The sequence below is a fragment of the Salmonella sp. 741265073_HBA genome (assembly GCF_046569105.1).
Classification (GTDB): Bacteria; Pseudomonadota; Gammaproteobacteria; order Enterobacterales; family Enterobacteriaceae; genus Salmonella; species Salmonella enterica.
The window spans coordinates 1-57,671 of the sequence record NZ_JBKFRY010000007.1; the positions used below are offsets into that span (position 1 = coordinate 1).

Below are 57,671 nucleotides of genomic sequence, written 5' to 3' on the forward strand. Positions count from 1 at the left end.
GACGTCAAGAATCCGTATCTTCGAGTGCCCACACAGATTGTCTGATAAATTGTTAAAGAGCAGGTGCGACGCGGCTTTCAGCTCACCGTCGCGAGGTGGCGTATATTACGCTTTCCTCTTTCAGAGTCAACCCTGAATTTCAGGATTTTTCTCTTCAACCGACCGGCTGTTTGTGTGAAGTGATTCACATCCGCCGTGTCGATGGAGGCGCATTATAGGGAGTCGGTTCAGGAAGACAAGCGGAAAAATGCATTTTTGTTTTAACCGCTCATCTTTTATCCATAACGCTTATTTTTGCTGCTTTTTTATCGCCGATGGCAGATCGGCAAGGCTGTTTAACACCCAGTCCGCCGCGTTTTCTGCTTCTGCCGTGACCGGTTTGCCCGTACGCACCAGCACTTTTGTCCCGACATTTGCCGCCGCTGCCGCCTGCATATCTTCCAGCTTGTCTCCCACCATATAAGAAGCCGCCATATCGATATGCAGGAAATCACGCGCCGAGATAAGCATTCCTGGATGCGGCTTGCGGCAATCACATACCTGACGGAACTCTTCTATGCTGCCCTGCGGATGGTGAGGACAATAATAGATGCCGTCCAAATCAACATCGCGATCCGCCAACGACCAGTCCATCCATTCGGTTAACGTTTCAAACTGCGCCTCAGTGAATTTGCCGCGCGCGATTCCGGACTGGTTCGTCACCACCACCAGCGCATAGCCCATTTTTTTTAGCTCGCGCATCGCGTCAATAACACCGTCTATAAACTCAAATGCATCGATTTCATGTACGTAGCCGTGATCCACATTAATGGTGCCGTCACGGTCGAGAAAAATTGCGGGTACAGACTTTGCCACCTTTTATAGCTCCTGAGTAAAGCAAGTGGCGCTAGTATCGCATGTTTCAGCAGGCAAGAAAGTGCTCATCGTATAAAGCCTGATTGATTTAGACGTCTGGATGCCTTAACATCCATTCTGTTGACGGCGTTGACCGTATTAGACAGACGAAAATGCCACGGCTAACTTAATTACGATAATAAATAACCAATGATTAAACTTTCGAATATTACCAAAGTGTTCCAGCAGGGGGCGCGCACCATTCAGGCGCTGAACAATGTCAGCCTGCATGTCCCTGCCGGACAAATTTACGGCGTCATCGGCGCATCCGGCGCCGGTAAAAGTACGCTTATCCGCTGCGTTAACTTACTTGAACGCCCAACCGAAGGTAGCGTTCAGGTCGGCGGTCAGGAGCTGACAACGCTTTCAGAGTCTGAGTTGACCAAAGCTCGCCGTCAAATCGGCATGATTTTCCAACATTTTAACCTGCTTTCTTCCCGTACCGTGTTTGGCAACGTCGCGCTGCCGCTGGAACTGGATAACACACCAAAGGAAGAGATCAAACGCCGTGTCACAGAGCTGCTGGATTTAGTCGGTCTTGGCGACAAGCACGACAGCTATCCGGCAAATCTTTCCGGCGGTCAGAAACAGCGTGTCGCGATTGCCCGCGCGTTAGCCAGTAATCCAAAAGTGTTGCTGTGCGATGAAGCCACCAGCGCGCTTGATCCTGCGACGACCCGTTCGATTCTGGAATTGCTGAAAGATATCAACCGTCGTTTGGGGTTGACGATTCTGCTTATCACTCATGAAATGGATGTCGTGAAACGTATCTGCGACTGCGTTGCCGTTATCAGTAATGGCGAGCTTATTGAGCAGGATACGGTCAGCGAAGTCTTCTCGCATCCTAAAACGCCGCTGGCGCAGAAGTTTATTCAGTCCACTCTGCATCTGGACATTCCGGAAGATTACCAGGCGCGTTTGAAAGCGTCGCCGGAAACTGACAGCGTGCCGATGCTGCGCATGGAGTTCACCGGGCAGTCTGTGGATGCCCCGCTGCTTTCTGAAACCGCGCGTCGTTTCAACGTGAACAATAATATTATCAGCGCGCAGATGGATTACGCGGGCGGTGTGAAGTTCGGCATTATGCTAACGGAAATGCACGGCACACAAGAAGAGACGCAAGCCGCAATTGCCTGGCTGCAGGATCACCATGTGAAAGTAGAGGTACTGGGTTATGTCTGAGGCAATGATGTGGTTACTGGTTCGTGGCGTTTGGGAAACGTTGGCGATGACCTTTGTCTCCGGTTTCTTCGGTTTCGTGATTGGCCTGCCGGTTGGCGTATTGCTGTATGTTACGCGCCCGGGGCAGATTATGGAGAACGCCAGGCTGTATCGCTCCCTCTCTGCGGTGGTCAATATTTTCCGCTCGATTCCCTTTATCATCCTGCTGGTGTGGATGATTCCTTTTACCCGAATAATTGTCGGCACCTCCATTGGTTTGCAGGCCGCGATTGTACCGCTGACCGTCGGTGCCGCGCCTTTTATCGCCCGTATGGTGGAAAATGCGTTATTAGAGATCCCTGCCGGGCTGATTGAAGCTTCGCGAGCGATGGGCGCCACGCCGCTGCAAATTGTACGTAAAATCCTTTTACCGGAAGCGCTGCCTGGTCTGGTGAATGCGGCAACCATTACATTGATCACCCTGGTCGGTTACTCCGCAATGGGCGGCGCCGTCGGCGCAGGCGGCCTCGGTCAAATCGGCTATCAGTACGGTTATATTGGATACAATGCTACCGTGATGAATACGGTGCTGGTATTACTTGTCGTTCTGGTTTATTTAATTCAGTTATCCGGCGATCGCATCGTCAGGGCTGTCACGCATAAGTAACGTTAAACACAACACAAATACTCATTAAGGAAATAAGCATGGCGTTCAAATTCAAAACCTTTGCGGCAGTGGGTGCTCTGATTGGTTCTCTGGCACTTGCGGGTTGCGGTCAGGATGAAAAAGATCCGAATCATATTAAAGTCGGCGTAATCGTTGGCGCAGAGCAGCAAGTTGCCGAAGTCGCGCAGAAAGTCGCGAAAGAAAAATACGGCCTGGACGTGGAATTGGTGACCTTTAATGATTATGTTCTGCCTAATGAAGCGCTGAGCAAAGGCGATATCGATGCCAATGCCTTCCAGCACAAACCGTATCTGGATCAGCAAATCAAAGATCGCGGCTACAAACTGGTTTCCGTTGGTAAGACTTTTGTCTATCCCATTGCAGGATATTCCAAAAAAATCAAATCTCTGGATGAGCTCAAGGACGGTTCCCAGGTCGCTGTGCCTAACGACCCGACCAACCTTGGTCGTTCCCTGTTGCTGCTGCAAAAAGTAGGGCTGATTAAACTGAAAGACGGCGTCGGTCTGCTTCCTACCTCGCTGGATATCGTCGAAAACCCGAAAAATCTGAAAATTGTTGAGCTGGAAGCGCCGCAGTTGCCGCGTTCGCTGGATGACGCGCAGATCGCGTTAGCGGTCATCAATACGACTTACGCCAGCCAGATTGGCCTGACGCCAGCGAAAGACGGTATCTTCGTTGAAGATAAAGATTCTCCGTACGTTAACCTGATCGTGACGCGTGAAGATAACAAAGACGCCGAGAATGTGAAAAAATTCGTTCAGGCTTATCAGTCTGATGAAGTGTACGAAGCCGCAAATAAAGTTTTTAATGGCGGTGCGGTGAAAGGCTGGTAAGTTTTAGGCTGATTCCACAATCTGTAATATTATTCAGGACGGGCTATTGCCCGTCTTGTCATTTATGCAAGCTCCTGATTCAATATCTGGCAATTAGAACATTCATTGAGGAAATATTATGCGTGCTTTACCGATCTGTTTATTGGCACTCATGCTGGGCGGTTGTTCCATGCTAAGCAGATCCCCTGTTGAACCCGTTCAAAGCACCGCAACCCCGCCAAAAGCGGAGCCGGAGAAACCTAAAGCGCCGCGTGCCGCTCCCGTCAGGATTTACACCAATGCTGAAGACTTAGTCGGCAAACCTTTCCGCGATCTTGGCGAGGTTAGCGGCGAATCCTGCCAGGCGACAAATCAAGACTCTCCGCCTAACATTCCAACTGCGCGCAAGCGTATGCAGATTAATGCATCTAAAATGAAAGCCAACGCCGTCCTGCTGCACAGCTGTGAAATTACCAGCGGCACGCCAGGCTGCTATCGTCAGGCGGTTTGTATCGGGTCCGCCCTGAATATTTCGGCGAAATGAGCAGCTTTCAGTTTGAACAAATCGGCGTTATTCGCTCCCCCTATAAAGAAAAATTCGCCGTTCCGCGCCAGCCCGGTCTGGTCAAAAGCGCCTGCGGCGAACTACATCTGATAGCGCCTTACAACCAGGCCGATGCCGTTCGCGGCCTGGAGGCGTTCAGCCATTTGTGGGTGCTTTTCGTTTTTCATCAGACGATAGACGGCGGCTGGCGGCCAACAGTTCGTCCGCCCCGTCTTGGCGGTAACGCCAGAATGGGCGTTTTTGCCACGCGCTCCACGTTCCGCCCCAATCCGATTGGCATGTCGCTCGTTGCGCTAAAAGGTATCGAGTGCCGGAAAGAGAGCGTAATTCTGAAATTAGGCAGTCTGGATCTGGTGGATGGCACGCCGGTGGTGGATATCAAACCGTATTTACCGTTTGCCGAGGCCTTACCGGACGCCGCCGCCAGCTATGCGCAACAGGCGCCGATAGCTGAAATGCCCGTGAGTTTTACCGCTGAGGTGGCTCAACAGCTTACGACGCTGGAAAGGCGTTATCCGCAGCTACGGACATTTATTTGCGATGTGCTGGCGCAAGATCCTCGCCCGGCTTATCGTAAGGGTGAAGAGACGGGCAAAACCTATGCCGTCTGGCTGCATGATTTTAACGTGCGCTGGCGTGTGGTTAGCACTGGATTTGAAGTGTTTGCGCTGGAACCACGGTAATTTCACTCCCTTCTCTTTTGACATCTCTTGCACGCTGGTAAACTAAATCACTTTTTTTGTATCAGGCTCACATTGAGCCTGTTCGATCGTTCAACTGGAACCGTAACAACATGCGTACTAGCCAATACCTGCTCTCCACTCTGAAGGAGACACCTGCCGACGCCGAGGTTATCAGCCACCAGCTGATGCTGCGCGCCGGGATGATCCGCAAGCTCGCCTCCGGGTTATATACCTGGCTGCCGACCGGCCTGCGCGTCCTGAAAAAAGTCGAAAACATCGTGCGTGAAGAGATGAACAACGCCGGTGCTATCGAGGTGTCGATGCCAGTCGTTCAGCCAGCCGACCTGTGGCAAGAGAGTGGTCGTTGGGAACAGTACGGTCCGGAACTGCTGCGTTTTGTCGACCGTGGCGAGCGTCCGTTCGTACTCGGCCCGACCCACGAAGAAGTTATCACCGATCTGGTGCGTAATGAACTCAGCTCTTATAAGCAGTTGCCGCTGAACTTCTTCCAAATCCAGACCAAATTCCGTGATGAAGTGCGTCCGCGCTTTGGCGTGATGCGTTCGCGCGAATTCCTGATGAAAGATGCTTACTCTTTCCACACCTCTCAGGAGTCGTTGCAGGAAACCTATGACGCCATGTACGCCGCGTATAGCCGTATCTTCAGCCGTATGGGGCTGGATTTCCGCGCGGTACAGGCCGATACCGGTTCTATCGGCGGCAACGCCTCGCATGAATTCCAGGTGCTGGCGCAAAGCGGCGAAGACGATATCGTTTTCTCTGATGTTTCTGATTACGCGGCTAACATTGAACTGGCAGAAGCTATCGCGCCGCAAACGCCGCGCGCAGCGGCGACGCAGGAAATGACTCTGGTCGATACGCCAAATGCCAAAACCATCGCGGAGCTGGTGGAACAGTTCAACCTGCCAATTGAAAAAACGGTAAAAACGCTGCTGGTGAAAGCGGCGAAAGACAGCAAGTCTCCGCTGGTGGCTCTGCTGGTTCGCGGCGATCATGAACTGAATGAAGTTAAAGCGGAAAAACTGCCGCACGTTGCCAGCCCGCTGACCTTCGCTACCGAAGAAGAGATTCGCGCCGTAATTAATGCCGGCCCTGGCTCCCTCGGCCCGGTCAATATGCCGATTCCGGTCATCATCGATCGTACCGTTGCCGCCATGAGCGATTTTGCCGCTGGCGCCAACATCGACGGTAAACACTACTTTGGTATTAACTGGGATCGCGATGTGGCGACGCCTGTTGTTGCCGACATCCGTAACGTAGTCGCCGGCGATCCGAGTCCGGATGGTCAGGGAACGTTGCTTATCAAACGCGGTATCGAAGTGGGTCACATCTTCCAGTTAGGTACCAAGTACTCAGAAGCGCTGAAAGCCTCCGTTCAGGGTGAAGATGGCCGTAACCAGATCCTGACAATGGGCTGCTACGGTATCGGCGTAACACGTGTCGTTGCTGCGGCTATCGAGCAGAACTTTGACGAGCGCGGCATTGTATGGCCTGACGCCATTGCGCCTTTCCAGGTCGCTATTCTGCCGATGAATATGCACAAATCCTTCCGTGTGCAGGAGCTGGCGGAAAAGCTGTACAGCGAATTGCGCGCGCAGGGCATTGAAGTGCTGATGGACGACCGTAAAGAGCGCCCGGGCGTGATGTTTGCCGATATGGAGCTGATTGGTATTCCACATACTATCGTGATTGGCGATCGCAACCTGGATAACGACGATATTGAGTATAAATACCGTCGTAGCGGTGAAAAATCGCTGATTAAAACCGGCGATATCGTTGATTATCTGGTCAAGGCGATTAAAGGCTAAACGACATTTTGTTGGGATTGCCCGGCGCCATCCGGTAGATATGTAAAGGCCTCGCACCCTGCGAGGCCTTTTATTAGTGAGTGCAATCTTTACCCGGCGCAAACTTCGCGTTTTTATCGGCTATTAGCATTTTTACCGGCTCGCCCGTGTCCGGGTTCGCGGCAAACACAAAATGCCCTTCTACCGTCAGCAGCACCGGTTTTTCCGCTTCACCTTTCGCCGTCAGATAGCCGCGCTCAAGCTGGGCGTTACTGGCGACCGGCAGCCGTTTTCCGGTCGCACAATCGGTAAAGGTCGCCGCATCGGCCCTGTATACATACATACCACGCAACGGCATTGGCGTTACCGGCAGGCTGGCGGTAACAGGCACAAGCGTATAATTAAGCTGCGAAGCCACCGGATTGCCTTCTCTGTCGAGCATCTCCAGCGCATTGCCTTTCGCGCGATAATACGATTTCTCGCCATTGCTGTCGGTTAACACCAGTTTATCCGCCGTCCGCGCCCAGGTACCGTATGACGCAAAAGAGGAAGGTTCTTCGCGCACGCCCTGATAGCGCTCGTTCATCACCCATGTGCCGTCTTTTTCCAGAAACAGTGACGTTTCAATACCTTCACAATCCGCACAGGGCAGCACGCCGCGCCAGCTTTGCTGCATGGGTTTTAATTCCGCCGCCTGCGCAGGTTGCAGGGCGTCAACTTCCGCACGGTTATTACACCCTATCAATGCAAATAGCGTACAGGCTGCCGCTACTGACAATATTGCTGTTCTCACCATAAAATCCTTATGAAATTGCTATTCCTGCCCGTCAATCCAGTGGACGACGAACTTTGCCGCGAAGCGCCTTTACAGAAGATTTTTGCGCCTTTGAGGACAAGCGGCGCTCTTTCGAGGCACGCGTCGGACGGGTTGCGCGACGGCTTTTCTGCTCCGCGGTTAATTCTTTTATGACGGCAACCAGCCTGGCGATAGCCGCTTCCCGGTTGAGCTCCTGGCTCCGGAACTCCTGCGCCTTAATGATAATGACGCCATCATCGCTTATCAGATGGTGGCTGGCCGTCAGCAAACGCTGTTTATAATACTCTGGCAGGCCAGAGGCCCGAATGTCAAAGCGCAAATGAATCGCGCTAGAGGTCTTATTTACGTGCTGACCACCCGCGCCCTGCGCGCGAATGGCCGTAATTTCCAGCTCATTATCGGCTATGGAGACCGTCCGGGAGATGGCAATCATGAGGGCTGTTGCCAGGCGGTTAGCTGTATTTCCAGATTATTCCGAGCATCAGAAAGCCAGATTGCGCCGTCCTGAATCGTCGCCTGTAGCGTCATGGTACGATCGGCAAATTCACTGAGCTGCGCCAGTTGCCCGTCATCCAGATACCAGACGGACAGGTTAGCGAACTGCGCGCACTTGCTTTGATGCTGCTGCCACCAGATTTGCGCCGCCCGGGAGTTATAAGCAAAGAGCGCGACGTCGCTCGCCTGAGTACAGGCTTTCTTAATACGGCGCTCATCCGGCAGCCCCAGCTCTATCCAGAGATCGATGCCCAGATGATCGTTGCGCAGCCAGGCCTCCGGCTCATCTTCCGCGCTGAGCCCGCGTGTAAACTGCAACCGTTCATCAGCATATTTTATCCATGCCAACAGGCGCAGCATCATGCGCTCCTGCGTTTCAGAAGGGTGACGCGCCAGCGTCAATGCCGCATCCAGAAACCGGTTGCGATCAAGGTCAGCCACATTGACGACGGCTTTATAAATTGTCGCTTTAAGCGCCATGAGAAAACTCCTTTCGAATCAGGCGCCCATTGTAGCGAAAACCGCGCTAAAAGGCTGTTAACGAATCTTTTACCCACTCGCGTCAGGCGCTGATATTGCGCAAATGAGTATGGTATAGTCACCTTGCTAAACAAGATTTAACTTCGTAGGCTTAGACTTGCATCCACGGTTAAGTCAGAATGCTGACAGGAGGGCATGTGGAAAAATATTGTGAGTTAGTACGCAAGCGGTATGCGGAAATCGCCAGCGGAGACTTAGGGTATGTCCCGGATGCGCTGGGTTGTGTATTGAAAGTGCTTAATGAAGTGGCGGCAGATAGCGCCCTTTCAGAGTCGGTCAGGGAAAAGGCAGCTTATGCTGCCGCGAACTTACTGGTGAGCGATTATGTCAATGAATGAAACGTATCAACCCATTAATTGCGATGACTACGATAGTCTTGAGCTTGCCTGCATGCATCATTTAATACTGACGCTAACGTTAAAAGATGGCGAGGTTTTGCAGGCAAAAGCGAACGATTTGATCTTACGTAAAAACGTAGAATATCTGCTTGCCGAGGTTTCCGGCGAGTCTTGTGAGCTTCGTCTCGATAAAATCGCCAGTTTCAGCCACCCGGAAATTGGTACCGTGGTAGTTAGCGAATCCTGAGCATTTTGTTGCCGGATGGCGGTGCAAGCACCTTATCCGGCCTACGTTCCATGCGATACGTAGGCCTGATAAGCGCAGCGCCATCAGGCATGCCAAACCAGACTCACCCCTTCTTTATCTTCTGCTGCTCCCTCACGCGTCACAAAAACACCCGCAGCCGCAATCAGCGTTTCGCCGTAAAACAACAGCGGCGTGGTATCTCGTCGCCAGGGCGGGATCCCCTGCTCCTGCCAGATTTTCTTTAATTTACGTCCGCCGTGACGTCCCACAATGTGTAGCAACCCTGGCGCCTTAAACCGAATGCTGACGGATTCTTCCTCTCGCGGTCGGCGCAGTTCGCCGCCAGGAACGAGCTGTACGGTCCCTAAGCCGGCAGGCAGCGCCAGCGGTGTTTGCCAGACGGGCCAGGCGACCGTCGTTTCGTGTTGTCCGGCCACGGATTTAATCCACCACAGTTGCGACTGATAACGGCGAATCTCGTGATCGCCAAAGCGTAAACAGGGAGAGGCATCGTCGCGCGCCAGCGCCACCTCCTGCCAGATACGTTCCAGCGCGTCGCGAGAGGGCATCGGCGCATTACGCATCGCCAGCCAGCGACGCAAAATCGCCGCCCGCCGTACATCGCTCATCGACATTAATGGAGAGAGCCGCAATGTTCCCTCCGTCGTGATACAGTCCGTAAAATCGCTGGCCAGAAGCTCGTCCAGCAGCCTTTCTTGCTCGGCGCAGAGCGTCGCGCTACGGGCTACCGCCGCAGGAAAATGCGGCCAGCGCTGCTGCAAGAGCGGAAGCGCGCGCAGGCGTAAGAAATTGCGATCGTAGGCGTCATCCTGATTGCTTTCATCTTCAATCCAGCATAAGCCATGACGCACAGCCCACTGTTCCAGCGTCTTCCGCGTTTCTCTCAACAGCGGGCGAAGAAGCAGAGTTCCGGCAAAAGGCGAGCATTCTCCCATCGCGGAAAGTCCGGCCGGACCGCTGCCGCGCTTTAACGCCAGCAGGAATGTTTCACACTGATCGTCAAGGTGCTGCGCGGTTGCCAGCACTTCGCCAGGCAATAGCGTCTGTGCGAACGCCCGGTAGCGCGCTTCACGCGCATGGGCCTCGATACCCAGGCCATTATCTGCCAGCGTCACCCGCTCCACTACCAGCGGAACCTGCCAGCGTTCGCATACGGTTTCGCAATGCCGCACCCAGCTATCAGCATGAGGGCTTAAACCGTGATGAATATGGATAGCACGCAGCGTGACGTCAGGATGGCGTTCTCGCCACAACACCAGTTGATGCAGAAGCACCGTAGAATCCAGGCCACCGCTAAAGGCAGCCAGAATACGGCGAGAAGAGAGTAACGAGGTATTCAACGTGAGAGTGGTCATGATCCATGCTTATAGTGACTTAGCCCGGCAACGTTACCTGGCGAGCGTCTTAATGACAAGCCTTACTGCTCATACAGCTCAAGCGGTAAACCGTCCGGATCGTTGAAAAAAGTAAAGCGCTTCCCGGTATACGGATCGATGCGTATCGGTTCGCACTTAACCTGATGCTTTTCCAGATGCGCAACGGCGTTTTCCACATTTTCCACGCTGAAAGCCAGATGGCGCAGGCCGCAGGCTTCAGGTCGGCTTGGACGCGCCGGAGGGAAGGGAAAAGAGAAAAGCTCAATCACATACTGCCCGTTTAGTGCCAAATCGCCCTTCCACGAGTCACGCTCTTCCCGCCAGACTTCGCTTAGCAGATCGAACCCCAGAATATCGCAATAAAACGCCTTGCTCACCGCATAGTCTGTCGCAATGATCGCGATGTGATGAACCTGTTTTAATCCCAGCATAGCGTCTCCTTTATTGATTATCAGTACGTTACTCGTCACATTCCCGTCAGGCAAGCTAACAGGCGTGTTTTAAGACTCGTACCTGGTACACCCCGTCTTCATTCCGTTTCGCGCCGTGAATATCCGTTTCAAAACCGGGATAATGCTGGCCAATCGAGCAGAGCATCAGCAGAAAATCGAGCACAGCCCGACTCTGTTGCGTGATCCTCTCGCCGGGCATCAACAGCGGAACGCCTGGCGGATAAGGCAGGATCATATTCGCGGAAACGCGCCCTGGCAGTTGATCGAGCGCCACGGTTTCCACCTCGCCTTTGATCTGACGCTGCCAGGCCTGGTGCGGGGTCATGATCATCTCCGGTAAAACCTCGAACGCCCGCAACATCAGCCCCGGAAGATCGTGCTGGCGGATCAGTTTATGGATCCCCTGCGCCAGATCCTGAATGCGCATATTGCGATAAAAATCCGGATCTTCCGCATACAAATCCGGCAACATATTTTTGACGCGCAGGTTAAGATCGTAGGCCCGTTTAAATTCTGTCAGTCCGCGCAGCAGCCCCATCGCACGGGTCTTATCAATCCCTATGCTGAACAAAAACAGCAGATTATACGGCCCGGTTTTTTCCACCACCACGCCTCGCTCATCGAGGAACTTCGCCACCAGCGCGGCGGGTATCCCCTCTTCGCTCATGTTGCCCTGTTCATCCATTCCCGGCGTCAGGATTGTCACCTTAACCGGATCGAGGAACATATGATCGTCATCGGCATCGGCGAAGCCATGCCAGGTTTCTCCCGGCGTGACCGGCCAGCATTCGGCCTCATCAACCTCTTCCGGCTGCCAGATATCAAAGAACCAGCTATCGGACTCTTCACGTAGCCGCTGTACCTCTTTACGAAAATGGAGCGCCCGCTCCACCGAACGATTAATCAATCTTTTCCCTGGATTGCCGCGCAGCATCGCCGCTGCGGTTTCGATAGAGGCGACAATGGGATAGCTCGGCGATGTGGAAGTGTGCATCATAAACGCTTCGTTAAACGTCTCTTCGTCATATTCCCCTTTGATATGAATAAGCGACGCCTGCGAAAAAGCCGCCAGCATTTTATGGGTGGATTGCGTTTCGAAAATCACTTTTCCGGGCACCCGATCGCCGCTCATCCCGCTTTTCCCCTGGTAGATCGGATGGAAATGGGTATAGGGTACCCAGGCGGAATCAAAATGGATCGAGGGAACGTCCAGCATCTGCTTGATCCAGTTAGTGTTATACAGCAGACCATCGTAAGTCGAATTGGTGATAACCGCATGAACCGGCCATTGCGCCTGCGCGGTTTCCGCCACCTTACGCGCAATGCTGTCGCGGGTAAATTCACGCTTAGGAATACCGCCGAGAATACCGAGCGCATTGCGCGTCGGCTTCAACCAGAGAGGCACCACATCGCTCATCATCAGCAAATGCGCCAGCGATTTATGGCAATTACGATCAATAAGTAGCGTACTTCCCGCAGGCGCGGCATACATACCGACAATTTTATTCGAGGTCGACGTACCGTTCGTCACCATATAACTCTGCTCGGCGCCAAAAGTACGGGCGATATACTCTTCCGCTTCCAGATGCGGCCCGGTGTGATCCAGCAGCGATCCCAGTTCAGTCACCGAAATCGACACATCGGCCTTTAAGGTATTGCCGCCAAAAAAGTCATAAAACAGACAGCCTGGCGGGCTTTTCTGATACGCCGTTCCCGCCATATGACCCGGCGTACAAAAGGTATATTTTCCTTCTTTGGCGTAGGTAAACAGCGCTTTGGTAAACGGCGGCGTAATATTATCGAGATATTCGTTTGTATATTGATGAATGCGTGTCGCGATATCTTCAGCCAGCCCCAATGCATACTCAAAAAACCACAGCGCCATGCGCATATCGTGAACGCTAACGTCCAGCGTGGAGTTGGTATTGATAAAGGCGTAGAGAGGAAGGTATTCATTTAGCTGGTTGATTTCGCTACAAAGGTCGAGACTGTATTCATCCCAGTCAAAAATAACGCCGCAGATGCGCGGGTTATGTTCAATAAACTTCAACAAGTCAACGCTATTTTGCGGCCAGATAATTTGAAATCCCAGGGATTGTAATGCACGCTCAAGCTCCTTGATGGGTTCATCTTTATAATAAACCCCGTGCGGCCCCATAATGGCGATGATGTTCATGCTTTCTCCTGAAAAAACCTGAGATAAGCATAGTAACAATCCTGCCGATGCAAAGCACCGACAGGATTTATCTTATTACAATGCGTTCCATGCATCGGCCCAGGCAATCCCTACGCCGGGCTCATAGTAGGCAGGCGCAACATTACACCATGAGCCTTCCGGGAACGGTTTGCACTGGTACAATGCGCCATTACTGTTGACGATGTCGCCCGGATTCCATTTCTGGCTGCTGCTCCAGGCAGGGTAGCTGGTGGTCTTATCTTCGTCATCCGCAGCGGCGGCCTTCGCTTTCACATTCAGCGTATAAACTGCAGTGCTGGAGAGCGTACCGTCGCTAACGGTCAGATTCACCACATACTGGGTGTTCTGAGTGACATCCGGCGCGTTGAAAATCACAACGGCTTTATCCTGACCGCTCAGCGTTTTGCCATCCTGCGACATCCAGGTATAGGTGAGCTTGTCGCCATTCGCGTCGGTCGATCCTTCCGCGCTGAGTGAAACCGGGCTACCAGCTTCCACCGCCCCGACCGGCCCGGCAATGCGCGCGACTGGCGCCACGTTTTCATCCGTCACTGGCGCCGGAGTTGGCGTGACATCCGGTTCAGTGGTTCCGTTATCATCGACGACATTAACGTTGAAATAATGCTGTACACATTTCGTGTAGTCGCCCTCTTTAAAGGCGGTATACGGCGTCTGATATCCCACTAACTGGCAGGAATAGGTTTTACCGTCCGCAGTATCGGCGCTCCAGCCCCAGTCTTGTTCCCAATAGATCGGTAACGCGCCAGCGCCGCCTTCATCGAACTGCTTCATCTTTTTACAGCCCAACACTTCGTCAGCCGGCACCGGCACTTTCAGGTAGTTGGCAAACTCTTTGTAGTAGGCAATACGGTTAAGCGACTGCGCATTCTCATCTGCGCCGCCGCACTCCACGCCGCCATTGATGATCTGAATGGTGACGCCGAAACCTGATACCAGGCCGTTTGCTTTATCGCGATCGTTTGGCTGCCAGGTACCGTCAATCACATGTAGCATAGACGGCTTCGGCGGCTGCGGATACACAAAGAAGAAGACGGCGCTCGCCAGGTTCATCCAGGTATCCGCCACCAGCTCGGGTTTATCCAGCAGAGGGCGAACGTCACCATACATCGCGTCAGAGAAAGGCCCATAGTTGTAGTTATAAGAAAGCTGTTTTGCCCCGCGACCAAAATAGCTGAGGAAATCGCCGTCCTTATCTTTACCGCACGGCCAGGTCTGGCCCTGCCATACATCCGGGTTACATTCGCCGTTGTAGCCGCCTTTCTGCCCTTCAGTCCAGCCGACTTCGCGCAGATAGACCAGCGCCTGACGCCATTCCGGAATGTCACGCCAGCTTTCGTGACCGCCCGTCTCCTGGGCAAAATGCGCAAACATAGTAGCCAGGGTTTTACGGCAGATAGCGTCGCTATCGCGTCCATCGGTGTAGGTACCACAAACCGCCGGGAATTTACCTATCGCTTTCAGGAAGTTAGAGTAAGTGTATTCCGGCGCGCGCATCGGGAACAGATAATCCCAGTCGGCCTCTTTCAGAATACTTTCAACGCGTTTTACGTTTGCCGGGTTAGCGGCGCGCCCCGGCTCAATTTGTTCGACCGCGCTGTTATCCAACGTCTGAATAGAGGATTTCACAGCCTCCATTAACGGAAAATCCGTCAGCGCTTTTTCTTTCGCCGCCAGATCGCTGGCGTTGATGGTCATTGGCTCACTACTGCTAAGCAGCGGCGCAGCCTGCGCACCGGATAAGCTCAACATGATCCCTGCCGCTACGGCGCTGAGCGCCAGTGTTTTTTGCAATCCCATAATTTTCTCCTTGAAGGGTAGTTCACTGCCTGCCCTGGCCACACGCCTGGCAGTTGCTACAGTGTCAGGGAGAACATGCCGTTGCGTTTAATCACATCAACTCATCGGCGTCTCATTTTTCCTCGTCCAAAAAAAAGAGGCCGGATTATCCGGCCTCCTGGGAAAAATGAGGTAAATGATTAGGCGTAACCGTAGCTCATCAAACGCTGGTAACGACGGTTTTTTAAACCATCGGTGCTTAACACATCGAGATCGGCTAAATCTTCCAGCAGCTGCGCTTTTAGCGATGCCGCCATCGCTTCCGGATTACGGTGCGCGCCGCCCAGCGGCTCCGGAATGATGGAATCGATTAGCTTCAGCTCTTTCAGACGCGGCGCGATGATGCCCATTGCTTCAGCAGCCAATGGCGCTTTGTCGGCGCTCTTCCACAAAATAGAGGCACAACCTTCCGGGGAGATAACGGAATAGGTGCTGTATTGCAGCATATTCACTTTATCACCCACGCCAATCGCCAATGCGCCGCCGGAGCCGCCTTCGCCAATCACGGTGCAGATGACCGGTACGTTCAGACGAGACATCTCACGCAGGTTGCGGGCGATAGCTTCAGACTGACCACGCTCTTCCGCGCCCACGCCAGGGTAAGCGCCCGGGGTGTCGATGAAGGTGATAATCGGCATGTTGAAGCGTTCAGCCATTTCCATCAGGCGCAGCGCTTTGCGGTAGCCTTCCGGCGCTGGCATGCCAAAGTTACGACGAATTTTTTCTTTGGTTTCACGACCTTTCTGATGACCAATGATCATCACCGGCCGCCCTTCCAGACGCGCGATACCGCCGACGATGGCTTTGTCATCAGCATAGGCGCGATCGCCCGCCAGCTCATCAAACTCATCAAACGCCAGACGGACATAATCCAGGGTGTACGGACGCTGCGGATGGCGCGCCAGTTGGGCTACCTGCCATGCGCCGAGATCGGCGAAGATTTTGCGCGTCAGTTCTACGCTTTTTTCGCGCAGGCGATGGACTTCTTCATCGATATTAATATCCAGTTTCTCATCCTGGCGGCTTACCGCAGTCAGAGAATCGATTTTCGCTTCCAGCTCTGCTATCGGCTGTTCAAAATCAAGGAAATTCAGACTCATAGTATTCCTGTATTAGTCAAACTCCAGTTCCACCTGCTCCGAACCAATGAGGCCACGCAGATCGTTAAGTAAACGATCGCTCGGAGAGACACGCCACGTTGCGCCAAAACGCAGCCGCGCACGCGCATCCGCCCTCTGATAGTAGAGATGTACTGGAATGGTCCCCGAGCGGTGGGGTTCCAGAGACTGACGGAGTCGGTTTAAAAGCTGGTCATCAATTTGCCTGTCCGTCAGCGAGATAGCAAGCCCGCGAGCGTATTTTTCGCGAGCTTCGTCAATATCCATCACTTCGCGGGCGGTCATTTTAAGCCCCCCGCTGAAGTCATCAAAGCTGACCTGTCCGCTGACGATAAGTATGCGGTCTTTTTCCAGCAACTGCTGGTATTTATCCAGCGCGTCGGTAAATAACATCACTTCCAGACGCCCGGAACGGTCATCCAGCGTACAGATGCCGATACGATTGCCGCGCTTGGTGACCATAACCCTTGCGGCAATCACGAGCCCCGCAGCCGTGGTGACTTTACCACGTTCTGTCGGATGCATGTCTTTGAGCCTTACCCCGCCAACATAGCGCTCAATTTCTTTTAAATACTGATTGATGGGGTGGCCCGTCAGGTACAGCCCCAACGTTTCACGTTCCCCATCTAACACCACCTGCTCCGGCCACGGCTGGCAGCTGGCATAGGATTGCTCGATTTGCTCCGGCTCTTCCGCCAGTACGCCGAACATATCCGCCTGACCGATAGCTTCCGCTTTGGCGTGCTGGTCGGCGGCTTTCAGCGCATCGCCCAATGAATTCATCAGCGCGGCGCGGTGCGGCCCCAGGCGGTCGAACGCCCCGGACATGATCAGCTTTTCCAGCACCCGGCGGTTGAGCTTTTTGGTGTCGGTCCGCGCGCACAGATCAAACAGTTCGCGGAAATAGCCGCCCTGATTACGCGCGTCGATGATCGCTTCGATCGGCCCTTCGCCGACGCCTTTGATCGCGCCGATGCCGTAGACGATCTCGCCCTCATCGTTAACGTGGAAATGGTACAATCCGGAGTTAATATCCGGCGGCAGAATTTTCAGTCCCATCCGCCAGCACTCGTCCACCAGGCCGACGACCTTCTCGGTGTTGTCCATATCGGCAGTCATCACCGCCGCCATAAATTCAGCCGGATAGTGCGCCTTTAGCCATAGCGTCTGATAAGAAACCAGCGCATAAGCGGCGGAGTGCGATTTGTTAAACCCGTAACCGGCGAATTTCTCCACCAGGTCAAAGATTTTCATCGCCAGTTCGCCGTCGATACCGTTCTTTTTCGCGCCCTCTTCAAAAACGGAACGCTGTTTGGCCATCTCTTCCGGCTTTTTCTTACCCATCGCACGACGCAGCATATCCGCGCCGCCGAGAGTATACCCGGAAAGTACCTGGGCAATCTGCATCACCTGTTCCTGATACAGAATGATGCCGTAGGTCGGCTCCAGTACCGGCTTCAGGCTTTCATGCTGCCACTGAACGTCCGGGTAAGAGAGTTCTTCACGACCGTGCTTACGGTCGATAAAGTTATCTACCATCCCGGACTGCAACGGACCGGGACGGAACAGGGCCACCAGCGCGATCATATCTTCAAAGCAGTCCGGCTGCAGACGCTTGATCAGGTCTTTCATACCGCGCGATTCAAGCTGGAAGACCGCCGTGGTTTCCGAGCGCTGCAGCATGTCGAAGCTTTTTTTATCGTCCAGCGGAATGGCGGCGATATCCAGCGGCGGCTCGCCGTTTTTCTCGCGCCGCTTGTTGATCATCTCCAGCGCCCAGTTGATGATAGTCAGCGTACGCAAACCGAGGAAGTCGAACTTCACCAGTCCGGCATATTCCACGTCGCTTTTATCAAACTGGGTAACCGGATGCTTGCCCTCTTCATCGCAGTACAGCGGCGCAAAGTCGGTAATTTTGGTCGGCGCGATGACCACGCCACCAGCGTGTTTACCGGCGTTACGCGTGACACCTTCAAGCTTACGCGCCATATCGATCAGCGCTCTGACCTCTTCGTCCGCCTCGTAAATTTCCGGCAGTTGCGGTTCCGCTTCAAAGGCTTTTGCCAGCGTCATGCCCGGATCGGGCGGCACCAGCTTCGAGATACGATCCACAAAACCGTACGGATGCCCCAGCACACGGCCCACATCGCGGATAACGGCTTTCGCCGCCATCGTACCGAAGGTGATAATCTGCGATACCGCATCACGCCCGTACATGTCTGCGACGTGCTCAATCACCTGGTCGCGTTTCTCCATACAGAAGTCAACGTCGAAGTCAGGCATCGAGACACGTTCCGGGTTCAGGAAACGTTCGAACAGCAGGTCAAATTCCAGCGGATCAAGGTCGGTAATTTTCAGCGCGTAGGCCACCAGCGAACCGGCCCCGGAACCACGTCCCGGCCCTACCGGCACGCCGTTATCTTTTGACCACTGGATAAACTCCATCACGATGAGGAAGTAGCCAGGGAACCCCATCTGGTTGATAACCTGTAGTTCAATATCCAGACGCTCGTCATATTCCGGGCGACGCTTTTTGCGCTCTTCTTCGTCCGGAAACAGGAAAGCCAGACGCTCTTCCAGCCCCTCTTTCGATTTTTTGACCAGATAATCTTCGGTGGTCATATCGCCGGTCGGGAACTGCGGCAGGAAATATTCACCCAGACGTACCGTTACGTTGCAGCGTTTGGCAATCTCCACCGTATTTTCCAGCGCCTCCGGAATATCGGCGAACAGCTCGCACATCTCATCGATGCTGCGCATATATTGCTGCGGCGAGTAATTGCGCGGACGCTTAGGATCGTCAAGCGTGAAACCGTCGTGGATCGCGACACGAATTTCATGGGCGTCAAAATCATCGCTTTCAAGAAAACGGACATCGTTTGTCGCGACAACCGGCAAACCACGTGCCTCAGCCAGTTCAACCGCAGCATGGAGATAGGTCTCTTCATCCTGTCTGCCGGTGCGGATCAGTTCCAGGAAGTAGCGATCGGGAAAATGCGCTTCATAGAAAGCAACGCACTCCTCCACCAGCGCCTGGTTGCCGCGTAGCAGACAGCGGCCTACGTCGCCCATGCGCCCGCCGGAAAGCAGGATCAAACCTTCTTTAAGCTCTACCAGCCAGTCGCGCTCGATAATCGGGCCTGCCGCGCCGTAGCCGCGCTGATACGCTTTCGAGATCAGCAACGTCAGGTTCTGGTATCCCGTATTATTCGCCGCCAGTACCGTCAGATGAGTCAGCTCATCTCCCAGCAGTTCGTTGTGAACATTAAAGTCCGCCCCGACGATGGGTTTAATGCCCGCGCCATGACCCGCTCCGTAGAACTTCACCAGACCGCAGAGGTTGGTAAAATCGGTGATCGCCAGCGCAGGCATACCTAATGAGGCCGCCTTTTTCACCAGCGGCCCGGTCTTCGCCAGCCCATCGATCATAGAGTAGTCGCTGTGCACCCGCAGGTGAACGAAACGTGGTTCAGACATCTTCAGATTTCTCGATACAAGAATCAGGACACAAGTCCCAGAGCGCGTTTAACAGGCGCAAAACTGCGTCGGTGGTGCGCCGTCGCGCCATACTGTGCCAACTTTTCCAGATGAAAAGCGGTTGGATAGCCTTTGTGCTGCGCAAAGCCATACTGAGGAAAAACGATATCCAGCGCCGCCATTTCTGCATCGCGGGTGACTTTCGCCAGAATAGACGCCGCGCTAATCTCCGCCACGCGGCTGTCGCCTTTCACCACGGCCATTGACGGCACAGGCAGCGCCGGACAGCGATTGCCGTCGATCAGCACATATTCTGGCGCAATATGCAGACCAGCGACAGCGCGCTGCATGGCGAGCATGGTAGCGTGCAAAATATTCAGCTCATCAATTTCATGCGCTTCCGCGCGTCCCAGACTCCAGCTTAACGCCTTTTCTTTAATCTCGTCATACAATGACAGACGACGCTTTTCAGACAATTTTTTGGAATCATTCAGACCGACGATCGGACGAGCCGGATCGAGGATCACGGCGGCGGTCACTACGGCGCCCACCAGCGGGCCACGGCCCACCTCATCCACACCCGCCACTAAATGGGTGTGTGGATAAACAAATTCGATCATTGTGCTAACTCCAGGACGGCATCTGCCGCCTGCTCATCGGCATTACAGCGGATCTGCTGATGCAATTCACGGAAGGTGTCGTGCATCGCATGGCTGGTTTTACCGTTCGCCAGTAGCGGCAACAGCGCTTCGGCGAGTTTTTGCGGTTCGCACTCTTCCTGCAACAGCTCTTTGACTAATTCTCTTCCCGCCAGCAGGTTAGGCAAAGACACATACTCCGTTTTTACCAGACGTTTCGCCAGCCAGAAAGTGAAGGGCTTCATACGATACCCCACTACCATCGGGCATTTTGCCAGCATACACTCCAGTGCCGCCGTACCCGAGGCCAGCAGAGCCGCGTCGCTGGCGATCATCGCCTCGCGCGCCATGCCGTCCAGCAAATGAACGGCGAGATCCGGCGCAACCTCCGCTTTAATTTTTTCAAACTGCTCGCGGCGTTTCGCGTTCACCAGCGGCACTACCACTTCCAGATCGGGATAGCGCTGTCGCAGCAATTGTGCGGTTTTCAGGAAGTCGGCGCTGAGCATTTCCACTTCCGCGCCACGGCTGCCTGGCAGTAGCGCCAGACAATGGGCGTCATGCGGGATACCCAGCACGTCGCGCGCCGCATTTTTATCCGGGTCCAGCGGCATGGCATCCGCCATGGTGTGACCGATAAAGCGGCACGGGACGTTAAATTTATCGTAAAACGCTTTTTCGAAAGGCAGAAAAGCCAACACCATATGGGTGGATCTGCCTATTTTGAAAACGCGTTTCTGTCGCCAGGCCCAAACAGACGGGCTGACATAATGAATGGTCTTAATCCCTTGCTTTTTCAGATTACCTTCGAGGGTAATGTTGAAGTCAGGGGCATCAATCCCGACAAAGACATCGGGCTTGAGTTCGGTAAAACGACGGGTCAGATCGGCGCGGATATGCAACAAACGGCGTAAACGACCGAGCACTTCAACAATGCCCATGACCGCCAGCTCTTCCATTTCGTACCAGGCTTCACACCCTTCGGCCTGCATACGCGGCCCCGCAACGCCCACAAAGCGGGCGTTGGGTACGCGCGCTTTCAGCGCACGAATTAAGCCTGCGCCAAGAATATCGCCGGACGTTTCACCGGCGACCAGGGCAATCGTTAAAGGACGCTGTGCCACCATTAACGAATCGGACCGCGCGTTGAACGCTCAAAGAACTCGGTAAACGCCTTCACTTCCGGATGCTTTTCAGCAAGTTCAGCGATTTCCAGCTTCGCTTCGTCGAGCGTTTTACCACTGCGGTACAACAGTTTGTAGGCATTACGAATCGCCACCAGCCCTTCACGGCTAAAGCCGCGACGCTTCAGCCCTTCGATATTTACCCCGAACGGCGTCGCATGGTTACCCTGCGCAATCACATACGGCGGGACATCCTGCGCCACGCCGGAGCAGCCGCCGACCATCACATGCGCACCGATAATGCAGAATTGATGAACTGCCGTCATACCGCCGATGATCGCAAAATCATCGACTGATACGTGCCCCGCCAGCGTGGCGTTGTTGGCGAGGATACAGCGATTACCTACCGTACAATCATGTGCGACATGCGCATTGATCATCAGCAGGTTATCGCTACCCACCTTCGTCAACCCACCGCCCTGCACTGTACCACGATGAATGGTGACGCTTTCGCGGATGCGGTTACGATCGCCAATTTCCACACGGGTCGGCTCACCCGCATATTTCAGATCCTGGTTCACTTCACCGATGGAGGCAAACTGATAAATCTCGTTGTCGCGGCCGATTTTGGTTTGACCATTCACAACCACATGAGACTTCAGTACGGTTCCCTCACCAATTTCGACCTGCGGCCCAACAATACAAAAGGGACCAATGTGGGCATTAGCGCCAATTACAGCGCCGTCTTCCACAATGGCGGTAGGATGAATAAAGGCGGATTTATCAATCACGAATCAGGCCTCCCGGCTACGAGCACACATCATGGTTGCTTCGCACACAACTTTACCGTCGACCAGCGCAACCCCTTTAAAGCGGGTCAGGCCACGGCGCGTTTTCTCGAAAGTGACTTCCATGATCATCTGATCGCCTGGCACCACCGGACGCTTAAAGCGCGCTTCATCAATACCCGCGAAATAATACAGTTCGCCAGGTTCCAGTTTACCAACGCTTTTAAACGCCAGAATACCGGTTGCCTGCGCCATCGCTTCCAGAATCAACACGCCTGGCAAAATCGGTTTGCCCGGGAAATGCCCCTGGAAAAACGGCTCGTTGACGGAGACATTTTTCACCGCACGCAGAAAACGACCTTCTTCAAAGTCCAGCACGCGATCGACCAGTAAAAACGGAAAACGGTGCGGCAGAAGCTCTAAAATCTCTTCAATCTGCAGAGTATGAGTGTTAGTAGTCAAAATACTCTTCCTGTCCAAATATACAAAAAGGCAATAATAACACGGCCTGCCGCAATCGTATGAATGTGACAGGCCGGAAAAGAATGGCAACTACAAGGCGGAACGTTAGTCTTGTTGATTAACCTTGCGCTCAATCGCTTTGAGACGCTTGCTCATATCATCAATGTTCATCACCAGTGCAGCAGTTTTACGCCATACTTTGTTGGGTTGCAGCGGAATGCCTGAGGAGTAGACGCCCGGTTCCGTGATGGGACGCATCACCATACCCATGCCAGTTACCGTGACTTTGTCGCATATTTCCATATGCCCATTGATCACGCTGGCGCCGCCAATCATGCAGTAACGGCCAATCTTCAGGCTACCCGCCATAATGACGCCACCGGCAACTGCCGTATTGTCGCCAATCACGACGTTATGTGCAATCTGGCACTGATTATCAATAATCACGCCATTGCCAATAACAGTATCATCCAACGCGCCACGGTCAATGGTGGTACAAGCGCCGATCTCGACACGATCGCCAATAATGACCCGGCCCAGTTGTGGAATCTTTACCCAGTTGCCACGATCGTTAGCGTAGCCAAAACCGTCCGCGCCGATCACCGTACTGGACTGGATCAGGCAATTCTCACCGATCTGAATGTCGTGGTAAATCGTTACGTTCGCCCACAAGCGTGAACCCGCCCCGATTTTGCTATTTTTTCCGACGAAACAGCCTGCGCCGATAACCACGTTATCGCCCAGTTGTACGCCAGATTCAATCACCGCATTCGCGCCGACTGAAACATTGCTACCCAGCGTTGCCGTCGCATCAATCACGGCGCTTGGCGCGATATTCTGCGCGGGCTGCGGCGTAGTATCTAAAATTTGCGCCATGCGCGCGTAGGTCAGGTAGGGATTTTTAACTACCAGCGCCGCGCTCTTAGCAAAAGGAAGATCGTCCTGCGTCATGACAACCGCAGAAGCCTGGCATAAACCTAAGTGTTCACGGTACTTAGGATTTACCATAAACGTAATGTGGCCTGTTGTTGCAGATTGCATGGACGCAACGCCGGTGATGACGATATCGCCATCACCGTGTAATTCTGCATCCAACTGTTCTGCTAAGTCAGCCAGTCGAATTGAAGGCATTACTTATTTAACCTGTTTCAGTACGTCAGCGGTGATGTCTTTCACATCGCTGCTGTTGTAAGCAACGGTGTTTGCGTCTACCACCAGATCGATACTCTGGTCGTTAGCCACTTTTTTCACCGCAGTCTGGATACGAGTCACCAGTTTGTTGCGTTCTTCGTTGGAACGACGAGCGCGATCTTTCTCAAAAGCCTGCGCTTTTTGCGCGAAAGTCTGGCGCTGAGACATCACGTCTTTTTCCAGCTTAGTACGATCGCTACCTGCTTTCATGGATTGCAGACGCTGCATTTTAGATTGCAGATCGGTTTCCATTTTTTGCAGTTCAGCCGCACGGCCTTTAAATTCGTTTTCCAGTGTATTGGATACACCCGTCTTCTGCGCAACCTGTTGGAACAGATTACCCATGTTGACGATTGCAATTTTGTCAGCAGCCTGTGCGGACGTTACCATCGCCAAACCAAGACCTGCAGCTAATAACCACTTTTTCACAATAAACTCCTTACCATCCCATTTGCACCCGAAGGTACAGCTCTTTGCGTGGCCTGGCGATCCCTGGGGGGCATCGCCAAAAGTCATCGCTACACTACCAATGCATTCCTTTGCAGTGAACAATTACCAGGTTTTACCAATGTTAAACTGGAACTGCTCGGCTTTGTCTCCATCGTACTTTTTAAACGGCTGGGCGTAGGAGAAGACCAACGGCCCCAATGGGGACATCCATTGTAATGCGATACCCGCGGACATACGGATGTTGCCTGGATCGCTGTAGTCCGGTACATCTGACGGCGCAGATGACGGATCCCAGTTCGTATCCCAAACGGTACCCATATCCCAGAAGAAGGAGGTACGAACCGAGTTGGCATACTTGTCGCTGATGAACGGCGTCGGGGTAATAAATTCCAGGCTGGCGACAGCCATGGCATTACCACCTACCGCATCATCTGATTTACAACCTGATTCCTGAGTACAGTCTTCGTAATCATCATTATCGTCCCAGCTAGTGTGGGCGCCATTTTTATAGACCGCTTTCGGGCCGATAGTATTCGACTGGAAACCACGCACGGTACTGGAACCACCGGCATAGAAGTTCTCATAGAACGGCATTTCCTTGCCGCCTAAACCATCGCCGTAACCCCAGCGAGTACGCCCCAGAACCACCCACTTGTGATCGTTATCGATAGGCACATAGGTCGCGGTATCCAGCGACACTTTGTAGTATTCGTTGTCGGAACCTGGAATCGTCACTTTCCCCGTCAGATTGACGCGCGAACCGTCCGTCGGGAAATAACCACGGTCAAGCTTGTTATAGGTCCAGCCGTAGTTAAAGGTGAAGTCATCAGCGGCAAAACTGCTGGTATCAGCAGATTGTCCCATCGACTCAAGATAACGATCCATCGCGATCTGCGGCTGCATGTTGGACAGTTTGTTATGGACATAACCCAGACCAGCACGCAACGTGTTGTACTCGTTGATGGGGAAGCCAAGCGTCACATCCGTACCGTAACTCTTGTTGGTATAGTCGGACAGGTCGGCATCATCCGCTTCAAAGTCGTTATAGAAGATACGACCACCGAGGCTCACGCCATCAACGGTAAAGTATGGGTTAGTAACGGACAGTTCGCTGTAGGTCTGGTAGTCGTTTTTGGTGCCGTTAATCCCCACGGAATAACCGGTACCTAACCAGTTGTCCTGCTGAACGCCGGCCTGGAAGCTCACGCCGCTTTCTGTACCGTAACCGATACCGAAGTTAAAGCTACCGGTGTTGCGCTCTTTCACCTTGTACACCACATCAACCTGATCCGGGCTACCCGGAACGCGCTGCGTGTCGGTGTCGACGGTTTCAAAGAAGCCGAGACGGTTCAGACGCTCTTTCCCCTGGTCAACCAGGTCGCTGCCCAGCCACGCCCCTTCCATCTGGCGCATTTCACGGCGCAGAACGGAATCTTTTGAGGTGTCGTTGCCTTCAAAGCGGATCTTACGCACGTAGAAACGGTTGCCCGCATCGACGTTTACGCGCAGTTTTACGGTTTTGTCAGCATCGTTAATTTCAGGCTGTGACTGCACGCGCGGATAGGCGTAACCATAGCGACCCAGAAGCTTTTTGATGTCATCTTCCATTTTGGTCACTTTGGTGCCGTTATAGAGCTCGCCCGGTTCAATTTTCGTCAGTTTCTCAATTTCAGCGGAATGTCCGGCCAGGTTACCGCTCACCTGAACCCCGGAAAGCTTGTACTGATCGCCTTCGGTGATATTGACGGTGATGTAGATCCCTTTCTTATCCGGCGTCAGACTCACTTGCGTGGAGTCAATATTGAAACGCGCGTAGCCGCGATCCAGATAGTAGCTGCGCAAGGTTTCAAGGTCGCCCGCCAGCTTCTGTTTCTGGTATTTACGATCGCCGACGACGTTCCACCACGGCACTTCGTCACGCAACTGGAAATGAGAAATGAGTTCTTCGGTGCTAAAGGCATGGTTACCGACGATGTTGATCTGTTGGATCTTCGCCGATACGCCCTCCTGGAACACCAGTTTAAGATCAACACGGTTGCGCGGTAGCGGCGTGACGACCGCCTTAACGCTGGCGCTGTATTTACCTACGCTATAGTAAAAGTCTTCCAGACCTTTTTCGATATCAGACAGCGTGGTGCGATCCAGAGACTCGCCAACACGTACGCCAGACGCTTCGAGGTTTTGCTTGAGCATGTCATCTTTCACCGACTTGTTCCCGGAGAAAGTGATGCTGGCAATGGTCGGACGTTCTTTTACCTGAACCAGAAGGGTATTACCATCGCGCAGGACGCGGACGTCCTCAAAGTTGCCGGTGGCGAACAGAGCGCGAATGGTGTTACTGATATCTTCATCATTAACCGTGTCGCCTGTGCGCACCGGCATACTGAGGAGAGCCGCACCAACGGCGACTCGCTGCAGGCCTTCGAAATGAATGTCCTTCACTACGAACCCTTCAGCACCGTATACGGTGGCGCTGCTGAACAGCAGCGACGCTATGAGCAACTTTTTCATCGCCATCGTTATTATGCGTTCTTCCTAACTAACTCTCTTACAACCGAGAGAAATCATTGAAAAGTGCAAGCCCCATTAACAACACCAGCAAAATCGAGCCAATGCGATAACTAAAGTCTTGAACCCGCTCGGATACCGGCCCGCCCTTAAGCTTTTCAATCGCCAGGAACAGCAGATGACCCCCGTCAAGAACGGGCAGCGGAAACAGGTTGATTATCCCTAAGTTCACGCTGATTAGCGCAAGGAACATCAGGTAATAAATCACCCCGAACTCCGCTGACATCCCAGCCCCCTGAGCGATAGAGATCGGCCCACTGAGGTTGTTCAGTTTCACATCACCGGTTATCAATTTACCCAGCATACTGACCGTCAGCTTCATCAACTGCCACGTCTTATCCGTGGCTTCGAGGATGGCGCTAAAAGGTCCATACTGGCGTATAGTCTTGTACTCTTCCGGCAGAGGAATAATTTTAGGCACCACGCCTGCAAACCCTTCCGCCTTTCCGTTAACCGATTTCGTATCCGGCGTTAACGTCAACGACAAGGCGCTCCCCTGCCTTTCAATCTCTAACGCTAACGGCTTACCGGGATTATCGCGTACAAACGTCACGAATTTCATCCACTGCGTTAACGGCTGACCATCGACTTTAACGATCCTGTCGCCCGCTTGCAAACCCGCTTTACTGGCTGCGGAATTCGCCTGCACTTCTGACAGTACCGGTTCAATCTGTGGCCCGCGGGGCCGAATCCCTAAAGAAGATACAGGATCTTGCTTATCAGGCTCAAATGCCCAGTGACGTAAATCAAGCGTTTTGTCCTGCCGCTGGTCGCTGCCAAACGGCGCGACGCTCACCGTCGTCTGCTGATCGCCAATTTTGGACACCAGTTGTAAACGCACGGCATCCCAATCAGGGGTTTCGATACCATCAACGGCTTTAAGTTCCGTACCAGGCGCAATTTGCGCCTGCGCAGCAATCGAGTTGGGCGTTATTTCGCCAATGACCGGACGAACGCCAGGGACGCCGATGATAAAGACCAGCCAGTAAGCAAAGATAGCAAAAATGAAGTTCGCAACCGGACCTGCGGCAATAATTGCGGCGCGCTGGCCCACCGTTTTGTTATTGAAGGCGTGACGACGCAATTCCGGCGCTACCGGTTCGGCGCGTTCATCCAGCATTTTGACGTAGCCGCCCAGCGGGATCAGGGCGATGACATACTCGGTGCCGTACCGATCGGTACGACGCCAGAGCGCTTTGCCAAAGCCGATGGAAAAGCGCTCAACTCGCACACCGCAGCGCCGGGCAACCCAGAAATGACCAAATTCATGCACAGTGATCAGCACGCCCAGTGCGATGATGAATGCAGCCAGATTCCAGAGAATACTCAGCATAAAACCTTCCGTTAGAGCGTCCTGAACACCAGTAACAACAGGCAAGCAAAGACCGGTACGGCAGCCGTCAGGCTGTCAATTCGGTCCAGAATGCCGCCATGGCCTGGAATCAAGTGGCCGCTATCCTTAATTCCTGCTTCGCGCTTAAACATACTCTCGGTGAGGTCGCCCAGTACAGAAGCCAGAGCCGCCACCACAGAGCAAATCAGCAAGATAACAGGCGCAACATTCAGATTCGCCCACATACCGTAACCCCATGAGATCACGGCAGCCGTAGCAAGCCCGCCGATAAACCCTTGCCAGGTTTTACCCGGGGAAACCTTCGGCGCCAGCTTATGTTTGCCAAACAATTTACCAAACATATACGCGCCAGAGTCCGCTCCCCAGACCAGGATCATGACATAGAGTAGCCATATTGCGCCACTGTAATGATTCTCGTCATAGTGCCAGGCGCGCAGCGCCAGCATTCCCCAGAAAAATGGCACAATAGTTAACAAACCGAAAATGAGACGCAATGTTTTTGAGTTGCGCCAGATTGCCGCCGAACCGGGATAAAATAGCACCAGCAGTAGCGCGACAACCCACCATCCTAACGATGCCCAAAGCGACATCTCAACCAGCGGTTGACGAATGTTGTGATGATACTCAGGCAACAAAAATAGCATCAGCGCCAATAACAGACCACACAGCACCGCCAGCCAAACCCGCTGTGAACGCGCGGCGAAACCGCTTAACTGTCCCCATTCCCACGCGGCCAGCATACAGACAACCAGCGTAATAATAGCGAACCCCACCGGCGGCAATAAAAAAAGCGCAGCGATGACCGCGGGTATTAACACAAAAGCAGAAATCAGGCGATACTTCAGCAAAAGCAACCCCCATCAGGCTTTGTCATCACCAGGCTCGGTACCGCCGAAACGACGCTCTCGATTAGCAAAGGCATGCAGCGCACCTTCAAAGTCTTGTTCATCGAAATCGGGCCAAAGAACATCCGTAAAGTAAAGTTCGGCATAGGCAATTTGCCAAAGCAAAAAGTTACTAATGCGATGCTCTCCCCCAGTCCTAATTACTAAATCCACAGGCGCCAGCTCATGCATACAGATTTGCTGGCCTAGTCTCTCTTCATCAATCTGATCGGGGCGCAGCACTCCAGCCTGCACCTGTTCCGCCAGTTGTCGGACTCCCTGGACAATATCCCAACGTCCGCCGTAATTCGCAGCAATATTCAGCGTTAGACCCGTATTATGGGCGGTAAGCGCTTCTGATTTGCGAATACGTTCTTGTAAACGTGAGTTGAATCGGCTGATATCGCCGATAATACGCAGGCGAACGTTATGGCGGTGCAGGCTTTTGACTTCGCTATCCAGCGCCCACACAAACAGCTCCATTAACGCGCTCACTTCCTGCGCCGGTCGGTTCCAGTTTTCACTACTAAAGGCATACAGCGTTAACGCATCAATACCGTTATTGGCAGCAAAAGAGACCGCTCGCCGGACGGACTTCGCCCCGGCTTTATGCCCAAAGGCCCGGATCTTCCCTTGCTTTTTCGCCCAGCGACCATTGCCATCCATAATTATTGCAACATGACGGCAGCCATGCGCTGGCAAATTTTCGCTTACTGGTTGAGTTGCAGACAACATAACGCGTTTTTTGTCCCTGAAAGGATTTAGCGGTACTCAGGAATACTGAAGCCTTTATACACATTCTCTTCGGTTCGCTTCGCGGATGACTGCGCGTCATCGCCCCTGTCGTGCGCTGTCTGCGCACGCCGGGAACGTATTCGCCTGCCGTCCCGATGCGTCCTGAATGATTTTGTGTATCCACAAAAAAGCCGTGTAAAACCACGGCTAACCTGACCGAAAAAAGCCAAAAACCTGCGATCAGGTGGCGCAGACTATATCACCGAAGCCCAACGCTAACAAATAGCACGATCTTCTGTCGCGGGATAATCGTCAGCGTGAGAGCCGTATCACTTGTTTTCTGGCTACTTCACGCGCGATGGCGTCAACCTGCAATACGTCCTCAACGCTTGCCGGTTCCTGTAAATCCATCCTCTCCAGCACCGCTAAATTGAGCCCGGCGATATCGGTAAAACGAATCTGTTGCGCCAGAAACGCGGCAACGGTGATTTCGTTTGCCGCATTGAGCGCCGTCGTTGCCGCCTGACCTTGCTCAAACGCCTCCATCGCCAGCTTCAGGCACGGATAACGCTGATAATCTGGCGCGCTAAACGTCAGCGCGCTGAGTTTGCAAAAATCAAGCGGCTGCGCGCCGGACGTGACGCGATTCGGCCATGCCATCGTATGCGCAATAGGCGTACGCATGTCAGGTTCTCCAAGCTGCGCCAGGACGCTGCCGTCCTGATAACGCACCATCGAATGAATGACCGATTGCGGATGGATCAACACTTCCATCTGACGTGCGCTGGCATTAAATAACCAACGCGCTTCAATGTATTCCAGACCTTTATTCATCATGGTGGCGGAATCGACGGAGATTTTTCGCCCCATCGACCAGTTCGGATGACGACATGCCTGATCCGGCGTCATCGCTGCCAGATCGCACATTGGCGTTTCACGAAACGGGCCACCAGACCCGGTAAGCAAAATCGACGTTACGCCATTTTGCTCAAGGTCAGCGTATCCCAGATTATGCTGAATAGATTGCGGCAAACTCTGAAAAATCGCGTTATGTTCGCTATCGACGGGTAAAAGCCGGGCGTTGCTGCGTTTTACTTCGTCCATAAACAGCCGCCCGCAGGTCACCAGCGATTCTTTATTCGCCAGCAGAATCGTCTTCCCTGCGCGAATCGCCGCCAGGGTCGGCAGTAAACCAGCCGCGCCCACAATGGCCGCCATCACATGCCCGACCTCATCAAGCGCCGCCATCTCACAGGCAGCCTGCTGACCGCTCAGAACCTCGGTGCGGCTGCCATGCTGCTGAAGCATTATTTTGAGCTGTTCTGCGCTCGACGTATCGTCCATCACGGCATAACGCGGCGAGAACTCCAGGCACTGCTCCGCCATGCGGGCGACATTTTTACCCGCCACCAGCGCGATAACGCGGAAGCTATCAGGATTATGGCGCACCACGTCCAGTGTGCTGCAACCAATAGAGCCGGTCGAGCCCAGAATGGTTAATTGCTTCATGAAACGTCCAGAAGTGTTGAAACGGAATAAAAAGCAAAACGCCGCACAGGAGACCTGATAATGTCTTCTGCGCGGCGCTTTGTACACCACTCATCCGCCAGGTTTAGCGGTGGAATGAGTTTATATCTGCGTACAGATCAATCAGAACTGCATCAGTTCTGCTTCTTTATCTGCCAACGCCGCATCAACTTTCTTAATTGCCGCGTCGGTCATTTTCTGTACTTCTTCCTGAGAGCGACGATCGTCATCTTCACTGATCGCTTTATCTTTCAGCAGAGCTTTTACTTTATCGTTCGCATCACGGCGGACGTTACGAACGGCGACACGCGCCTGCTCCGCTTCGCCACGGACAATTTTCGTCAGATCTTTACGACGTTCTTCGGTCAGCGGCGGCAGCGGAACGCGAATGTCGGTGCCCGCAGAGCTTGGATTCAAACCGAGGTCTGACGCCATGATCGCTTTTTCAACGGCTGGTCCCATAGAACGGTCAAACACGTTAATTTTTAAGGTACGGGAGTCTTCTACCGTTACGCTTGCCAACTGGCGCAGCGGGGTCGGAGTGCCATAGTATTCTACGACAATACCATCCAGCAGGCTGGGAGAAGCACGACCCGTGCGCACTTTGCTGATTTGGGTTTTGAACGCTTCAACGCATTTTTCCATGCGTACTTCAGCATCTTTTCTGATATCGCTAATCACGTTACGAATCCTTGAAAACTAGTCTCAGTCAGACCAGACGGTCACACAATACAAAGATGTGCTAAGTATAGTCTCGTTTAATTTCTGCCAGGTAATAAGACCCGTCAATAGAACAGAATCTTACCCGTATTTGGCGCTCACGGGAATTATTCCGTGATTAACGTCCCTTCTTTTTCGCCCATCACCACACGACGCAGCGCGCCCGGTTTGTTCATGTTGAAAACACGAATCGGCAGTTTGTGGTCACGAGCCAGCGTGAACGCCGCCAGATCCATCACTTTCAGCTCTTTATCCAGCACTTCGCTGTAGGTCAGCTGATCGTACATGGTCGCGGAAGGATCTTTTGCCGGATCGGCAGTGAATACGCCATCCACTTTGGTCGCTTTCAGTACGACATCCGCTTCAATTTCGATCCCGCGCAGACAGGCCGCAGAGTCGGTAGTGAAGAACGGGTTACCCGTACCTGCAGACAGAATCACAACACGGTTATTACGCAGCAGGCTAATCGCCTCGGCCCAACTGTAGTTGTCGCACACGCCGTTTAAAGGAATTGCCGACATCAGGCGGGCGTTCACATAGGCGCGGTGAAGCGCATCACGCATTGCCAGGCCGTTCATGACGGTGGCCAACATGCCCATGTGGTCGCCCACAACGCGGTTCATCCCCGCTTTTGCCAGACCTGCGCCACGGAACAGGTTACCACCGCCAATCACCACACCAACCTGAATACCCAGTTCAACCAGTTCTTTGATCTCCTGAGCCATACGATCCAGTATGCTTGCATCAATACCGAAGCCTTCCGTACCCTGCAGAGCTTCGCCGCTTAATTTAAGCAGAATGCGTTTATAGACGGGTTTTGCATTGGTAGCCATGTTTCTTTCCTGAGACTGTCAACGATTGATATGAGTTAATTCCGGCGACATTGTACGTCGCATTTCAGCGCAGACGCCAGGCGTCGGCTGATTTTACAAGAGAGGCGCAAAAAGAAGCCGCCCTCAGGCGGCTCCTCAGGAAAATCAGGACTGCTTAGACATCGCAGCAACTTCTGCTGCAAAGTCAGTCTCGACTTTCTCAATGCCTTCGCCCACTTCAAAGCGGATGAAGCCAGTCACGTCAGCGTTGTGCTCTTTCAGCAGTTGGCCAACAGATTTGCTCGGTTCCATGACGAAAGGCTGACCAGTCAGAGAAACTTCGCCGGTGAATTTCTTCATGCGGCCTTCAACCATTTTCTCTGCGATTTCTTTCGGCTTACCGGACTGCATCGCGATGTCCAGCTGTACCTGGTACTCTTTCTCTACCACGTCAGCAGACACGTCTTCCGGCTTAACGAATTCCGGCTTGCTTGCCGCAACGTGCATCGCCAGCTGTTTAACCAGCTCTTCGTCAGCGCCTTTAGCAGCAACCAGAACGCCGATGCGCGCACCGTGCTGGTAAGAACCCAGAACGTCGCCTTCCAGGGAAGCTACGCGACGAATGTTGATGTTCTCGCCAATTTTCGCTACCAGAGCAACGCGCTCTTCTTCGAACTGCGCTTTCAGGACTTCTACGTCAGTGATTTTGCCAGCAACAGCGGCGTCCAGCACTTTGTCAGCAAATGCCTGGAAGCCAGCATCTTTAGCCACGAAGTCAGTCTGGCAGTTAACTTCCAGAATGAAAGCGACGTTGCCGTCGATTTTGGTTTTGATTACGCCGTCAGCAGCCACGTTGCCTGCTTTTTTCGCCGCTTTGATAGCGCCGGACTTACGCATGTTTTCGATTGCCAGCTCAATGTCGCCATTCGCTTCAGTCAGCGCTTTTTTGCAATCCATCATGCCTGCGCCAGTACGCTCACGCAGCTCTTTTACCAGGGATGCGGTAATTTCAGCCATTCTAAAATCCTCGAAAGATTTGATCTGCCCGGCATCAAACCGCACAGATATAAAAGTGAAAAAGGGGGCCATATACAGGCCCCCTAACCAAACGTGATACTACCTGGTCTATAAGGGCTCTCCCCTTCATATTTCGAGCCGCAGGTGCGTTGCCTTCACTCGCTCATCCCGGTCACTTACTGATGTAAGCTCCCGGGAATTCTCGAGCTTGCCGCCTTCCTGCAACTCGAACTATTTTAGGGAGTTATCAAGCCTTATTACTCGGCTTCTACGAAGCTTTCTTCCGCCTGGGAAGCCAGATCCTGAGAACGGCCTTCACGAACGGTTGCAGCGACAGCGCCCAGGTACAGGCTAACAGCACGGATTGCGTCATCGTTACCCGGGATAACGAAGTCAACGCCGTCCGGATCAGAGTTGGTATCAACGATAGCAAATACCGGGATACCCAGGTTGTTCGCTTCTTTGATAGCAATGTGCTCGTGGTCAGCATCGATAACGAACAGAGCGTCCGGCAGACCGCCCATGTCTTTGATACCGCCCAGGCTGTTTTCCAGTTTCTCAAGCTCACGAGTACGCATCAGCGCTTCTTTCTTGGTCAGCTTTTCGAAAGTACCGTCCTGAGACTGAGTTTCCAGGTCTTTCAGACGTTTGATGGACTGACGAACTGTTTTCCAGTTAGTCAGCATACCGCCCAGCCAGCGATGGTTCACGAAGAACTGGTCGCAGCTGTTAGCAGCTTCTTTCACCGCTTCGCTTGCAGCGCGTTTAGTACCAACGAAAAGGATTTTACCTTTACGAGCAGAGATCTTGTTCAGCTCAGCCAGAGCTTCGTTGAACATCGGTACAGTTTTCTCAAGGTTGATGATGTGAACTTTGTTACGCGCGCCGAAGATGAAAGGCTTCATTTTCGGGTTCCAGTAACGGGTCTGGTGACCAAAGTGAACACCAGCCTTGAGCATGTCGCGCATGGAAACAGTTGCCATGATTTAAAACCTCTATAGATTAAGTTGGGGTTATGCCTCCACGTATCCCATATTACCGACCCCAAAGGGCACCCCGGAATATGTGCCGATACGTGTGTGTTGTTACACAAAGTGAGATTTGTCGCTCCCGTCCATCGTGTGTAGTCTTCGAATGGATCGGAAGTCCGGCGCGCTTTATACCACAAATACGCCACCGACACCAATAATTGTTGGCACTCAGTGCTGAATTGAACGATGAATTTCGTGTTACAGGCAGGCGGCAAATTTCTGAATCCCCGGGAGCTTACGACCAGTAAGTGACTGGGGTGAAAAAATGTCGCCAACGCACCTGTGGCACGAAAGGCGAAGTTCAGAATGATTCTCAATTTGGCAGGGTACACCCCTGACTGATACCATTGTCAGCACTTACACAATTATTGCCGAAATCATCGGCACTGATGGACAGAATTCATGGCTATCTCAATCAAGACATCTGAAGACATCGAAAAAATGCGCGTCGCGGGCCGTCTGGCAGCCGAAGTGCTGGAAATGATCGAACCGTATATCAAACCGGGCGTCACCACTGGCGAACTGGACCGTATCTGTAACGATTACATCGTTAACGAACAACACGCGATCTCCGCCTGCCTCGGCTACCACGGCTATCCGAAATCCGTCTGTATCTCTATTAATGAAGTGGTGTGCCACGGCATTCCGGATGACGCTAAACATTTGAAAGATGGTGATATCGTCAACATCGACGTGACCGTGATTAAAGATGAATTCCACGGCGATACCTCGAAGATGTTTATCGTCGGCAAACCGACCATTCTGGGCGAGCGTCTGTGCCGCGTCACGCAAGAGAGCCTGTATCTGGGCATCAAAATGGTGAAACCGGGCATTCGCCTGCGCACCATTGGTGCCGCCATCCAGAAATATGCCGAAGGCGAAGGTTTCTCCGTGGTACGTGAATACTGCGGACACGGTATTGGTCGCGGCTTCCATGAAGAACCGCAGGTGCTGCATTATGATGCAGACGATGGCGGCGTCGTGTTGCAGCCTGGCATGACCTTTACCATTGAACCGATGCTGAACGCCGGGGATTACCGTATCCGCACCATGAAAGATGGCTGGACGGTAAAAACCAAAGACCGCAGCTTGTCTGCTCAGTACGAGCATACTATTGTGGTAACGGAAAACGGCTGTGAAATTCTGACGCTGCGTAAAGATGACACCATCCCGGCGATCATCACACACGACGAATAATGTTTTGCCTGATGGCGATGCCTTCGCATCTTATCAGGCCTACAAATTACACCTTTACTCAAAATCATTCGAGTTGCCTCAAGGCGGCAAGAGAGTGAATCTTCAGGAGCGTACATAAGTACGTGACTGGAGTGAACGAGCGCAGCCAACGTAGAAGCAACTTGAAGGATGAAGAGTAAATACGTAGGCCGGATAAGGCGTTCACGCCACCATCCGGCTTTTTAATGGGTGGCGCATATGAATACTCTTCCTGAACAGCACGCGAATACCGCACTCCCCACCCTCCCGGACCAGCCGCAAAACCCTGGCGTCTGGCCGCGCGCTGAACTGACCGTCGCCGGTATCAAAGCCCGCATCGACATCTTTCAACACTGGCTGGGCGAGGCATTTGACAGCGGCATTTGTGCTGAACAGCTTATTGAAGCTCGAACCGAATTTATCGACCAGTTGTTGCAACGCCTGTGGATTGAGGCCGGTTTCGGTCAGATTGCCGATCTGGCGCTGGTCGCCGTCGGCGGCTATGGACGCGGCGAACTGCATCCGCTTTCCGATATTGATCTGCTCATTTTAAGCCGCAAAAAGCTGCCCGATGAACAGGCACAAAAGGTCGGCGAGCTGCTGACTTTATTATGGGACGTCAAGCTGGATGTCGGGCATAGCGTACGTACGCTGGAAGAGTGTCTGCTGGAAGGTCTGTCTGATTTAACCGTTGCGACAAACCTCATCGAAACGCGCCTGCTGATCGGTGATGTTGCTCTGTTTCTGGCACTGCAAAAACATATTTTCAGCGAAGGTTTTTGGCCGTCCGACAAATTTTACGCCGCCAAAGTAGAAGAGCAGAACCAGCGCCACCAGCGCTATCACGGCACCAGCTATAATCTGGAGCCGGATATTAAAAGCAGCCCCGGCGGCCTGCGCGATATCCATACATTGCAGTGGGTCGCCCGACGTCACTTCGGCGCTACCTCGCTCGATGAGATGGTGGGATTCGGCTTTTTAACCCCCGCAGAGCGCGCGGAACTCAACGAATGCCTGCATATCCTGTGGCGCATTCGCTTTGCGCTACATCTGGTGGTCAGCCGCTACGATAACCGCCTGCTGTTCGACCGCCAGTTAAGCGTCGCTCAACGCCTTAACTACAGCGGCGAGGGCAATGATCCGGTTGAGCGGATGATGAAAGACTACTTCCGGGTTACGCGCCGGGTGAGCGAACTTAATCAGATGCTGCTTCAGCTATTTGACGAGGCGATTCTGGCGCTGCCTGCGGATGAAAAACCACGTCCTGTTGACGATGAGTTTCAACTGCGCGGCACGCTCATTGATCTGCGTGACGACACGCTGTTTATCCGCGAACCGCAAGCGATCCTGCGCATGTTTTATATGATGGTGCGCAATAGCGCGATCACCGGCATCTACTCTACGACGTTACGCCATTTGCGCCACGCCCGCCGCCACCTGAGCCAACCGCTGTGTTACATCCCGGAGGCGCGCACTCTGTTTCTGAGTATGCTACGCCATCCCGGCGCAGTCAGCCGCGGCCTGCTGCCCATGCATCGTCACAGCGTACTGTGGGCTTATATGCCGCAGTGGTCGCACATCGTCGGACAAATGCAGTTTGACCTGTTCCACGCATACACGGTGGATGAACACACCATCCGCGTAATGCTCAAACTGGAGAGCTTCGCGAAAGAAGAGACGCGCCAGCGCCATCCGCTATGCGTCGATCTCTGGCCGCGGCTTCCCCATCCGGAACTGATCCTTATCGCCGCGCTGTTCCACGATATTGCGAAAGGTCGCGGCGGCGACCATTCGGTACTGGGCGCGCAGGATGTACTCACCTTCGCCGAACTGCACGGTTTGAACTCACGCGAAACGCAACTGGTCGCCTGGCTGGTGCGCCAACACCTGCTGATGTCAGTCACCGCCCAGCGCCGCGACATCCAGGATCCGGAAGTCATCAAGCAGTTTGCCGAAGAGGTGCAAACCGAAACACGGCTGCGTTTTCTGGTCTGCCTGACCGTCGCGGACATCTGCGCGACCAACGAAACCTTGTGGAATAGCTGGAAACAGAGCCTGCTGCGCGAGCTGTACTTCGCCACTGAAAAACAGCTCAGGCGTGGAATGCAAAATACGCCGGATATGCGTGAGCGCGTGCGTCACCATCAGCTTCAGGCGCTGGCGCTGCTGCGAATGGACAATATTGATGAAGCCGCGCTGCATAAAATCTGGACCCGCTGTCGCGCTAACTATTTTGTTCGTCATAGTCCAAATCAGCTCGCCTGGCACGCACGCCATTTATTGCAGCACGATCTGCGCCAACCGTTAGTGTTGCTCAGTCCGCAGGCCACGCGCGGCGGAACCGAAATTTTTATCTGGAGTCCGGACAGACCCTATCTGTTTGCCGCCGTCTGCGCCGAGCTGGACAGGCGTAATTTAAGCGTCCATGACGCGCAGATCTTTACCACTCGCGACGGCATGGCAATGGATACGTTTATCGTTCTGGAACCAGACGGCAGCCCGCTGGCGGCGGATCGCCATGACGTTATTCGCACCGGTCTTGAACAAACCATTACGCAGCGTAGCTGGCAGCCGCCGCAGCCGCGTCGGCAACCGGCAAAGTTACGGCACTTTACGGTCGAAACGGAAGTCAATTTTCTGCCCACCCATACTGACAGAAAATCATTCATGGAATTGATCGCGCTCGATCAACCTGGTCTGCTGGCCAGGGTCGGACAAATTTTTGCCGATCTGGGAATTTCGCTTCATGGCGCCCGAATTACAACCATTGGTGAACGAGTAGAAGATTTATTCATAATCGCCACAGCGGATCGGCGCGCGCTTAATAATGTGCTGCAACTTGAGGTGCAACAACGGTTGACAGCGGCCCTCAATCCAAACGATAAAGGGTAGTGTGTTTATTTATATGAAAGAGTTTAACAATGCAGCAGTTACAGAACGTTATTGAGACCGCTTTTGAGCGCCGCGCCGATATTACGCCGGCTAATGTAGATACCGTGACCCGAGAGGCGGTAAACCAGGTCATTTCTCTACTTGATTCCGGCGCGCTGCGTGTCGCAGAAAAAATCGACGGTCAGTGGGTCACTCACCAGTGGTTGAAGAAAGCGGTTCTGCTCTCTTTCCGTATTAACGATAACCAGGTTATCGACGGTGCGGAAAGCCGCTACTTCGATAAAGTCCCGATGAAATTCGCTGATTACGACGAAGCGCGTTTTCAAAAAGAAGGCTTCCGCGTCGTTCCGCCTGCGGCCGTTCGTCAGGGCGCATTTATCGCCCGCAACACCGTGCTGATGCCGTCTTACGTTAACATCGGCGCCTACGTTGACGAAGGCACCATGGTTGACACCTGGGCGACGGTGGGTTCCTGCGCGCAGATTGGTAAAAATGTTCACCTTTCCGGCGGCGTGGGTATCGGCGGCGTACTGGAGCCGCTGCAGGCTAACCCGACCATCATTGAAGACAACTGCTTTATTGGCGCGCGTTCTGAAGTCGTGGAAGGCGTCATTGTCGAAGAAGGTTCCGTCATTTCCATGGGGGTATACCTCGGCCAGAGCACCAAAATCTACGATCGCGAAACCGGTGAAGTTCACTATGGCCGCGTACCGGCGGGCTCCGTTGTCGTTTCCGGCAACCTGCCGTCAAAAGACGGTAAGTACAGCCTGTACTGCGCGGTGATCGTGAAAAAAGTCGACGCCAAAACGCGTGGTAAAGTGGGCATTAACGAATTATTGCGCACTATTGATTAAGCGAGTGAAAAGCGGGGGCGACAGCCCCCCTTTGCATTACGGCGAATGCGGTAACACGGTTTCCGGCGCAATCTTTGCCGCAAACGCCGAAGCCAGCGCAGTTAAAACGACATAACCGGCAACCAACGTCCAACTGTTATCATAGACTGCGCTTAACGCTTTAGCGATAAACGGCGTGAATCCCCCTGCCACAACCGCCCCCAACTGAGCGCCAATTGATGAACCGCTGTAGCGTACAGGCGGATGAAACAGTCCGGCGAAAAAAGAAGGTTGCACGGCATTCAGTGAATTATGACCAATGTTAATAAGCAGAACGTAGCCCATTGTCATCAGTATGAGCGAACGGCTTTCCAGCAGCCAGAAAAAGGGAAAAGCCATTGCCGCGACAAAAAGCGCGCCGAAAATATACACCTGACGGCAGCCACGCCGATCCGACATGATGCCAAATAGCACGTGCATGGGATACGCCAGCAGACAGGTGAACATTACAATGTACAGAATAGTCAGGCTGGCAATCCCAAGCTGCGTCGTCGCCCAGGAAACCGCGAAGACGGTGGCAAGAAAAAAGGGAACGCTTTCCGCAAAACGTAGAATTATAATCAGCAAAATGCTGCGCCATTGTTCTCGTACCACTTTGACCACCGGCCTTTCTTCTTTTTGCTGCATATGCTTAATGGCCTGCTGCTTTTTAAACGCACGGAAGACAGGCGTCTCATCCAGACGATGACGCATATATAATCCAGGCAGCACCAAAAGCGCACTGAGCAGAAAAGGAATACGCCATCCCCACAATAACAACGCATCCTTCGGTAATTGGGTCACGACTATAAATGCGCCTGTCGCCAATAATTGTCCCGTGAGCCCTCCTGTTTGCGATAGCGCGCTTAACCGCCCCCGGTGCTTTCCAGCAGCATATTCCACGACCATTAACATGGCGCCTCCCCATTCGCCTCCAACCATAAATCCCTGCAAAAAACGCAGAATAACCAGTAAGGCAGGCGCCAGCGCGCCAATACTGGCGTAAGAAGGCAGGCAACCGATGAGAAACGTGACCGCGCCCATCCCCCCTAACGTGATTAATAACGTGTTTTTACGCCCAAGCGTATCTCCCCTGTTGCCAAAAAATAGCGCGCCCAGCGGCCGGGAAATAAATCCCACGCCGAAACTGGCAAAAGAAGATAACGTTGCAGTCAATGGGCTGGCGCCAGGGAAAAAAAGCGGGCCAAATACCAGCGCGCTTGCCAGGCCGTATAATAGAAAATCATAATATTCAATGGAGTTTCCTATCCAGGCGGAAATCACCACCCGGCGAATAGTAGCATTATACGTTCCGGACATAGACTCCGCCTCTCAAGGTTATCGACCACTACCTCCGGTCAATTTTCCACACTGACCTCAAACGCTTTCTCTATAAACGGAATATCGCGTTGAATTACTTAAACTATCAATAACCACCGCCCTTTTACTCATGACGTTGCCGAGACGTCTTCTGCGATCAACCGCGCTTTTTTTGTATCCATTGGTGGCGAAAAACCAACTTTTCGTTAATTATTCAAAAGTTATAGTGTGATGAAGGATACCGCTATGTATGACAATCTAAAAAGTCTGGGCATTACCAATCCTGAGGAAATCGATCGTTACAGCCTGCGGCAAGAAGCCAATAACGATATCCTGAAAATCTATTTTCAAAAGGATAGAGGTGAATTCTTTGCTAAAAGCGTGAAGTTTAAGTATCCACGCCAGCGTAAAACGGTGGTGGCCGATGGCATCGGTCAGGGTTATAAAGAAGTACAGGAGATTAGCCCTAACCTACGCTATGTGATTGACGAGCTGGACCAAATCTGCCAGCGCGACCGCTCAGAACTCGATCTCAAACGTAAGATCCTCGACGACTTGCGCCACCTGGAAAGCGTCGTCGCGAATAAGATCAGTGAAATCGAAGCCGATCTGGACAAGCTTACCCGCAAATAAAAAAGCTGCCGGGGCTTCATTTCGGGCCCCTCTCACTCTGCTGCTCCCTCTCATCCACCTCACGGCTACCACCATTTTTCATCACTATGCCTCACAGCGGCTCAATACATATCATTTCGTTATCCTGCTGTATTTATTAATAAAAATAAAAAGCTATGTTCATCCTCCCTATTTATGGAGGTTATATGACTCAGGAAATCACGCTAACATGTTATTCGCTGCCTGCGGCCCCCGGACTGGATAACATCAAATTTGAAAAGGGGCGCGAGCACGACCGCCAGGCGCTGGGATTTATTCTGCCAGCGAATACGCAGCTGCAAATCCGCCAGCCAAATAACAACGCCGGTAACGCCAGACTCCGTCTGCTGTGCAATGACTCAGCGTGTGAGAAATCGCTTACGCTGAACGGCAACTGGCAAACGATCAGCACAACGGTCGATTCCGTTCCCTTTATTGATACCCTCTTTTTTGCGCAGGGCGGCGAGTTTTCGGTGATCTACCGACAGCCAACCAGCAATAAAAATTTGCCACACTGGCGTAAGGGGCAATCCGAAGACGCTTTTTTCCAGACCTGGGAAGAACAGGCGTCGCCTTTTGCCCTGCTGGAACTGGACCGCGTGCGTTTTCTGCTGCCCTGGGCGGATCGCGCTAATGTCATCAACGCCGGTATCACCGCGCTGGATGCGTACTACACGCGAGTGATCGACGCCTATAATGACTGGACTGGTCTCAGCGATAGCCCTGCTTCGCCGCTTAATCAAAATGTCGCTAACCGCTATTTTATTAAAGCGGATAAACACGGCGTCGGCGCGGCTTATTATCTCCCCTGGTGGTGCGCGCAAACGGCTGCAACATTAAGCCAGGGGTGGATCGATAATGTCGCCACGCAGTGGACGATTCTGCATGAAATCGGTCACGGCTATCAGGGCGTCTTTATGAATGACGTCGACCTGCCAGTCGGTGAGGTGTGGAACAACATTTACGCCGCGTTTTTCCAGCAGTTTAACCTGAACCAGGGGAACCATCTTTATACCGACGGCTGGCTCTACAATTACGGACGGCAGTCTGAGCAGGAATTGCAATTCATTACCTATCTGCGGAATCGCACGCCGGTTAGCGCCTGGGGCGTCCGCCCCCGCCTGCAATTTCTGATGCTGATGTTATTTAAAGGCGGAACAGAAGCCTTCCGGGTGTTTAACCAGAACTACCGCGAGCTGGGTGCTGACGAAAACTTTTTGCCCTGCGAGCATCGCCTGACCGATCTGCTGGCGGACGCCATCGCCACAGCCTCAGGTTATGACGTCGCGCCGTTTATTCAGCTGTGCGGCTTACCGGTCGATGCGTTCACCCGCGAGCAGATCGCCGCACGGGCGGTAAAACCCGTCTGGCCGCTTTACGATCTGCTGCCGGAGCGCGAATGGGAAAGCGCGCGCCAACAGTTAGGGCTGGACTCTTTTGTCTGGCTGGTTGAAAACGCCGAGCTGGCGGCGCTGAACAAAACGGGAACGCTCACGCTAACGCTGAATATCGATCAGCCGGAGCAACTTTATGGACGCGCCTTAACGCTACACGACAACGCCGGCAGCACGTATACATTGCCCGTCAACGACAGTACGCTCACGTTAACTCCCCTGCCCATTGGCATTTACCATCTCACCCTGCCCAAAGGGCGATCGCAGAAATACCGCCCGGACACGGACTATGTGGTTATCCGCGAAGGGGAAAACGCACTTACCGTTAATTTCACCGCCTTGCAGGACAGCGCCGCGCATAACGAGCAGTTGATTTTCCTCGGCTACGGTGACATGCCCTTCGCCCGTTTAGCCGTGGATCATGAGGCCAGACAATTAGTTCTGGATATCACGAACGCCACGCCGCACAGCTACTTCGCGAATACGTTATACGCCAGCATAACGGTGTTAACCGCCAGCGGCGAAAAGGTTTTTGAACGTAAGATGAACGGAACAAACTGCGCCACCGGAAAAATTGTGGTGCCGTTTAGCGACCACTACCACCTTTATCTTTATCATGCCGAGCCTGGCCGCCTGAAAGCCTCGCCGGGCTATCTGACATTGGTCTCGTCGACGAAATATCAGTTACTGCGTCTTGATAGCGAAGGGCTTTATCATTTTTCGCTCAACAACGATCCTGTCGCAGATCTCCAGGCTATGTTCAGCCATCGCGCAGATGCTATCCGCGCCTGCCCTTTATTAATGGCGCAACCTTATGCCGCTTGCAAAAACGATCTCTGGCTGATGCTCTCCCACATTGAAGAGCCGACCCGTAGCACGTTAATGCGCGACAGCGTTGATGTGCTGCCGGCGGATAACAGCGAGCCGGGCGAAGGCATCGGTAAAGGCGTGACGTTGCAGTTACGCGGACAAGGCGACAGAACGTTTTGCCAGCTTGCTTACGATAATCGGCAACAGCGCATGACAATAGAAACACAGGCCGGGCAGCCTCATCCTTACTATACCGCGACATACAGCACGCTCACGGTGAAGGAGGAGTCCGGCAAGGTTATCTATAGCCGTCATTATGATGGCATCACCCACTATCCAGCCGATAGCGATACGGTTGTTTTGCAAGCGGGAATGTACATTGAGCTCTTCCATGACGAACCTTACCGTTGCAGCGCCATCAATGAAACGACCGAGCAAAACGTCACGCTGAAAAAACACAACCGCTGGCGCGTGGTGAGCGATGGGCTGGAGGTCGACTCACCGGAACAAACGGAAGAGAAAAATACCTCCGATGCTGCCGCATTATATGGCGATAAATTCAGCTGGCAGCTTATTGGCAAGGAAGAAAATGGTTTTGCCAGTATGGAAATAGACATCCGTGCGCAACAATTTATCTTTACCGCATACCCAATTGCGCCGCATAGCGACTTCGCAACGGAATATGCGGCAGTGACGATTTATAATACGCGCGGTACGGTGGTTTACCGTCAGTCGATAAAAGGTTCGGTGCAGCTTGGCGGCTATACTGACGTCTGCGGGCTGGATGAGGATTATACGATTGAGGTCTTTCATGCCGAGGGCGCAGACCAGTCGGTTATCCGCAACCCGCTCAATGGCGAAAGCTGGCCGCAGCCGCAACACGTGATCTGGCAGGTCACGGCGCGGGGATTGCAGCGCCTGACCACGAATTAACCCCACCCCATCACAGCGTCTTCGGGCGCTGTGAGATTACGTTGTCGAATGGCGGTTTTGCCTAATCCGGCCTACTACTTCGCCCAAATCCCCTGGTCTGGTCAGCGAAGCGCCGCCGGACTTAACGCTGTTCATCCAGTTGTAGCGCCACATACAGCAACAGCCGATCGTCAAAATTTCCCAAATCCAGCCCGGTCAGTTCCGAAATACGATTTAGCCGATATTCCAGCGTGTTACGATGAATAAACAGCGCCTTAGAGGTCGCCAGCGGCTGGACATTATGGCGAAACCACGCCGTCAGCGTCCGACGTAATAATCCGTTGTTATCCATCGCTTTGAGTTTTACCAGCGGGCGCGCCAGCTCATTGGCCTGCCAGCCGCCACGCAGGCTATCTAACAGAACCGGCAGCATCAAATCCTGATAAAAATAGCTGCGGCTTTCTGGCATCCGCTGTTTGCCGACCATCATCGTGGTGCGCGCCGTGCGGTATGAGCGTGCAATACTGCCCGGCCCGGTAAAGTAATTGCCCAGCGCCACGCGAAAACGTAGCTGACCATTCTCTTTCATTCGCGAGATAAGCTGCTCTACGCGCTTACGATGATCTTCAGCATCCCAGCGACCAAACGAGTTTAAGGCGGGTTTGAGCACCACCATCTCGGTGAGAGACACAATGGCTATCAGGTTGTTACGCTCCGGCGTGGTAAGCGCATTCTGCAACTGCTGAAGTTCCGCCATTGCGCTATCGACGCCAAGCTGGCCGCTGTCGACTTCCACCACCGCCGCCACACGCGGCTGGTTCAAATCGATCCCCAAACGCTGCGCCCATTCCACCAGCGCCGGCGTATTTTCTTCGGCCTGAATCAGGTTCATCACCAGCTCTTCGCGCAAACGGCTATCCTGCGCCAAAAGGTGCATTAACCGCGACTGCTCCAGCATCATTTCGGCAGTCATACACACCAGTTCGCCATATTTACGCAGATGCTCTGGTTCGCCGGTGAGACCGATCACGCCGACAATTTCGCCCTCAAGGCGTAAGGGAAGATTAATCCCCTGACGTACCCCGTGCAGGTGTCGCGCCACGGCGTCGTCGATATCCACAACCCGGCCCTGCGACAGCACTAACAGCGCGCCTTCGTGCAATTCACCAATACGTTCCCGATCGCCGCTGCCGATAATACGCCCGCGGGCATCCATTACGTTGATATTGGTATCGATGATGCGCATAGTGCGCGCCACGATATCCTGCGCCATTTTGGTATCAAGATGCCAGCCAGCCATAAATCCCTCCTGTGAGCAGAGCACAAGCATAAGGAAGATGACAAGTCTCGACATTGTGCAAATGCACAAAACGGTGCAAATAAGTATGGAGTTGTGGGGGGTTTCACAGAAAAGTGTTGCCCCCTTCCATGGCGGAAGGGGGACAAAGGTGATTACTGCATCAGCAAATAAATAGAACTATCACCACGCTGAATATTCAGCGCCAGCACCGACGGCTTGCTGTCGAGAATTTTACGCAGCTCGGCGATATTTTTCACCGGCTGCTGGTTAGCGCCGATAATGACATCGCCTTTTTTGAGGCCAATTTGCGCGGCGGGTGAATTCGCTTTCACGCTGCTCACCACAACGCCTTTATCCTGGCCTTTATTGCTCATTTCAGCGCCTTCAATCCCGCTGAAGATGGTGCTGGAATCAACCTGACTCTGGCTGCTCTGCTGCAGTTCCAGATTAACCGTAATCGCTTTACCTTCACGCAGCAGACCGAGGCTGATTTTGCTGCCGACCGGCATAGTGCCGACCTGAGCGCGCAGCGCCGCAAAGCTGCTGATCGGTTTACCGTTCAGCGAGGTAATGACATCCCCGGCTTTGATACCCGCTTTCGCCGCGGACGAATTCGGCATCACCTGGCTGACGAACGCGCCACGCTGGGCGTCGACTTTCATCGCTTTCGCCAATTCGGAATTCAGCTCAGTCCCCATGATCCCCAGTTCGCCGCGTTTCACCTGGCCGTATTCCACCATCTGCGACGTCAGGTTTTTCACCATGTTACTGGGGATAGCGAAGCCGATACCGATGTTGCCGCCGTCCGGCGCCAGAATCGCGGTGTTAATACCGATCAGCTCACCGTTCAGGTTCACCAGCGCGCCGCCGGAGTTACCGCGGTTAATCGCGGCGTCGGTCTGAATAAAGTTCTCGTAATTTTCTACGTTCAGGCCGCTACGCCCCAGCGCCGAAACGATACCTGACGTCACCGTTTCGCCCAGACCAAACGGGTTACCAATAGCGACGGTATAATCCCCCACGCGCAGCGCGTCGGAGTCCGCCAGCTTAATCGCCGTCAGGTTCTTCGGATTCTGAATTTGAATCAGCGCGATATCAGAACGTGGATCTTTGCCCACCACTTTAGCATCGAATTTACGTCCATCGCTAAGCTGTACTTTAATCACGCTGGCGTTATCAACCACGTGGTTGTTGGTAACGACGTAGCCCTTTGCGGCGTCAATAATTACGCCGGAGCCCAGCGCCATGAATTTCTGTTGTTGACCGCCGTTGCCGCCGTTACCGCCGCCCTGGCAGAACGGAGAATTCTGGAACGGAGAACCGTCCTGGCAGAACGGGGAGTCATCGCCAAAGAACTGCTGGAAATTACGCGGCATACGCGGCGTATTCACCGTGGTGCTACCTTCTACATTAATACTGACCACCGATGGCATCACTTTTTCGAGCATCGGTGCCAGGCTTGGCATCTGCTGGGCAGTCATTGCTGAAGAGGACGTTTCAGCCGCCGTGGCAGACAGAGGCGACAATGCCAAACCTAAACTCAGAGCCAGTGCACTCATTGCTAATGTGGTTTTTTTCATGTGTTTCAATCTCGATTAACAGGTAACGCAAAATTGCTGTGTACGTCAGATTCATTTTATAACGCGAAGTTCCGGAACAAAGTTTCTGGAAAAAGTAAAAATTTATTGTCCATCTTTACAAAAGTCCATTTACTGTTCGACCGCCATCAAACGCCGATATTCATCCCATGCGTAAAGGTCAGTCATCCCGCTGATATAATCCTGAATCAACCGACAGCGATAATAATATTCCAGTACCGGGTACTCCGCCGAATCCGTAGGTAATTTACTGACGACTTCCACGTAGGCCAAACGATGGCGCGTAGAAAGTTTCTGAAATAAGCGCGATTCTATGGGGAAGCGTTTCAACCGTTCCTTTTCCACCAGCTCGCGAAAGTCGTTAAGCGACAAACTTAATAGCGGCTGATAGATATCTAATAATCCGCTGATCACCCGGTATCCCTGTAGTTCAAGCTGTTCTACATCCGGATGGCTAAACACATGTTCAACCGCCACATTCTTATAGAGTTCAAGCAGGCGGCTAAAACCGCTGGCATCTTCCAGTAACGCCTGATTGAAGGTACCGGCAAAAATCTGCGGCAAATTATCAATAAAACGCTGAGCGGCATAGGGCACCAGTTTATTTAATGTATTTACCCGTAAATACATAAAAAACTGATCTTCGGTACTGCGGCTTAATGTATTGGCGCGTGATTTTTCCCACGCATTTCCTACCACCAGCTCAAACAGCGAATCCTTCTCATGGTGGCCCCACGCGTGATATAAATGGTGATAAAGCTGCTCAACGCTAAAGATTCTTTTCTCTACCGCGTCTTCAAGATCGGCAACACAATAAGAAATATCATCTGCGGCTTCCATAATCCACGTTAATGGAAAGCGACTGTAAGGCGCTAACTGAAGTTCTTTACGTAACCTCGCAATATACTTCTCTTCAGAAAGATAATAGCCCGGTTTCTTCATTAAATAGCGATGGGAATCCGGCACCGGCCCTCGCCACCATGCCGGACGGGTATATTTTAAAATTCCGCCAACCTGCGCCCAGGTAAGATTCATCCGCATGAGCGTATGTACCAGACGAATTCCCTGTGCATTGCCTTCAAAATGGCAGATATCCTGACGTACCTTGCGGCGAATATCGTTCAGATTTTCTTCGCCTTCCTGTAACCGTAGCGAGGAAACCACACAGCGATCATGCGTGAGCGGCTGACTTTCCGCATCTTCCGGATGCAGCCGCTGACGAAACCAGTCATTGATCGCCGCCTCGCCAAAATGACCGAACGGCGGATTACCGATGTCGTGCATCAGGCAGGCCATTTCCACAATACTTTCAAAGGGACCGGTCAGCGCATCCAGACCGTACTCCTCCAGTCGGTTTTGCTCTTTCAGGCGGCTTAAAATCTCTTTCGCGATATAACGCCCCACCTGCTGCACCTCCATCGAATGCGTCAGGCGAGTACGTACTGCGGCATTGCGCTCCAGCGGGAAAACCTGCGTTTTTTGCTGCAAACGGCGTATAGCCGGAGAGTTGATAATCCGCCCGCGATCGCTTTCAAAAATCCGCAGGATCTCATGTTCCGTCTTTACGCCCTGCGGTGAACGATAACGACGATGCCAGTTAATTTTATTTCGGAAATCGATCGATGCCATATTCTCTCCCCGCCTGAGAAATGCGCTTCCCCATAAGCGCATGATAAACTATGCCCTCAAAACTGACTTATCGCGAGTAAATCTATGAAAATCGGCATCATTGGCGCAATGGAAGAAGAAGTTACGCTGCTGCGTGACAAAATTGACAACCGTCAGACGATTACGCTGGGCGGCTGCGAAATTTACACCGGCCAGTTGAACGGCACCGAAGTGGCGTTGCTGAAATCCGGTATCGGTAAAGTCGCGGCGGCGCTGGGCGCAACGTTGCTTCTGGAGCACTGCAAACCGGACGTGATCATCAATACCGGTTCCGCAGGCGGTCTGGCGTCCACGCTGAAGGTCGGCGATATCGTCGTCTCTGACGAAGCGCGTTACCACGACGCTGATGTGACCGCTTTCGGCTATGAATACGGGCAATTACCGGGCTGTCCGGCCGGGTTTAAGGCCGATGACAAACTGATCGCCGCCGCGGAATCCTGCATCAGAGAGCTGAATCTGAACGCGGTACGCGGCCTTATTGTTAGCGGCGACGCGTTTATTAACGGCTCCGTCGGGCTGGCAAAAATTCGGCATAACTTCCCCGACGCGGTCGCCGTAGAGATGGAAGCCACCGCTATCGCACACGTCTGCTATAACTTCAACGTGCCGTTCGTGGTGGTACGCGCTATTTCTGACGTGGCCGATCAGCAATCGCACCTCAGCTTTGACGAATTCCTCGCGGTGGCGGCGAAACAGTCGACTCTGATGGTCGAGACGCTGGTACAGAAACTGGCGCATGGCTAAGCAAATGTTCAGGGCGCTGGTCGCCCTGCTGCTTACGCTCCCGGTGTGGCTTTACGCTGCGCCGCGCGTCATTACCCTCTCTCCCGCCAATACGGAGCTCGCTTTTGCCGCCGGGATTACGCCCGTTGGCGTCAGCAGCTATTCCGACTACCCGCCCGAAGCGCAAAAAATAGAACAGGTCTCTACCTGGCAGGGAATGAATCTGGAACGCATTGTGGCGCTGAAGCCGGATCTGGTCGTCGCCTGGCGCGGCGGTAATGCGGAACGCCAGGTAAACCAACTGACGTCATTAGGTATTAAGGTCATGTGGGTGGACGCGGTAACCATCGAACAGATCGCCGACACGCTCCGTCAACTGGCCGCCTGGAGCCCGCAGCCGGAAAAGGCTCAGCAGGCAGCGCAGACATTACTAAACGAGTACGCCGCGCTCAACGCCGAGTATGCCGGTAAAGCTAAAAAGCGCGTCTTTCTTCAGTTTGGCATGAATCCTCTGTTTACCAGTGGTAAAGGGTCTATTCAACATCAGGTTTTGACGACCTGCGGTGGAGAAAACGTCTTTGCTGACAGCCGCGTGCCGTGGCCGCAAGTAAGCCGTGAACAGGTGCTGGCAAGGCATCCCCAGGCCATTATCGTAGCCGGAAAAGCGGGCGAAATTCTCAAAATTGAACAATACTGGGGAAACCTGTTAAAAATTCCGGTTATTCCGCTTAACAGCGACTGGTTTGAACGCGCAAGCCCGCGTATTATCCTCGCCGCAAAACAACTCTGTAATGCGCTTTCACAGGTGAATTAGAGCCTGTCTTACCAGGCTCCCAGTGGGGATTCGACAATGCTCGTCTATTGGCTGGATATTGTAGGCACGGCTGTATTTGCTATCTCTGGCGTGTTGCTGGCCGGGAAATTACGTATGGACCCGTTCGGCGTCCTGGTGCTCGGCGTCGTTACTGCCGTCGGCGGCGGGACAATCCGCGATATGGCGCTGGATAACGGCCCGGTATTCTGGGTTAAAGATCCTACCGATCTGGTCGTCGCCATGGTCACCAGTATGCTGACCATCCTGCTGGTTCGCCAGCCAAGACGTCTGCCGAAATGGATGTTGCCGGTACTGGATGCGGTCGGGCTGGCGGTGTTTGTCGGCATTGGGGTGAATAAAGCCTTCCTCGCTGAAACGGGGCCATTAGTGGCTGTCTGTATGGGCGTGATTACCGGCGTCGGCGGCGGGATTATTCGCGATGTTCTGGCACGCGAGATCCCCATGATCCTACGCACCGAAATCTATGCCACGGCCTGTATTATCGGCGGGATTGTTCACGCTACCGCGTTTTATACGTTTTCAGTACCGCTGGAAAGCGCCAGCATGATGGGTATGGTCGTCACGCTGTTCATTCGGCTGGCGGCCATTCGCTGGCATTTGAAATTGCCGACGTTTGCACTGGATGAAAACGGACGTTGATATTGTTTTGCCCGATGGCGCTACGCTTATCGGGCCTGGAACATCTTTCCTGTCGGCCGGATAAGACGCTCGCGTCGCCATCCGGCACAACGAACAGCAATCAAATGCTGAAGGAAGAGCCACACCCGCAGGTACTTTTCGCATTCGGGTTGGTTACAATGAAGCGGGAACCTTCCAGGCCTTCGGTATAATCTACCGAACCACCCACCAGATACTGCAAACTCATCGGGTCAACCACCAGGCCAACGCCCTGTTTTTCGATGGTCATATCCCCTTCGTTAACCTGATCGTCAAAGGTAAAACCATACTGGAAGCCGCTGCAACCGCCGCCGGTGATATACACGCGCAGTTTCAGATTCGGGTTATCTTCGTCAGCGATAAGACTTTTTACTTTATTCGCTGCTGCGTCGGTAAACTGCAACGGCAGCGCTACGTCATCACTCATATTTTGCTCCAAACGACATCGGTAATTGGATAAATTTTCACCCAATATTGGCAGTCATTATCTAATACCCTGGTAATTCGTTCAAGTATTCTCGCCCGCAGGCGCATTCTGGTTTTTCGCCGCCTGTTCCGCATCCTGCTTCGCCAGAGTGCGCGCCAGGATGGTTGAGTATAACGGTTTCCCGCCCAAAAACTGGGCTAATAGTGTCGCGCCAAGACAGGTGATAATCATTGGCAAAATGAGCTGATAGTTATCGGTCATCTCCAGCACCAGCACAATCCCCGTCAACGGGGCGCGCACCGACGCCGCCATCAGCGCCCCCATCCCGGCAATCGCAAAGGTACCGGCCTCCAGGTGATACTGCGGGAAAAGCACTGCCGCCGCCATACCGAAGGCCGTACCAAGCAGCGTTCCCAGCGCCAGCATCGGGGCGAAAATGCCCCCCGGCGCGCCGGAAGAAAAGCAAAGCAGCGTCGTGACAACCCGGGTAATAAAGATGAACAGCAGTAGCCCGACGCTAAAATTACCTGCCGCGGCGATAGGAATAAGGTTAAATCCGCCGCCTGCCGCTTCCGGCTCAATCAACCCCAGAATACCGCACAGGCCGCCGATCGCGCCGCCCATAAGCACCCATTTTTTAATTTCGCCGCCATGAAAGCGCTGAAACATATCCTGGGTACGCAGCACCAACGAATTAAATACCGGCCCGACGCAGCCAAAAATAATACCGAGGATAAGGTATAACCACAGAGTGTTAACCGGCGCATCAGACAGTTTGCCGACTTCAATAATCGGCGCTTCGCCGTTAAATATGCGGAACACAATGCTCGACATGATGACGCCGGTAAACACCGCTTTAATCGAAATCAGGTTGTAGCGAAACTGCGGGCGCATCTCTTCAATAATAAACAGGATACCCGCCAGCGGCGCGTTAAACGCCGCAGAAAGCCCCGCCGCCGCGCCGGTCGCCAGCAACGTATGCCGCGCTTCGGCGCTGCGCATACGAAAAACATCCAGCACCATGCGTCCCAGGTTGCCCCCGATTTGCACCGTTGGCCCTTCGCGCCCTAACACCATTCCTGCGCCCAACGTCCCCATCCCGCCGATAAACTTCACCGGCAACACGCGCCACCAGCGCACCGGACGTAACTCCTCCAGCGCGCCTTCAATTTCCGGGATACCCGAGCCGCCGGCTTCTGGCGCAAATTTTCGCACCAAAAAGTAGCCGACCATCGCCAGTAACGCCGAAAGGATAAAGGCCAGCGGCCAAAGCAAAAACGCATGGTCCGCGACCTGAACCAGCGCGCCAATGCGCATGTTTTGTACCCAGGAAACGGCCTTTTCAAAGGCGACGCCAATCAGTCCGGTAAGCGTGCCGACAACGGCCGCCATGAACAGGATGGCCAGCGGCGTTTTATCCCGCTGCATTAACCGGCGAATCTGATCTCTGCGCCGTAAACGCACAATTTGCTGAGCTAAAAAGGTGGAAGTGTCTGTTTTCATCAGAAGATCATTAATTGGTAATACAAATCTAAAGTCGGCATTCTACTCGCCAACGCCGTGAAAATCCCCTGCAAATCGTATTGTTTCAAATGCGTAAAACTTTCATAACCTTCTCTGAATAACTTAGAATAGCGGGTATTCACTTTTTCTACGAACCAGGAATCTTTCCATGAGTAAGTCTGAAAATCTCTATAGCGCGGCCCGCGAGCTGATCCCCGGCGGTGTGAACTCCCCTGTTCGCGCCTTCACTGGCGTGGGCGGCACCCCGCTGTTTATCGAAAAAGCGGACGGCGCGTATCTGTACGATGTCGATGGCAAAGCGTATATCGACTATGTCGGTTCCTGGGGGCCAATGGTACTGGGGCATAACCACCCGGCTATCCGCAATGCGGTGATCGAAGCTGCGGAGCGCGGTTTAAGCTTCGGCGCGCCAACCGAAATGGAAGTGAAAATGGCGGAACTGGTCACCAACCTGGTGCCGACCATGGACATGGTGCGCATGGTGAACTCCGGTACCGAAGCGACGATGAGCGCTATTCGCCTGGCGCGTGGTTTTACTGGCCGCGATAAGATTATCAAATTCGAAGGCTGCTACCACGGCCACGCAGACTGTCTGCTGGTCAAAGCCGGTTCTGGCGCGCTGACGCTCGGTCAGCCGAACTCGCCGGGCGTGCCGGCAGATTTCGCGAAACATACGCTGACCTGCACTTATAACGATCTGGCGTCAGTGCGCGCGGCGTTTGAACAATATCCGCAGGAAATCGCCTGTATCATCGTCGAACCCGTGGCGGGCAATATGAACTGCGTCCCGCCGCTGCCGGAATTCCTGCCCGGTCTGCGCGCCTTGTGCGATGAGTTCGGCGCGCTGCTGATTATCGACGAAGTGATGACCGGTTTTCGCGTAGCGCTGGCCGGAGCCCAGGATTACTACGGCGTCGTGCCGGACCTGACCTGTCTGGGTAAAATCATCGGCGGCGGGATGCCGGTAGGCGCGTTTGGCGGTCGTCGCGATGTAATGGATGCGCTGGCGCCGACGGGCCCGGTTTACCAGGCGGGCACCCTTTCCGGCAACCCTATTGCGATGGCGGCCGGTTTCGCCTGCCTGAATGAAGTCGCCCAGCCCGGCATTCATGAAACGCTGGATGAGCTTACCACCCGTCTGGCGGAAGGTTTGCTGGAAGCTGCCGAAGAAGCGAATATTCCGCTGGTCGTCAACCATGTCGGCGGCATGTTCGGGATTTTCTTCACCGACGCTGAGAGCGTAACCTGCTATCAGGACGTGATGGCGTGCGACGTTGAACGCTTTAAGCGTTTCTTCCACCTGATGCTGGAGGAAGGCGTGTATCTGGCGCCATCGGCGTTTGAGGCGGGTTTTATGTCGGTCGCACACAGCATGGACGACATTAATAGTACTATTGACGCCGCGCGCCGGGTGTTTGCGAAATTGTAAAGGATGAATTGCCGGGTGACGATTACCCGGCCTACATTCTACGCCGTAGGCCGGATAAGGCATTTATGCCGCCATCCGGCAAACTCAGCGGCTCTGTTTACGTAGCAAATAGATAAAGTACGGCGCGCCAATAAAGCTTGAAAGCAGTCCCGCCGGGATCTGATACGGAAATAGCGCCATCCTGCCGCACCAGTCGGCAAAGACCAGTAAAACGCCCCCTGCCAGCGCCGAGATGACCATATGCGGCATCGTCCGGCGAAAACCGAGCATCCGCGCAATATGCGGCGCCATCAGTCCAACGAAACTCAGCGGCCCAATGGTCATCGTCGCAGTTGCCGTCAAACAAGCCGCCAACGCCAGCAGCGCGATACGCGACGGCGTAAGCGCCATGCCCACCGCGCGCGCGGCATCGCCGCCCAGTGGCAAAATCGTTAACCAGCGGCGACACAACGGCACAATTGCCAGCAAAATCACCATCACGATCGCGGTTCGCGTAACCTGCCCGCCAGTGGCGTTATAGGTAGATCCTGCGATCCAGGTCAACACTTCCGCCATCCGCGGGTCGCCGCTCGCCTGGAGCATCATTAGCAGCATGGTAAACGCGGTGCTGAGCGCCATCCCCGCCAGCAACATCCGTTGCGGCGAGAAACCGCCGCGTCCGGCGGCTAACATAATAATCAGCAGTGTCGCCGCCGCGCCCAGGCTTCCGGCGGGCAGTAGCCAACCGAAGGCATTCCCCGGCACCAAAAACAGCATCAACACCACGCCAAACGCGGCTCCGGAACTGATCCCCAGCACTTCCGGACTGGCCATTGGATTACCGGTCAGACGCTGAATAATGCAGCCCGCCACCGCCAGCATGACGCCCGCCATTAACGCCGCCAGTATCCGCGGCCAGCGCCACGGCATCAGTTCTTCAAGCAGCGTTCCGCTCGCCCACGTCCAGCCGTGCGCGTCGCGACCAAAAGAGAGCGCGCCCCATGTTGCCAGCAGCAAGAGCGCGCCACCGGCAACGGCAAAAGCGAGGACATGCCGACGCTCCGCCGCCACACGATCGCTGGCGTTCATATCCGGCGCGCTCATGCTTTTAAGCCGCGGCAGCAGCCACAGGAGCAGCGGCGCGCCGATTAGCGCCGTCACTGAACCGGTGGAGACCTCCATCCATACGCGGGTGAGCCAAAGGATAATCTGATCGGATAGCCATAAAATAAGCGCCCCAATGAGCGGCGCCAGCATCAGGCGCGCCAGCAGACGTCTTGCGCCAAGCATTTTCGCCAGCAGCGGCGCAAACAGGCCGATAAAACCGATAATGCCCACCGCGTTGACCAGCAGCGCGCTCAACACAATCGCCAACGACAGCGCCGCCAGACGCGCTAACGACAGCGCCAGCCCCAGATTACGCGCAACGCCGTCATCCAGCCCCATCAGCGTCATCGGACGTAGCAACAATAATGTGAGCATCACACCGCCCAGCAACTGCGGCCACAGACGCTGCACGCCGCTCCAGTCGGTTTGCGTCAGCGTTCCGGTGCTCCATAAAAACATGCTTTGCAACTGATCGTGGTGGAAAATCACCAGTAACTGGTTGATTGCGCCACAATAGAGGCTAACCACCAACCCGGCGAGGATTAGGGTTACCGGCGACAGACGTTTGCCCCACGCCACGCCGAACACCAGCGCGCCGACGATACAGGCTCCCGTCAGGGCGGCAAACTGCGTGGCCAGCGCGCCGGGAATCGCCCAAAGCGTAGTCACCGTGATCCCCAATTGCGCGCCGGTCGCCACGCCCAGCGTGGTCGGTTCCGCCAGCGGGTTACGTAATACTTGCTGGAACAGGACACCTACCAGCCCAAGTCCCGCGCCCACCAGCAGCGAAATCGCCAGTCTTGGCAGCAGGCTGTAATGAAAAATCATCTGCTCAATGATGTCGATATCCGGTGACCAGATAGCCTGTTGCCACTGGCTGCGCGGTAGCGCAACGGAGAAGTTAACCCATGTCAGCCAGCAGGCGGCAACAAACAGCGCCAATAACAGCAACGCCGGATGGCGGCTTCGCCTTATCCGGCCTACAAAGCGCCCGAACCGTAGGTCGGATAAGGCATTTTTCGCGCCGCCATCCGGCATTTCACGTTTTCTGCTCACGCTTTGCCTCCCAACACGTTATTCAGGATGCGGACAAAGTGCATCGTGGAGAGCGTCGCGCCATAGAACCAAACGGCGGGCACCCGATGAAAACGCCCGGCGCGGACAAACGGCATGGCCTGCCACAGCGGCGTTGCCATCAGCGCGTTCATATCGGTGCTATTCCCGTGATCGAAGCAGATTACATCCGCTTCTTTATACATCGCCAGCCGATCGATACTGACCGCCGTACTGCCCCAAAAGTTGGTTTCACCCTGCCAGGCATTGACAATGCCATACTCGTCCAGCACCTCCTGGAACAGGCAATTCGGGCCGAGCACCAGCATATGCCGCGGATCGATAAGCGTCGTCATCAGTAACGGACGCCCCCCGCGGCGGATAAAATGCGGCTTCTGGCTGGCGATGAAGCGATCGTATTGCGCCAGATGTTTTTCTGCCGCAGCTTCCAGATTCAG

50 protein-coding genes (1 of these 50 running past the window's edge) are annotated in these 57,671 nt (G+C 53.6%); 17 read left to right on the forward strand and 33 right to left on the reverse strand.

Translation table 11 applies throughout. The features are described from left to right. Positions 1–288: 288 nt before the first annotated feature. On the reverse strand, positions 289–855 hold the full coding sequence (gene gmhB, locus ACLD3P_RS11435) for a D-glycero-beta-D-manno-heptose 1,7-bisphosphate 7-phosphatase (protein WP_001140158.1): 567 nt from the start codon (positions 853–855) through the stop codon (positions 289–291). A 189-nt stretch (positions 856–1,044) separates the two neighbouring features. On the opposite strand from gmhB, the gene metN reads away from it, so the two are divergent. The 6 genes from metN to proS all read left to right on the forward strand — a co-directional run bounded on the left by metN (position 1,045) and on the right by proS (position 6,632). Next, positions 1,045–2,076 carry a methionine ABC transporter ATP-binding protein MetN gene (metN, locus tag ACLD3P_RS11440; RefSeq protein WP_000594017.1) on the forward strand — a complete coding sequence of 344 codons (1,032 nt, stop codon included), beginning with the start codon at positions 1,045–1,047 and terminating at the stop codon, positions 2,074–2,076. Beyond that, positions 2,069–2,722: a methionine ABC transporter permease MetI gene (locus ACLD3P_RS11445; RefSeq protein ID WP_001287486.1), complete on the forward strand. Its 654-nt coding sequence runs from the start codon at positions 2,069–2,071 to the stop codon at positions 2,720–2,722. The genes metN and ACLD3P_RS11445 overlap by 8 nt, the downstream gene beginning before the upstream one ends. Before the next feature lie 38 nt (positions 2,723–2,760). After that, positions 2,761–3,576, forward strand: a complete 816-nt coding sequence (gene metQ, locus ACLD3P_RS11450) for a methionine ABC transporter substrate-binding lipoprotein MetQ (RefSeq protein WP_000874215.1) — start codon at positions 2,761–2,763, stop codon at positions 3,574–3,576. 118 nt (positions 3,577–3,694) lie between these two features. Continuing rightward, positions 3,695–4,099 (forward strand): Rcs stress response system protein RcsF, encoded by a 405-nt coding sequence (rcsF, locus tag ACLD3P_RS11455; protein ID WP_001202315.1) that lies wholly within the window; start codon positions 3,695–3,697, stop codon positions 4,097–4,099. Then, complete coding sequence (gene tsaA, locus ACLD3P_RS11460) at positions 4,096–4,803, forward strand: tRNA (N6-threonylcarbamoyladenosine(37)-N6)-methyltransferase TrmO (RefSeq protein WP_000093982.1); 708 nt, start codon at positions 4,096–4,098, stop codon at positions 4,801–4,803. The genes rcsF and tsaA overlap by 4 nt, the downstream gene beginning before the upstream one ends. 110 nt (positions 4,804–4,913) lie before the next feature. Continuing rightward, complete coding sequence (proS, locus tag ACLD3P_RS11465; protein ID WP_001260672.1) at positions 4,914–6,632, forward strand: proline--tRNA ligase; 1,719 nt, start codon at positions 4,914–4,916, stop codon at positions 6,630–6,632. Between the two features lie 73 nt (positions 6,633–6,705). Here proS and nlpE read toward each other — a convergent pair whose 3' ends face one another. From nlpE to ACLD3P_RS11480, 3 genes are read right to left on the reverse strand one after another with little or no spacing between them, the layout of a single operon-like run. Beyond that, positions 6,706–7,407: an envelope stress response activation lipoprotein NlpE gene (gene nlpE, locus ACLD3P_RS11470; protein ID WP_000252576.1), complete on the reverse strand. Its 702-nt coding sequence runs from the start codon at positions 7,405–7,407 to the stop codon at positions 6,706–6,708. Positions 7,408–7,438: 31 nt separating this feature from the next. Further along, entirely contained in the window at positions 7,439–7,861 is a 423-nt protein-coding gene (gene arfB, locus ACLD3P_RS11475; protein ID WP_000560527.1) for an alternative ribosome rescue aminoacyl-tRNA hydrolase ArfB, read from the reverse strand. Beyond that, a complete protein-coding gene (locus tag ACLD3P_RS11480) occupies positions 7,858–8,403 on the reverse strand; it encodes a YaeQ family protein (protein WP_001185319.1) in 546 nt (181 codons plus the stop codon). Before ACLD3P_RS11480 ends, arfB begins: the two co-directional genes overlap by 4 nt. A 197-nt stretch (positions 8,404–8,600) precedes the next feature. Here ACLD3P_RS11480 and ACLD3P_RS11485 point away from each other — a divergent pair, with 197 nt between their 5' ends. Together ACLD3P_RS11485 and rof are read left to right on the forward strand one after the other, a co-directional pair. Further along, positions 8,601–8,801, forward strand: coding sequence for a YaeP family protein (locus tag ACLD3P_RS11485; protein ID WP_001518678.1), 201 nt, complete (start codon positions 8,601–8,603; stop codon positions 8,799–8,801). Further along, positions 8,788–9,048, forward strand: coding sequence for a Rho-binding antiterminator (rof, locus tag ACLD3P_RS11490; protein WP_000062330.1), 261 nt, complete (start codon positions 8,788–8,790; stop codon positions 9,046–9,048). The genes ACLD3P_RS11485 and rof overlap by 14 nt, the downstream gene beginning before the upstream one ends. Before the next feature lie 83 nt (positions 9,049–9,131). Here rof and tilS read toward each other — a convergent pair whose 3' ends face one another. The 21 genes from tilS to rpsB form a co-directional block, all read right to left on the reverse strand. Continuing rightward, the gene (tilS, locus tag ACLD3P_RS11495) at positions 9,132–10,424 is read right to left on the reverse strand and encodes a tRNA lysidine(34) synthetase TilS (protein ID WP_219560971.1); all 1,293 of its coding nucleotides are present in this window, start codon (positions 10,422–10,424) and stop codon (positions 9,132–9,134) included. Positions 10,425–10,486: 62 nt separating this feature from the next. Then, positions 10,487–10,876, reverse strand: a complete 390-nt coding sequence (locus ACLD3P_RS11500) for a VOC family protein (protein WP_000901088.1) — start codon at positions 10,874–10,876, stop codon at positions 10,487–10,489. A gap of 55 nt (positions 10,877–10,931) precedes the next feature. Beyond that, positions 10,932–13,073, reverse strand: a complete 2,142-nt coding sequence (ldcC, locus tag ACLD3P_RS11505) for a lysine decarboxylase LdcC (RefSeq protein ID WP_001021042.1) — start codon at positions 13,071–13,073, stop codon at positions 10,932–10,934. 75 nt (positions 13,074–13,148) lie between these two features. Next, complete coding sequence (locus ACLD3P_RS11510) at positions 13,149–14,912, reverse strand: chitinase (protein ID WP_000524168.1); 1,764 nt, start codon at positions 14,910–14,912, stop codon at positions 13,149–13,151. 179 nt (positions 14,913–15,091) lie between these two features. Continuing rightward, positions 15,092–16,051 carry an acetyl-CoA carboxylase carboxyl transferase subunit alpha gene (accA, locus tag ACLD3P_RS11515; RefSeq protein WP_411006702.1) on the reverse strand — a complete coding sequence of 320 codons (960 nt, stop codon included), beginning with the start codon at positions 16,049–16,051 and terminating at the stop codon, positions 15,092–15,094. Between the two features lie 12 nt (positions 16,052–16,063). Next, a complete protein-coding gene (gene dnaE, locus ACLD3P_RS11520; protein ID WP_001294832.1) occupies positions 16,064–19,546 on the reverse strand; it encodes a DNA polymerase III subunit alpha in 3,483 nt (1,160 codons plus the stop codon). Between the two features lie 23 nt (positions 19,547–19,569). Further along, a complete protein-coding gene (gene rnhB / locus ACLD3P_RS11525) occupies positions 19,570–20,166 on the reverse strand; it encodes a ribonuclease HII (RefSeq protein ID WP_000569411.1) in 597 nt (198 codons plus the stop codon). Then, positions 20,163–21,311, reverse strand: a complete 1,149-nt coding sequence (gene lpxB, locus ACLD3P_RS11530) for a lipid-A-disaccharide synthase (RefSeq protein WP_000226531.1) — start codon at positions 21,309–21,311, stop codon at positions 20,163–20,165. The genes rnhB and lpxB overlap by 4 nt, the downstream gene beginning before the upstream one ends. Beyond that, the gene (lpxA, locus tag ACLD3P_RS11535) at positions 21,311–22,099 is read right to left on the reverse strand and encodes an acyl-ACP--UDP-N-acetylglucosamine O-acyltransferase (RefSeq protein ID WP_000565950.1); all 789 of its coding nucleotides are present in this window, start codon (positions 22,097–22,099) and stop codon (positions 21,311–21,313) included. The genes lpxB and lpxA overlap by 1 nt, the downstream gene beginning before the upstream one ends. A gap of 3 nt (positions 22,100–22,102) precedes the next feature. Beyond that, the gene (gene fabZ, locus ACLD3P_RS11540) at positions 22,103–22,558 is read right to left on the reverse strand and encodes a 3-hydroxyacyl-ACP dehydratase FabZ (protein ID WP_000210741.1); all 456 of its coding nucleotides are present in this window, start codon (positions 22,556–22,558) and stop codon (positions 22,103–22,105) included. 105 nt (positions 22,559–22,663) lie between these two features. After that, positions 22,664–23,689, reverse strand: coding sequence for a UDP-3-O-(3-hydroxymyristoyl)glucosamine N-acyltransferase (lpxD, locus tag ACLD3P_RS11545; protein WP_001139265.1), 1,026 nt, complete (start codon positions 23,687–23,689; stop codon positions 22,664–22,666). A 3-nt stretch (positions 23,690–23,692) separates the two neighbouring features. Next, positions 23,693–24,178, reverse strand: coding sequence for a molecular chaperone Skp (gene skp / locus ACLD3P_RS11550; protein WP_000758966.1), 486 nt, complete (start codon positions 24,176–24,178; stop codon positions 23,693–23,695). Positions 24,179–24,301: 123 nt separating this feature from the next. Beyond that, entirely contained in the window at positions 24,302–26,716 is a 2,415-nt protein-coding gene (gene bamA, locus ACLD3P_RS11555; protein ID WP_411006438.1) for an outer membrane protein assembly factor BamA, read from the reverse strand. Between the two features lie 31 nt (positions 26,717–26,747). Then, on the reverse strand, positions 26,748–28,100 hold the full coding sequence (rseP, locus tag ACLD3P_RS11560; protein WP_000949017.1) for a sigma E protease regulator RseP: 1,353 nt from the start codon (positions 28,098–28,100) through the stop codon (positions 26,748–26,750). Between the two features lie 11 nt (positions 28,101–28,111). Next, positions 28,112–28,969: a phosphatidate cytidylyltransferase gene (gene cdsA, locus ACLD3P_RS11565; protein ID WP_000922422.1), complete on the reverse strand. Its 858-nt coding sequence runs from the start codon at positions 28,967–28,969 to the stop codon at positions 28,112–28,114. A gap of 12 nt (positions 28,970–28,981) precedes the next feature. Then, positions 28,982–29,740 (reverse strand): (2E,6E)-farnesyl-diphosphate-specific ditrans,polycis-undecaprenyl-diphosphate synthase, encoded by a 759-nt coding sequence (ispU, locus tag ACLD3P_RS11570; protein WP_000947413.1) that lies wholly within the window; start codon positions 29,738–29,740, stop codon positions 28,982–28,984. A 312-nt stretch (positions 29,741–30,052) separates the two neighbouring features. Then, positions 30,053–31,249, reverse strand: coding sequence for a 1-deoxy-D-xylulose-5-phosphate reductoisomerase (gene ispC, locus ACLD3P_RS11575; RefSeq protein WP_000811905.1), 1,197 nt, complete (start codon positions 31,247–31,249; stop codon positions 30,053–30,055). Positions 31,250–31,390: 141 nt separating this feature from the next. Beyond that, entirely contained in the window at positions 31,391–31,948 is a 558-nt protein-coding gene (frr, locus tag ACLD3P_RS11580; RefSeq protein WP_000622423.1) for a ribosome recycling factor, read from the reverse strand. A 146-nt stretch (positions 31,949–32,094) separates the two neighbouring features. Further along, the gene (gene pyrH, locus ACLD3P_RS11585; RefSeq protein WP_000224567.1) at positions 32,095–32,820 is read right to left on the reverse strand and encodes a UMP kinase; all 726 of its coding nucleotides are present in this window, start codon (positions 32,818–32,820) and stop codon (positions 32,095–32,097) included. Between the two features lie 144 nt (positions 32,821–32,964). Continuing rightward, the gene (tsf, locus tag ACLD3P_RS11590; RefSeq protein WP_000808106.1) at positions 32,965–33,816 is read right to left on the reverse strand and encodes a translation elongation factor Ts; all 852 of its coding nucleotides are present in this window, start codon (positions 33,814–33,816) and stop codon (positions 32,965–32,967) included. Positions 33,817–34,073: 257 nt separating this feature from the next. Further along, the gene (gene rpsB, locus ACLD3P_RS11595) at positions 34,074–34,799 is read right to left on the reverse strand and encodes a 30S ribosomal protein S2 (RefSeq protein WP_000246886.1); all 726 of its coding nucleotides are present in this window, start codon (positions 34,797–34,799) and stop codon (positions 34,074–34,076) included. Positions 34,800–35,249: 450 nt separating this feature from the next. On the opposite strand from rpsB, the gene map reads away from it, so the two are divergent. From map to dapD, 3 genes are all read left to right on the forward strand, one after another. Beyond that, positions 35,250–36,044 (forward strand): type I methionyl aminopeptidase, encoded by a 795-nt coding sequence (map, locus tag ACLD3P_RS11600; protein ID WP_001018214.1) that lies wholly within the window; start codon positions 35,250–35,252, stop codon positions 36,042–36,044. A 237-nt stretch (positions 36,045–36,281) separates the two neighbouring features. After that, positions 36,282–38,954, forward strand: a complete 2,673-nt coding sequence (gene glnD, locus ACLD3P_RS11605) for a bifunctional uridylyltransferase/uridylyl-removing protein GlnD (RefSeq protein WP_001094519.1) — start codon at positions 36,282–36,284, stop codon at positions 38,952–38,954. A 29-nt stretch (positions 38,955–38,983) separates the two neighbouring features. Continuing rightward, positions 38,984–39,808, forward strand: a complete 825-nt coding sequence (gene dapD, locus ACLD3P_RS11610) for a 2,3,4,5-tetrahydropyridine-2,6-dicarboxylate N-succinyltransferase (protein ID WP_001186673.1) — start codon at positions 38,984–38,986, stop codon at positions 39,806–39,808. Positions 39,809–39,844: 36 nt separating this feature from the next. Here the strand turns inward: dapD and ACLD3P_RS11615 are convergent, their stop codons facing one another. Then, on the reverse strand, positions 39,845–41,146 hold the full coding sequence (locus tag ACLD3P_RS11615) for an MFS transporter (protein WP_000017175.1): 1,302 nt from the start codon (positions 41,144–41,146) through the stop codon (positions 39,845–39,847). A 246-nt stretch (positions 41,147–41,392) separates the two neighbouring features. Between ACLD3P_RS11615 and ACLD3P_RS11620 the strand changes: the two genes are divergently transcribed. Both ACLD3P_RS11620 and ACLD3P_RS11625 read left to right on the forward strand, forming a co-directional pair. Continuing rightward, entirely contained in the window at positions 41,393–41,779 is a 387-nt protein-coding gene (locus tag ACLD3P_RS11620) for a DUF3461 family protein (RefSeq protein WP_000272193.1), read from the forward strand. A 185-nt stretch (positions 41,780–41,964) separates the two neighbouring features. After that, entirely contained in the window at positions 41,965–44,934 is a 2,970-nt protein-coding gene (locus ACLD3P_RS11625; protein ID WP_411006439.1) for a putative mucin/carbohydrate-binding domain-containing protein, read from the forward strand. Positions 44,935–45,055: 121 nt separating this feature from the next. Here ACLD3P_RS11625 and cdaR read toward each other — a convergent pair whose 3' ends face one another. The 3 genes from cdaR to dgt form a co-directional block, all read right to left on the reverse strand. Next, positions 45,056–46,213: a DNA-binding transcriptional regulator CdaR gene (gene cdaR / locus ACLD3P_RS11630; RefSeq protein ID WP_000929420.1), complete on the reverse strand. Its 1,158-nt coding sequence runs from the start codon at positions 46,211–46,213 to the stop codon at positions 45,056–45,058. A 152-nt stretch (positions 46,214–46,365) separates the two neighbouring features. Further along, positions 46,366–47,793: a serine endoprotease DegP gene (gene degP / locus ACLD3P_RS11635; protein WP_000753958.1), complete on the reverse strand. Its 1,428-nt coding sequence runs from the start codon at positions 47,791–47,793 to the stop codon at positions 46,366–46,368. A gap of 129 nt (positions 47,794–47,922) precedes the next feature. Next, positions 47,923–49,440: a dGTPase gene (dgt, locus tag ACLD3P_RS11640; protein WP_000146450.1), complete on the reverse strand. Its 1,518-nt coding sequence runs from the start codon at positions 49,438–49,440 to the stop codon at positions 47,923–47,925. A gap of 84 nt (positions 49,441–49,524) precedes the next feature. On the opposite strand from dgt, the gene mtnN reads away from it, so the two are divergent. The 3 genes from mtnN to ACLD3P_RS11655 are packed head-to-tail and all read left to right on the forward strand — an operon-like array spanning position 49,525 to position 51,676. Continuing rightward, positions 49,525–50,223 (forward strand): 5'-methylthioadenosine/S-adenosylhomocysteine nucleosidase, encoded by a 699-nt coding sequence (gene mtnN, locus ACLD3P_RS11645; RefSeq protein WP_000689822.1) that lies wholly within the window; start codon positions 49,525–49,527, stop codon positions 50,221–50,223. Next, entirely contained in the window at positions 50,216–51,016 is an 801-nt protein-coding gene (gene btuF, locus ACLD3P_RS11650) for a vitamin B12 ABC transporter substrate-binding protein BtuF (protein ID WP_001118843.1), read from the forward strand. Before mtnN ends, btuF begins: the two co-directional genes overlap by 8 nt. 36 nt (positions 51,017–51,052) lie before the next feature. Next, the gene (locus ACLD3P_RS11655) at positions 51,053–51,676 is read left to right on the forward strand and encodes a TRIC cation channel family protein (protein WP_000964234.1); all 624 of its coding nucleotides are present in this window, start codon (positions 51,053–51,055) and stop codon (positions 51,674–51,676) included. Positions 51,677–51,776: 100 nt separating this feature from the next. On the opposite strand, the gene erpA is transcribed toward ACLD3P_RS11655, so the two are convergent. Further along, entirely contained in the window at positions 51,777–52,121 is a 345-nt protein-coding gene (gene erpA, locus ACLD3P_RS11660) for an iron-sulfur cluster insertion protein ErpA (RefSeq protein ID WP_001278668.1), read from the reverse strand. A gap of 81 nt (positions 52,122–52,202) precedes the next feature. Beyond that, positions 52,203–53,624, reverse strand: a complete 1,422-nt coding sequence (clcA, locus tag ACLD3P_RS11665; protein WP_076934779.1) for a H(+)/Cl(-) exchange transporter ClcA — start codon at positions 53,622–53,624, stop codon at positions 52,203–52,205. A gap of 169 nt (positions 53,625–53,793) precedes the next feature. Here clcA and hemL point away from each other — a divergent pair, with 169 nt between their 5' ends. Next, positions 53,794–55,074, forward strand: a complete 1,281-nt coding sequence (gene hemL, locus ACLD3P_RS11670; protein WP_000045251.1) for a glutamate-1-semialdehyde 2,1-aminomutase — start codon at positions 53,794–53,796, stop codon at positions 55,072–55,074. A gap of 84 nt (positions 55,075–55,158) precedes the next feature. On the opposite strand, the gene fhuB is transcribed toward hemL, so the two are convergent. Beyond that, a complete protein-coding gene (gene fhuB, locus ACLD3P_RS11675) occupies positions 55,159–57,198 on the reverse strand; it encodes a Fe(3+)-hydroxamate ABC transporter permease FhuB (protein WP_094964927.1) in 2,040 nt (679 codons plus the stop codon). Positions 57,199–57,212: 14 nt separating this feature from the next. Continuing rightward, on the reverse strand, positions 57,213–57,671 hold the 3' portion of the coding sequence (gene fhuD, locus ACLD3P_RS11680; protein ID WP_411006440.1) for a Fe(3+)-hydroxamate ABC transporter substrate-binding protein FhuD. 432 nt of this gene lie beyond the right edge of the window; 459 of the gene's 891 nt are visible here — the last part of the coding sequence; its start codon lies beyond the right edge, outside the window — the gene reads right to left on this strand; it ends in the stop codon at positions 57,213–57,215.

Excerpts from the sequence above, each read along its gene's own strand:
- ispC (WP_000811905.1), bottom strand. The coding sequence starts at position 31,249 with ATGAAGCAATTAACCATTCTGGGCTCGACCGGCTCTATTGGTTGCAGC.
- rseP (WP_000949017.1), bottom strand. The coding sequence starts at position 28,100 with ATGCTGAGTATTCTCTGGAATCTGGCTGCATTCATCATCGCACTGGGC.
- rpsB (WP_000246886.1), bottom strand. The coding sequence starts at position 34,799 with ATGGCAACTGTTTCCATGCGCGACATGCTCAAGGCTGGTGTTCACTTT.
- dapD (WP_001186673.1), top strand. The coding sequence starts at position 38,984 with ATGCAGCAGTTACAGAACGTTATTGAGACCGCTTTTGAGCGCCGCGCC.
- nlpE (WP_000252576.1), bottom strand. The coding sequence starts at position 7,407 with ATGGTGAGAACAGCAATATTGTCAGTAGCGGCAGCCTGTACGCTATTT.
- dgt (WP_000146450.1), bottom strand. The coding sequence starts at position 49,440 with ATGGCATCGATCGATTTCCGAAATAAAATTAACTGGCATCGTCGTTAT.
- ACLD3P_RS11625 (WP_411006439.1), top strand. The coding sequence starts at position 41,965 with ATGACTCAGGAAATCACGCTAACATGTTATTCGCTGCCTGCGGCCCCC.
- pyrH (WP_000224567.1), bottom strand. The coding sequence starts at position 32,820 with ATGGCTACCAATGCAAAACCCGTCTATAAACGCATTCTGCTTAAATTA.
- arfB (WP_000560527.1), bottom strand. The coding sequence starts at position 7,861 with ATGATTGCCATCTCCCGGACGGTCTCCATAGCCGATAATGAGCTGGAA.
- rcsF (WP_001202315.1), top strand. The coding sequence starts at position 3,695 with ATGCGTGCTTTACCGATCTGTTTATTGGCACTCATGCTGGGCGGTTGT.
- tsaA (WP_000093982.1), top strand. The coding sequence starts at position 4,096 with ATGAGCAGCTTTCAGTTTGAACAAATCGGCGTTATTCGCTCCCCCTAT.
- proS (WP_001260672.1), top strand. The coding sequence starts at position 4,914 with ATGCGTACTAGCCAATACCTGCTCTCCACTCTGAAGGAGACACCTGCC.
- lpxB (WP_000226531.1), bottom strand. The coding sequence starts at position 21,311 with ATGGTGGCACAGCGTCCTTTAACGATTGCCCTGGTCGCCGGTGAAACG.
- ACLD3P_RS11500 (WP_000901088.1), bottom strand. The coding sequence starts at position 10,876 with ATGCTGGGATTAAAACAGGTTCATCACATCGCGATCATTGCGACAGAC.
- ldcC (WP_001021042.1), bottom strand. The coding sequence starts at position 13,073 with ATGAACATCATCGCCATTATGGGGCCGCACGGGGTTTATTATAAAGAT.
- glnD (WP_001094519.1), top strand. The coding sequence starts at position 36,282 with ATGAATACTCTTCCTGAACAGCACGCGAATACCGCACTCCCCACCCTC.
- ACLD3P_RS11655 (WP_000964234.1), top strand. The coding sequence starts at position 51,053 with ATGCTCGTCTATTGGCTGGATATTGTAGGCACGGCTGTATTTGCTATC.
- btuF (WP_001118843.1), top strand. The coding sequence starts at position 50,216 with ATGGCTAAGCAAATGTTCAGGGCGCTGGTCGCCCTGCTGCTTACGCTC.
- bamA (WP_411006438.1), bottom strand. The coding sequence starts at position 26,716 with ATGGCGATGAAAAAGTTGCTCATAGCGTCGCTGCTGTTCAGCAGCGCC.
- lpxD (WP_001139265.1), bottom strand. The coding sequence starts at position 23,689 with ATGCCTTCAATTCGACTGGCTGACTTAGCAGAACAGTTGGATGCAGAA.
- map (WP_001018214.1), top strand. The coding sequence starts at position 35,250 with ATGGCTATCTCAATCAAGACATCTGAAGACATCGAAAAAATGCGCGTC.
- ACLD3P_RS11445 (WP_001287486.1), top strand. The coding sequence starts at position 2,069 with ATGTCTGAGGCAATGATGTGGTTACTGGTTCGTGGCGTTTGGGAAACG.
- accA (WP_411006702.1), bottom strand. The coding sequence starts at position 16,051 with ATGAGTCTGAATTTCCTTGATTTTGAACAGCCGATAGCAGAGCTGGAA.
- ACLD3P_RS11620 (WP_000272193.1), top strand. The coding sequence starts at position 41,393 with ATGTATGACAATCTAAAAAGTCTGGGCATTACCAATCCTGAGGAAATC.
- ACLD3P_RS11510 (WP_000524168.1), bottom strand. The coding sequence starts at position 14,912 with ATGGGATTGCAAAAAACACTGGCGCTCAGCGCCGTAGCGGCAGGGATC.
- cdaR (WP_000929420.1), bottom strand. The coding sequence starts at position 46,213 with ATGGCTGGCTGGCATCTTGATACCAAAATGGCGCAGGATATCGTGGCG.
- ACLD3P_RS11480 (WP_001185319.1), bottom strand. The coding sequence starts at position 8,403 with ATGGCGCTTAAAGCGACAATTTATAAAGCCGTCGTCAATGTGGCTGAC.
- rnhB (WP_000569411.1), bottom strand. The coding sequence starts at position 20,166 with ATGATCGAATTTGTTTATCCACACACCCATTTAGTGGCGGGTGTGGAT.
- metN (WP_000594017.1), top strand. The coding sequence starts at position 1,045 with ATGATTAAACTTTCGAATATTACCAAAGTGTTCCAGCAGGGGGCGCGC.
- tilS (WP_219560971.1), bottom strand. The coding sequence starts at position 10,424 with ATGACCACTCTCACGTTGAATACCTCGTTACTCTCTTCTCGCCGTATT.
- degP (WP_000753958.1), bottom strand. The coding sequence starts at position 47,793 with ATGAAAAAAACCACATTAGCAATGAGTGCACTGGCTCTGAGTTTAGGT.
- clcA (WP_076934779.1), bottom strand. The coding sequence starts at position 53,624 with ATGAAAACAGACACTTCCACCTTTTTAGCTCAGCAAATTGTGCGTTTA.
- fhuB (WP_094964927.1), bottom strand. The coding sequence starts at position 57,198 with ATGCCGGATGGCGGCGCGAAAAATGCCTTATCCGACCTACGGTTCGGG.
- metQ (WP_000874215.1), top strand. The coding sequence starts at position 2,761 with ATGGCGTTCAAATTCAAAACCTTTGCGGCAGTGGGTGCTCTGATTGGT.
- tsf (WP_000808106.1), bottom strand. The coding sequence starts at position 33,816 with ATGGCTGAAATTACCGCATCCCTGGTAAAAGAGCTGCGTGAGCGTACT.
- mtnN (WP_000689822.1), top strand. The coding sequence starts at position 49,525 with ATGAAAATCGGCATCATTGGCGCAATGGAAGAAGAAGTTACGCTGCTG.
- hemL (WP_000045251.1), top strand. The coding sequence starts at position 53,794 with ATGAGTAAGTCTGAAAATCTCTATAGCGCGGCCCGCGAGCTGATCCCC.
- ispU (WP_000947413.1), bottom strand. The coding sequence starts at position 29,740 with ATGTTGTCTGCAACTCAACCAGTAAGCGAAAATTTGCCAGCGCATGGC.
- erpA (WP_001278668.1), bottom strand. The coding sequence starts at position 52,121 with ATGAGTGATGACGTAGCGCTGCCGTTGCAGTTTACCGACGCAGCAGCG.
- rof (WP_000062330.1), top strand. The coding sequence starts at position 8,788 with ATGTCAATGAATGAAACGTATCAACCCATTAATTGCGATGACTACGAT.
- ACLD3P_RS11615 (WP_000017175.1), bottom strand. The coding sequence starts at position 41,146 with ATGTCCGGAACGTATAATGCTACTATTCGCCGGGTGGTGATTTCCGCC.
- dnaE (WP_001294832.1), bottom strand. The coding sequence starts at position 19,546 with ATGTCTGAACCACGTTTCGTTCACCTGCGGGTGCACAGCGACTACTCT.